At 68.5% G+C, this 44552-nt stretch carries 43 protein-coding genes; 23 read left to right on the top strand and 20 right to left on the bottom strand.

Annotated features, from left to right (window positions below; all coding sequences use genetic code 11):
* Positions 1–10 precede the first annotated feature (10 nt).
* The gene (locus tag ACFOMP_RS11715) at positions 11–994 is read right to left on the bottom strand and encodes a TRAP transporter substrate-binding protein (protein WP_379030705.1); all 984 of its coding nucleotides are present in this window, start codon (positions 992–994) and stop codon (positions 11–13) included.
* A gap of 21 nt (positions 995–1015) precedes the next feature.
* On the bottom strand, positions 1016–2422 hold the full coding sequence (uxaC, locus tag ACFOMP_RS11710; RefSeq protein ID WP_379030702.1) for a glucuronate isomerase: 1407 nt from the start codon (positions 2420–2422) through the stop codon (positions 1016–1018).
* An 88-nt stretch (positions 2423–2510) separates the two neighbouring features.
* Between uxaC and ACFOMP_RS11705 the strand changes: the two genes are divergently transcribed.
* The 6 genes from ACFOMP_RS11705 to ACFOMP_RS11680 all read left to right on the top strand — a co-directional run bounded on the left by ACFOMP_RS11705 (position 2511) and on the right by ACFOMP_RS11680 (position 10038).
* Complete coding sequence (locus ACFOMP_RS11705) at positions 2511–3206, top strand: GntR family transcriptional regulator (RefSeq protein ID WP_379030699.1); 696 nt, start codon at positions 2511–2513, stop codon at positions 3204–3206.
* A gap of 22 nt (positions 3207–3228) precedes the next feature.
* Positions 3229–4437 (top strand): mannonate dehydratase, encoded by a 1209-nt coding sequence (gene uxuA / locus ACFOMP_RS11700; RefSeq protein WP_289896864.1) that lies wholly within the window; start codon positions 3229–3231, stop codon positions 4435–4437.
* Positions 4434–5381, top strand: coding sequence for a sugar kinase (locus tag ACFOMP_RS11695; protein WP_379030695.1), 948 nt, complete (start codon positions 4434–4436; stop codon positions 5379–5381). The genes uxuA and ACFOMP_RS11695 overlap by 4 nt, the downstream gene beginning before the upstream one ends.
* Before the next feature lie 160 nt (positions 5382–5541).
* Positions 5542–7608, top strand: coding sequence for a type VI secretion system Vgr family protein (locus ACFOMP_RS11690; protein WP_379030692.1), 2067 nt, complete (start codon positions 5542–5544; stop codon positions 7606–7608).
* Between the two features lie 4 nt (positions 7609–7612).
* Positions 7613–8875 carry a hypothetical protein gene (locus ACFOMP_RS11685; RefSeq protein WP_379030689.1) on the top strand — a complete coding sequence of 421 codons (1263 nt, stop codon included), beginning with the start codon at positions 7613–7615 and terminating at the stop codon, positions 8873–8875.
* 68 nt (positions 8876–8943) lie between these two features.
* Positions 8944–10038 carry a hypothetical protein gene (locus ACFOMP_RS11680; RefSeq protein ID WP_379030687.1) on the top strand — a complete coding sequence of 365 codons (1095 nt, stop codon included), beginning with the start codon at positions 8944–8946 and terminating at the stop codon, positions 10036–10038.
* Positions 10039–10328: 290 nt separating this feature from the next.
* Here the strand turns inward: ACFOMP_RS11680 and ACFOMP_RS11675 are convergent, their stop codons facing one another.
* The 8 genes from ACFOMP_RS11675 to ampC form a co-directional block, all read right to left on the bottom strand.
* The gene (locus tag ACFOMP_RS11675; protein ID WP_379030684.1) at positions 10329–11081 is read right to left on the bottom strand and encodes an amino acid ABC transporter ATP-binding protein; all 753 of its coding nucleotides are present in this window, start codon (positions 11079–11081) and stop codon (positions 10329–10331) included.
* 14 nt (positions 11082–11095) lie between these two features.
* Entirely contained in the window at positions 11096–11788 is a 693-nt protein-coding gene (locus ACFOMP_RS11670) for an amino acid ABC transporter permease (protein WP_379030680.1), read from the bottom strand.
* Entirely contained in the window at positions 11785–12546 is a 762-nt protein-coding gene (locus tag ACFOMP_RS11665; RefSeq protein ID WP_379030677.1) for an amino acid ABC transporter permease, read from the bottom strand. Before ACFOMP_RS11665 ends, ACFOMP_RS11670 begins: the two co-directional genes overlap by 4 nt.
* A 58-nt stretch (positions 12547–12604) precedes the next feature.
* Positions 12605–13492 (bottom strand): amino acid ABC transporter substrate-binding protein, encoded by an 888-nt coding sequence (locus ACFOMP_RS11660; protein WP_379030674.1) that lies wholly within the window; start codon positions 13490–13492, stop codon positions 12605–12607.
* A gap of 68 nt (positions 13493–13560) precedes the next feature.
* Positions 13561–14709 (bottom strand): aminotransferase class V-fold PLP-dependent enzyme, encoded by a 1149-nt coding sequence (locus tag ACFOMP_RS11655; protein WP_379030671.1) that lies wholly within the window; start codon positions 14707–14709, stop codon positions 13561–13563.
* A gap of 214 nt (positions 14710–14923) precedes the next feature.
* The gene (locus tag ACFOMP_RS11650; RefSeq protein WP_289896874.1) at positions 14924–15706 is read right to left on the bottom strand and encodes an IclR family transcriptional regulator; all 783 of its coding nucleotides are present in this window, start codon (positions 15704–15706) and stop codon (positions 14924–14926) included.
* Positions 15707–15914: 208 nt separating this feature from the next.
* Positions 15915–16130 (bottom strand): hypothetical protein, encoded by a 216-nt coding sequence (locus tag ACFOMP_RS11645; protein ID WP_379030668.1) that lies wholly within the window; start codon positions 16128–16130, stop codon positions 15915–15917.
* Positions 16127–17266 carry a class C beta-lactamase gene (gene ampC, locus ACFOMP_RS11640; protein WP_379030665.1) on the bottom strand — a complete coding sequence of 380 codons (1140 nt, stop codon included), beginning with the start codon at positions 17264–17266 and terminating at the stop codon, positions 16127–16129. Before ampC ends, ACFOMP_RS11645 begins: the two co-directional genes overlap by 4 nt.
* Positions 17267–17413: 147 nt before the next feature.
* Here ampC and ACFOMP_RS11635 point away from each other — a divergent pair, with 147 nt between their 5' ends.
* Entirely contained in the window at positions 17414–18301 is an 888-nt protein-coding gene (locus ACFOMP_RS11635) for a LysR family transcriptional regulator (RefSeq protein ID WP_289896876.1), read from the top strand.
* A 99-nt stretch (positions 18302–18400) separates the two neighbouring features.
* On the opposite strand, the gene ACFOMP_RS11630 is transcribed toward ACFOMP_RS11635, so the two are convergent.
* The 5 genes from ACFOMP_RS11630 to dsbD form a co-directional block, all read right to left on the bottom strand.
* On the bottom strand, positions 18401–19030 hold the full coding sequence (locus ACFOMP_RS11630; protein ID WP_289896877.1) for a DsbA family protein: 630 nt from the start codon (positions 19028–19030) through the stop codon (positions 18401–18403).
* A gap of 84 nt (positions 19031–19114) precedes the next feature.
* A complete protein-coding gene (locus tag ACFOMP_RS11625) occupies positions 19115–19777 on the bottom strand; it encodes a DsbA family protein (RefSeq protein ID WP_379030660.1) in 663 nt (220 codons plus the stop codon).
* The gene (locus ACFOMP_RS11620; protein WP_289896879.1) at positions 19774–20517 is read right to left on the bottom strand and encodes a L,D-transpeptidase; all 744 of its coding nucleotides are present in this window, start codon (positions 20515–20517) and stop codon (positions 19774–19776) included. The genes ACFOMP_RS11625 and ACFOMP_RS11620 overlap by 4 nt, the downstream gene beginning before the upstream one ends.
* Positions 20514–21332 carry a redoxin family protein gene (locus tag ACFOMP_RS11615; protein WP_379030656.1) on the bottom strand — a complete coding sequence of 273 codons (819 nt, stop codon included), beginning with the start codon at positions 21330–21332 and terminating at the stop codon, positions 20514–20516. The genes ACFOMP_RS11620 and ACFOMP_RS11615 overlap by 4 nt, the downstream gene beginning before the upstream one ends.
* On the bottom strand, positions 21329–23134 hold the full coding sequence (gene dsbD, locus ACFOMP_RS11610) for a protein-disulfide reductase DsbD (protein WP_449302610.1): 1806 nt from the start codon (positions 23132–23134) through the stop codon (positions 21329–21331). Before dsbD ends, ACFOMP_RS11615 begins: the two co-directional genes overlap by 4 nt.
* 90 nt (positions 23135–23224) lie before the next feature.
* On the opposite strand from dsbD, the gene ACFOMP_RS11605 reads away from it, so the two are divergent.
* Complete coding sequence (locus ACFOMP_RS11605) at positions 23225–23905, top strand: response regulator (protein ID WP_289896882.1); 681 nt, start codon at positions 23225–23227, stop codon at positions 23903–23905.
* The gene (locus tag ACFOMP_RS11600; protein WP_379030649.1) at positions 23902–25323 is read left to right on the top strand and encodes an ATP-binding protein; all 1422 of its coding nucleotides are present in this window, start codon (positions 23902–23904) and stop codon (positions 25321–25323) included. Before ACFOMP_RS11605 ends, ACFOMP_RS11600 begins: the two co-directional genes overlap by 4 nt.
* Positions 25324–25557: 234 nt before the next feature.
* On the opposite strand, the gene ACFOMP_RS11595 is transcribed toward ACFOMP_RS11600, so the two are convergent.
* Complete coding sequence (locus tag ACFOMP_RS11595; protein WP_379030646.1) at positions 25558–26886, bottom strand: sensor histidine kinase; 1329 nt, start codon at positions 26884–26886, stop codon at positions 25558–25560.
* A complete protein-coding gene (locus ACFOMP_RS11590; RefSeq protein WP_379030643.1) occupies positions 26886–27545 on the bottom strand; it encodes a response regulator in 660 nt (219 codons plus the stop codon). Before ACFOMP_RS11590 ends, ACFOMP_RS11595 begins: the two co-directional genes overlap by 1 nt.
* A 100-nt stretch (positions 27546–27645) precedes the next feature.
* Between ACFOMP_RS11590 and ACFOMP_RS11585 the strand changes: the two genes are divergently transcribed.
* From ACFOMP_RS11585 to ACFOMP_RS11560, 6 genes are all read left to right on the top strand, one after another.
* The gene (locus ACFOMP_RS11585; RefSeq protein ID WP_289896886.1) at positions 27646–27927 is read left to right on the top strand and encodes a lipid-A-disaccharide synthase N-terminal domain-containing protein; all 282 of its coding nucleotides are present in this window, start codon (positions 27646–27648) and stop codon (positions 27925–27927) included.
* Entirely contained in the window at positions 27924–29489 is a 1566-nt protein-coding gene (locus tag ACFOMP_RS11580) for an ArnT family glycosyltransferase (protein ID WP_379030639.1), read from the top strand. Before ACFOMP_RS11585 ends, ACFOMP_RS11580 begins: the two co-directional genes overlap by 4 nt.
* Positions 29486–30265 (top strand): glycosyltransferase family 2 protein, encoded by a 780-nt coding sequence (locus ACFOMP_RS11575; RefSeq protein ID WP_379030636.1) that lies wholly within the window; start codon positions 29486–29488, stop codon positions 30263–30265. Before ACFOMP_RS11580 ends, ACFOMP_RS11575 begins: the two co-directional genes overlap by 4 nt.
* Positions 30262–30468 (top strand): hypothetical protein, encoded by a 207-nt coding sequence (locus ACFOMP_RS11570; RefSeq protein WP_379030633.1) that lies wholly within the window; start codon positions 30262–30264, stop codon positions 30466–30468. Before ACFOMP_RS11575 ends, ACFOMP_RS11570 begins: the two co-directional genes overlap by 4 nt.
* The gene (locus tag ACFOMP_RS11565) at positions 30468–31604 is read left to right on the top strand and encodes an NAD-dependent epimerase/dehydratase family protein (protein ID WP_379030630.1); all 1137 of its coding nucleotides are present in this window, start codon (positions 30468–30470) and stop codon (positions 31602–31604) included. The genes ACFOMP_RS11570 and ACFOMP_RS11565 overlap by 1 nt, the downstream gene beginning before the upstream one ends.
* A 383-nt stretch (positions 31605–31987) precedes the next feature.
* The gene (locus ACFOMP_RS11560) at positions 31988–33019 is read left to right on the top strand and encodes a tyrosine-type recombinase/integrase (RefSeq protein WP_379030627.1); all 1032 of its coding nucleotides are present in this window, start codon (positions 31988–31990) and stop codon (positions 33017–33019) included.
* A gap of 132 nt (positions 33020–33151) precedes the next feature.
* On the opposite strand, the gene ACFOMP_RS11555 is transcribed toward ACFOMP_RS11560, so the two are convergent.
* Both ACFOMP_RS11555 and ACFOMP_RS11550 read right to left on the bottom strand, forming a co-directional pair.
* The gene (locus ACFOMP_RS11555) at positions 33152–34117 is read right to left on the bottom strand and encodes a ParB/RepB/Spo0J family partition protein (RefSeq protein WP_379030624.1); all 966 of its coding nucleotides are present in this window, start codon (positions 34115–34117) and stop codon (positions 33152–33154) included.
* Positions 34114–35313, bottom strand: a complete 1200-nt coding sequence (locus ACFOMP_RS11550) for an AAA family ATPase (protein WP_379030621.1) — start codon at positions 35311–35313, stop codon at positions 34114–34116. The genes ACFOMP_RS11555 and ACFOMP_RS11550 overlap by 4 nt, the downstream gene beginning before the upstream one ends.
* A gap of 618 nt (positions 35314–35931) precedes the next feature.
* Between ACFOMP_RS11550 and ACFOMP_RS11545 the strand changes: the two genes are divergently transcribed.
* The gene (locus ACFOMP_RS11545; protein WP_379030618.1) at positions 35932–36954 is read left to right on the top strand and encodes a replication initiation protein; all 1023 of its coding nucleotides are present in this window, start codon (positions 35932–35934) and stop codon (positions 36952–36954) included.
* Between the two features lie 138 nt (positions 36955–37092).
* On the opposite strand, the gene ACFOMP_RS11540 is transcribed toward ACFOMP_RS11545, so the two are convergent.
* Positions 37093–37848 (bottom strand): IclR family transcriptional regulator, encoded by a 756-nt coding sequence (locus tag ACFOMP_RS11540; protein WP_379030615.1) that lies wholly within the window; start codon positions 37846–37848, stop codon positions 37093–37095.
* 106 nt (positions 37849–37954) lie between these two features.
* Here ACFOMP_RS11540 and ACFOMP_RS11535 point away from each other — a divergent pair, with 106 nt between their 5' ends.
* Genes ACFOMP_RS11535 through ACFOMP_RS11505 form a run of 7 tightly spaced genes read left to right on the top strand, consistent with a single transcriptional unit; the run spans position 37955 to position 44454 of the window.
* Positions 37955–38947, top strand: coding sequence for a TRAP transporter substrate-binding protein (locus ACFOMP_RS11535; protein WP_379030612.1), 993 nt, complete (start codon positions 37955–37957; stop codon positions 38945–38947).
* Between the two features lie 59 nt (positions 38948–39006).
* Positions 39007–39513, top strand: a complete 507-nt coding sequence (locus ACFOMP_RS11530; RefSeq protein WP_289896897.1) for a TRAP transporter small permease — start codon at positions 39007–39009, stop codon at positions 39511–39513.
* A complete protein-coding gene (locus ACFOMP_RS11525; RefSeq protein WP_379030609.1) occupies positions 39510–40793 on the top strand; it encodes a TRAP transporter large permease in 1284 nt (427 codons plus the stop codon). Before ACFOMP_RS11530 ends, ACFOMP_RS11525 begins: the two co-directional genes overlap by 4 nt.
* Positions 40790–41869 (top strand): dihydroorotate dehydrogenase, encoded by a 1080-nt coding sequence (locus ACFOMP_RS11520; protein ID WP_379030606.1) that lies wholly within the window; start codon positions 40790–40792, stop codon positions 41867–41869. Before ACFOMP_RS11525 ends, ACFOMP_RS11520 begins: the two co-directional genes overlap by 4 nt.
* A complete protein-coding gene (locus ACFOMP_RS11515) occupies positions 41866–42765 on the top strand; it encodes a DUF6282 family protein (RefSeq protein WP_289896900.1) in 900 nt (299 codons plus the stop codon). Before ACFOMP_RS11520 ends, ACFOMP_RS11515 begins: the two co-directional genes overlap by 4 nt.
* Entirely contained in the window at positions 42762–43511 is a 750-nt protein-coding gene (locus ACFOMP_RS11510) for an HpcH/HpaI aldolase family protein (protein WP_379030603.1), read from the top strand. Before ACFOMP_RS11515 ends, ACFOMP_RS11510 begins: the two co-directional genes overlap by 4 nt.
* A 28-nt stretch (positions 43512–43539) precedes the next feature.
* Entirely contained in the window at positions 43540–44454 is a 915-nt protein-coding gene (locus ACFOMP_RS11505; RefSeq protein ID WP_379030600.1) for a hypothetical protein, read from the top strand.
* Positions 44455–44552: the final 98 nt, after the last annotated feature.

Here is a 44552-nt window from a genome sequence, read left to right as displayed (position 1 = left end):
GGCCGCGATGTCACCGGGTTTCCTGGATGCGCTTGACCAGATCCCTGGCTTCGGGGGTGGTCACGTATTTCTCATAAACCGGGGCCATCGCCTCGATGAAGGCGGTCTTGTCCACGTCCTTGACCACCTCGGCGCCGGCGGCCACCACCTTCGCCTCGCTGGCCTTTTCCTGTTCGGCCCACAGCTTGCGCTGCAGCGTGGCCGAATTCCGGGCCGCCGTCCGCATGATCTCCTGATCCTCGGGGGACAGCTTGTCCCAGCTGGTCTTGGACACGGCGACCAGTTCCGGCACCATCAGGTGCTGGTCCAGGGTGAAATATTTCGCCACCTCGGCGTGGCCCGAGCTGTCATAGCTGGGAAAATTGTTCTCGGCCCCGTCGATCACCCCGGTCTGGATCGAGGAATAGACCTCGCCATAGGGCATCGGCGTGGCATTGGCGCCAAGCGCCGACATCATGTCCACGAACACGTCGTTCTGCATGACGCGGAACTTCAGCCCCTTCAGATCCTCGACGGTGCGGATCGGCTGCTTCGCGTTGTAGAAATTGCGCGCGCCGCCGTCGTAATAGGCCAGCGGGATCAGGTCATGGTCCTCGAACTGCCGGGCGATCTCCTCGCCGATCGGGCCGTCCAGAACCTTGTGCAGATGGTCCTCGGACCGGTACAGATAGGGCAGCGAGGTGGTCTGCGTGACCGGCACGATGTCGTTGAACGACCCGAACGAGGCGCGCACCATGTCGATGACGCCGAACTGGGTCTGTTCGATGGTATCCTTCTCCTCGCCCAGCTGGGACGAGGGGAAGACCTCGATGCAGATGCGGCCGCCGGTCTTGTCCTTGACCTCGGCCGCCATCGCCTTGACGCCCTCGACGGTGGGATAGCCGTCCGGATGCGTGTCCGACGAACGCAAGGTGGTTTCGCATTCTGCGCTGGCGGCCCCGGCCAGCGCAGCCGTGACAAGAAAGGCGGCAAGTGTGGTGTTCAGCAGTTTCATGTCATCCTCCCCGATGAACGGTCAAAGTCGATAGGCCCTCTTGGCGAGGCCATAGGTCAATTCATGCGCCAGTCTCGGCGCCTCGTCGCGGTCCAGCCGGCCACTGGCGACCAGCGTGGCCAGGAACGCGCAATCCACCCGGCGGGCCACGTCATGCCGGGCCGGGATCGAGCAGAAGGCGCGGGTGTCGTCGTTGAAGCCGACGGTGTTGCAGAACCCGGCCGTCTCGGTGGTCATCTCGCGAAAGCGGCGCATGCCCTCGGGGCTGTCATGGAACCACCAGGGCGGGCCAAGGCGCAGGCAGGGATAGACCCCCGCCAGCGGCGCCAGCTCGCGCGCATAGCTGCTTTCGTCCAGGGTGAACAGGATCACCGTCAGCTCGGGGCGCATGCCCACCGCGTTCAGCAGCGGCCGCAGCGCGGCGACGTAATCGGTGCGGCCGGGAATGTCGAAGCCCTTGTCGCGGCCGAACATCGCCATCACCGGGTCGGAATGGTTGCGCCGCGCGCCGGGATGGATCTGCAGCACCAGCCCGTCCTCAAGGCTCATGCGCGCCATCTCGGTCAGCATCTGGCCGCGAAAGGCGTCGGCCTCGGCCGCCGTGCAGGCGCCGCGCAGCGCCTTCTGGAACAGCGCCGCCGCCTCGGCCTGCGGCAGATCCTCGGTTCGGGCGCTGGCATGGCCGTGGTCGGAGGAGGTAGCGCCGAATTCCTTGAAATAGGCCCGCCGCGCCCGGTGCGCATCCAGATAGCCGGCCCAGGTCGCGGTGTCGAAGCCGGTCTGCTGGCCCATCAGCGCGACATTCCCGGCAAATCCCGGCATCTCGGGGTCGATCACCGCGTCCGGGCGATAGGCCGTCACCACCCTGCCCCGCCAGCCCGAGTCCCGGATCGCCCGGTGCCAGCGCAGATCGTCCGTCGCCGCCTCGGTGGTGGCGAGCAGCTCGATGCCGAAGCGTTCGTACAGCGCCCGCGGCCGGAAGTCCGGCCGCGCCAGGCAGTCCGAGATGTGGTCGTAATACCAATCCGCCGTTTCCGCCGACAGCCGCCGGTCGATGCCGAAGACATGCTGGAAGGAATGGTCCAGCCACAGCCGCGACGGCGTGCCGGCGAACAGGTGGTAATGGCCGGCGAACAGCCGCCAGATCTTGCGGCCGTCGGTCTCGGTCGGGCCGCCATCGACCCGCGGCACGCCCAGATCGGTCAGCGCCACCCCCTGCGAGGCGAGCATGCGAAACACGTAATGGTCGGGTGTCACGAACAGCTGCGCCGGATCGGGAAAGGCCCGGTTCTCGGCGAACCAGCGCGGGTCGGTATGGCCGTGCGGGCTGATGATCGGCAGGTCGCGGACATCCTGGTAAAGCGCCCGCGCCAGGTCGCGCAGCGCCGGATCGGGCGGGAACAACCGATCCTCGTCCAGCAGCGGCATCTGCAACTCTCCTCCCGAATCGCCTTGCGGTTCCTCTAGTCATCTAATATGCTAGTCTGGCAACACCGTCAACGCCATGGTTTCGCCGATGCCGACAGATGCCGCCGCCCTGCCCATCCTGGACGACCTGCGCCCGCGCACGGTCACCGACCAGGTCTATGAGGCGCTTTACCAACGGGTCATCAACCTGACCCTGCCCCCCGGCGCCCGGCTGTCCGAAGCCGAGGTCGCGGCGCAGATGGGCGTCTCGCGCCAGCCGGTGCGCGATGCGTTCTTCCGGCTGTCGCAACTGGGCTTCATCCAGATCCGCCCGCAACGGGCGACGGTGGTGACGCAGATCTCGGCCGAGGCGATCCGGCAGGCGCATTTCATCCGCCTGGCACTGGAAACCGCCTGCCTGCGCGAGGCGGTGCGGCTGCTGACCCCGCAGGACCATGACGCGCTGGCGGAACTGATCCGGCGCCAGGACGCCGCCATCCGCGCCGACGACCGCAGCGGCTTCCATGCGCTGGACGACCAGTTCCACCACGACATCTGCGCCGCCTCGGGGCTGGAATTCGTCTGGACCCTGGTCAAGGACAACAAGGGCCACATGGACCGGGCCCGCTACCTGTCGCTGTCCTATAACGCCCGGAACGCGATGGAGGAGCACAAGATCATCCTGGCCGCCCTGCGCGAACGCGACGAGGAGAAGGCGGTCGCCGCCATCGGCCTGCACCTGTCGCGCATCCACGAGACGCTGGCGCGGCTGCGCGCCGAACAGCCCGAGATGCTGGGCCTGTAGTTCCGTTTCCCCGGAGGAGTGAATGCGACATACCTGGCGCTGGTTCGGACCCAAGGATCGGGTCTCGATCGACGACATGCTGCAGGCGGGGGTGCAGGGCGTGGTCACCGCCCTGCACCATGTCCCGACCGGAACCGTCTGGACGCCCGGGGAAATCGCCCGCCGGCAGGCCGAACTGGCGGCGATGGCCGACGGCACGCCCTCGGGCCTGGCATGGGAGGTGGTGGAAAGCCTGCCGGTCAGCGAGGCGATCAAGACCCAGACCGGCGACTGGCGCGATCATGTCGCCCACTGGATCGCCTCGATGCGCAACCTGAAGGACGCCGGGATCGAGGTGATCTGCTACAATTTCATGCCGGTGCTGGACTGGACCCGCACCGACCTGGCCTGGCGGCGGCCGAACGGCGCGCGCTGCATGCGGTTCGACTTCACCGATTTCGCCGCCTTCGACATCCATATCCTGCAGCGCAAGGGCGCGGCCGAGGATTTCCCCGAGGAGATCCGCGACGAGGCCGCCCGCCGCTTCGCCGCCATGGACGAGGCCCGGCGCGAGCAACTGGCCGGCAACGTGGTCTTCGGCCTGCCCGGCGCGGCCGAACATTTCACCCTGGACGGTGTGCGGGCGCTGCTGGACAGCTATGCCCCGGTGACGGACACGGTGCTGCGCCGGCATTTCCACGACTTCCTGGAACAGGTCGCCCCGGTCGCGCAGCAGATCGGGATGCGGCTCTGCTGCCATCCCGACGATCCGCCCTTTCCGCTGCTGGGCCTGCCGCGGGTGATGTCCACCGAGGCCGATTACGCCGAGCGCATGGCCGCCGTGGACCTGCCGGCGAACGGCATCACGCTTTGCTCGGGCTCGCTGGGGGCGCGGCCGGACAACGACCTGCCGGGCATGATGGCGCGGCTGGGCGACCGGGTGCATTTCCTGCATCTGCGCAATGTGCGCCGCGACGGCGACGCGCTTCGCGGTTCGTTCTTCGAGGACGAGCATCTGGGCGGCCAGACCGACATGGTGGCGCTGGTCGCCGCGGTGCTGCGCGAGGAAGCCCGCCGCCGCGCGGCCGGCCGCGCCGATCGGACCATCCCGATGCGGCCCGATCACGGCCAGGACATCCTGGACGATATCGGCCGCGGCGGGCAGCCCGGCTATCCCGCCATCGGCCGGCTGAAAGGGCTGGCCGAGCTGCGCGGCGTGGAACGGGCGCTGCGCCACGGGGCGCAAGGATGAACGCGCCGCTGATCCTTTGCATCGGCGAAGCCATGGTCGAGCTGTCGCCGGCCGGCGGCGGCCTGTGGCGGATGGGCATTGCCGGCGACACGCTGAACATGGCCTGGTATCTGCGCCGCAGCCTTGGCCCGGACTGGCGGGTCGGCTATTTCAGCCGCGTCGGCACTGGCGAATATTCCCGGCAGATGCTGGACTTCCTGGCCGCCGAGGGCATCGGCACCGACCATGTCGCCCGCGACCCCGAGCGCGAGATCGGCCTTTATGCCATCTCGCTCAGCAAGGGCGAGCGCAGTTTCAGCTATTGGCGCGACCATTCGGCGGCGCGGCGGCTGGCCGACGATCCCGAGCGGCTGCGCGCGGCGCTGGCCGGCTGCCGCATCGCCTGCCTGTCCGGGATCACCCTGGCGATCCTGCCCGAGGCCGGGCGCCGGGCCTTGCTGGAGGCGCTGCGCGTCGCGCGGGCGGCGGGAACGCAGGTGGTGTTCGATCCGAACCTGCGGCCGCGGCTTTGGGCCGGCGCCGCCGAGATGCGCGGCTGGATCGAGGCCGCGGCAACCTGCGCCGACCTGCTGCTGCCCAGCCTTGATGACGAGATGGCGCATTTCGGCGATGCCGATGCCCGGGCGACCGCCGCGCGCTATCTGCGGCTGGGCGCCGGCCGGGTGGTGGTCAAGAACGGCGGCGGCCCGGTGCTGCTGGCCGATGCGCAGGGCTGCCGGCTGGTCGAGGGCCTGCCCCGCGTCGCCCCGGTGGACAGCACCGCCGCCGGCGACAGCTTCAACGCCGCCTTCCTGGCGGCCGGCCTGCACGGCGCCGATCCGGTCGCGGCGGTCCGCGCCGCGCATGATTTCAGCTTGCAGGTGGTGTCGCATCCGGGCGCCCTGGTGCGCGAGGCCCGGTTCCACATCCCGGCGCAGGCGCGACGCACGGACCCGCAGGGCTAAGATCCACGCCGCCTGCCCGACGCCGGGAACGGGGACCACATGACGCGGCCGGGGCGCCGGCGCCGGAAGGCTGGTTCCCGGCCTTGGCATTGCCCTGATGCTTGGGCATACTCCCCGCAGTTTCAGTTTGACCCATTTTTCCCCCGCGGAGGCCTTTTTCATGAACGCCCCCCTGCGCCAGTCCGAGCGGCTGGGCCGTTTGACGACCGCCCTCGGCCCCGACATCCTGGCGCTTTTGCGCTTCGACGGCACGGACCACCTGAACGAGCTGTTCGACTACCGCGTCGAGGCGCTGGCCACCCGCAACGATCTCGACTTCGACGCGCTGATCGGCACCCATGCCACGGTCGAGATCGAGACCCGCGACGGCACCCAGCCCTTCGACGGCATCGTCACCCAGGCCCGCTGGGCCGGGGTGGGCGAGAATGGCCACCGCTACGACCTGACCCTGCGGCCCTGGTTCTGGCTCGCCTCGCGCCGCCGCAACCAGCGGATCTTTCACGACAAGACCGTGGTGCAGATCCTGCAGGAACTGCTTGCCGACTACGCCCAGCTCGGCGATCCGGCGGTCGAGTTCCAGCTCTCGCAGCACTACCCGGTGCTGGAATACACCGTGCAATATCGCGAATCCGACCTCGGTTTCGCCCGCCGGCAGATGGAGCGGCACGGAATCTCCTTCCATTTCCGCCACGCCCCGGGCAGCCATACGCTGGTGCTGACCGACGACGTGCTGGCGCATGAGACCATCGGCGCTCGGCCCTACAAGTCCTATGACGGCCATCACCAGGCGGCCGGAGAAGGAGGTGGCGAGCATTTCTGGGACTGGTCGCCCGAGCGCAACCTGACCACCGGCGCCATCCGGCTGACCGACTACAATTTCAAGAAGCCCGACCAGGCGATGGAGGCCGACCGGCTGGGCGACGCCGCCCATGCGCAGGGCCAGATCGAGAGCTTCGATTATCCGGGCGACTATCCGGCGCAGGACGTGGGCAAGCTGGTGGCGGGGCTGCGCACCAGCCAGGAACGCGGCGCGGATCGCCGCAACCGGGCGGTGGGCGATTGCGCCAGCCTGCGGGCGGGGCGCCGGGTGACGCTTGCGGGCGACCCGGTGCCGGGGACGGGCGAGACCTATCTCTGCCTCTCGGCCTCGCATCATTTCGTGTCGGAAGCCTATGGCTCGGGCGGTTCGGGCAGCGACGGCTATGCCTTCACCGGCAGCTACGCCCTGATGCCGGACACCGCGCCGATGGTGCCGCCGCGGCGCACGGCGGTGCCCGTGGTGCACGGCCCGCAGACGGCGATGGTGGTCGGCGAGGGCGAGATCGACTGCGACGAATTCGGCCGCATCCTGGTGCGGTTCCATTGGGATCTGAGCGGGGCGCATTCGATGCGCTGCCGGGTGTCGCAGAACTGGGCCGGCGCCGGCTGGGGCGGCATGGTCATCCCCAGGATCGGCATGGAGGTGGTGGTCGAGTTCCTGGAAGGCGATCCGGACAAGCCGCTCGTCACCGGGAATGTGTTCAACGGGAAGAATGGCGTGCCTTACGAGTTGCCCAAGCACAAGACGCGCTCGACCTTCCGGACCAATACCCATCAGGGCAAGGGCTTCAACGAGCTGCGCTTCGAGGACCAGAAGGGCGAGGAAGAAATCTTCGTCCATGCCCAGAAGGACATGAACTTGGAGATCCTCAACGATCGCGCCAAGGAGGTCGGGCGGAATCAGGCCGAGGTCGTCGGCCACGACAAGTCGATCGAGGTCGGCGGCGACCATGACGAGCTCGTCTCGGGCAACATGTCCATCGCGGTCGGCCAGAACCCGCTGTCGGACCTGCTGCGCAGCAAGTCGAAGCTGCTTTTCGACAAGCTCGGCAGCGCGCTTGGCAAGATGAAGATCCCCGACCCGTTCAACTTCGCCAAGGGCAACTTCCAGCTGTTCGTCGAGAAGAACCGTTCCGAGATCGTCGGCATCGGCTCGTCCGAGATCGTCGGCGCCGCGAAGTCGATCATGGTCGGCCATACCTTCCAGACCAGCGTCGGCAAGTCGCACAGCCTGATCGTGCGCGGCCGCGCCGATACCGATATCGGCAAGATCCACAACATCCGGGTGGGCGACCAGCTGACCATCAAGGTCGGCGAGAACTCGATGATCACCATGTCGAAGGAAGGCGACGTGGTGATCCAGGGCAAGCATATCCGGCTGAAAGCCGACAAGATCTCGCAGAACTGACGACATGGGTGGCCCCGGAGGAAACAGCCTGCCGAAACCGTCGATCCTGATCGGCGATGCCGCTTTGCCCTATGGCCAATGCCGGGCGGAGGATCCGACGATCTGGCCCTTTACCGGCGCGACCACCTTTTTCCCCAAAGGCCGCCCGCCGGCGCAGAACATGCTGAAAACCGACACCCGGCTGTTCACCCGATGGGACCAACCGCCGGCCGGGCCCTGGAAAGGCCCCCCCTGGCGCCTGCCCGAGCAACAGACCGCCAGCACCCCCTGGGCGCCGCAGGGCGGCCCGGCCACCGGCGGCAGCTTCGATCAGTTTGCGATCCCGACCCTGCAGGACTATCTGCAGGGCGTCGGCTCGAACCATCTCGTCCCGCCCGCAAAGCCGGAAGGCGAGCAGCCGGACGAGGAGGAAGGGCCGAAATGGGAATTCGGCCAGGCCGAGCGCAAAACCAAGGACGGCGGCACCAGCGAGGAATGGCGGCGCGGCATCCGCGAATATGTCAGGTCCGGCTATACGCGCCGCAACCCGGACGGCACCTACGAGGCCGATACCGACTGGCGCGGCAAGTGGGACGATGCCGAATTCACCCTGGCCGAGGTCTCTGACAAGACCGACAAGGCGTCGGTCGCCGTCGCCCAGGGCGATTTCGGCGATGCCGATTCGGCCTTCTCGGGCAATGGCGCGGTGCTGGGCGCCGAGGCGCAGGCCGATTGGAAGGGCGCGCTGACCACCAAGGGGCTGGAGGCCGAGGCCAAGGCCGCCGCATCCGCCTATGTCGCGCAGGGCGAGGTTTCCTCGAAGGAGGACGAGCTGCTGGTCGGCTCGGCCGAAGGCGCGGCGCTGAAGGCCGAGGCAGAAGCCAAGGGCGAGGCGATCTTCACCGCCGAACAGGCGACGCTGGGCGGCAAGCTGGGCGCCTCGGCCAATCTGGTCGAGGGCAAGATCGGCGGCGAGCTGGGCATCACCCCCACGCGCGCCAGCCGCGCCGCGGTGACGCTCTATAACTGGCTTTTCGACCAGAACGCCACGCCGCTGAACGACGACTGGGATTTCGGCATCGTGCTGAATGCCGAGGCCAGCGGCGCGGTCGGCGCGCAGGCCGAGGCCAATGCCGAAGCCGGCTACAAGAAGGGCAAGTTGCGCGCCGAGGCCGGCGCCAAGCTGGGCCTGGGCGTCGGCGCCGGCGTGAAGGTCGGCGGCGGACTGACCGGGCTGGACAAGGCCTGGGCCCGGATCAAGGACGGCTGGAACTGGCTATGGAACTGATGATGGACCGCAGACGGATGCTTGGCGCGCTCGGCCTGGCCGGCGCGGCCGCAATGATGAATGGACGCATGACGATGGCACAAGAGACCAATCCCGTCGAGCCGCTGGCCCGCAGCAAGGACAGGCTTTCCGAGCGCGGGTTGGCGCTGCCCGATTTCCCCGGCCTGCAGTTCCGCACCGCGCTGCCCGAGGGGCTGGAATGGTTCGAAAGCGCCGAGACGGTCGGCGATTTCGACGAATCGGGCATGTTCACCGAGTTCCGGCGCCTGTGGCTGGGCTATGCGCCCGAGGATCGCGACCGCTTGCAGATCTCGGTCCATGCCGCGCGCATCCCCGCCGAGCGCGTCGCCCTGGCGCCGGATTACGCCCGCCTGCTGGCACGGGTCTGGGGGCCGAAGAATTACGGCCTTTACGGCGACGAGCGCGATTTCGGCGAAGTCATGACCGGCGAGGATGACAGCGGCTTTGGCCGCAGGACGCGGATCAGCGTCTGGCGGCGCGGCACCGACCTGCTGATCATCCGCGCCGACACCACGCTGGAGGATTTCGAGGCCCAGGCCCCGAGGCTTGCGGCCATGGTCGGTTCGCTGGAATTCCGCGACCCGATCGCCGACCCGATCGCCGACGGGCTGGTCGCGCATCGGATCCGCCTGCCCTCGGGCGCGATGTTCGACTATCGCCTGCCGCCGCATTGGCAAGCCTTCGATCCGGGCAAGCCGCAATCGGCGCCGATCTCGGCGGCGATCTGGCTGGACCGCGCCGACGAGGGCGGCAACAGCGCCATCGGCATCTTCGGCGTGGCGGTGCCCGAGGGCGCGCGGGCGGCGGATGCGCCCCTGGACCAGATCGCCGCGACCATGTCGGACCTGATGATGGAGAACCTGCTGCCGGAGGCCGAGTTCAAGCGCCAGCCGATGACCAATTACCGCATGAAGGGGTTCCGGCCCGATACGGTGCAGGCGATGTTCCTCGACCGGCTGGACCTCGCAGAGCGCAAGATGGGCGCCTCGGGGTTCTTCCTGGTCGCGGGGGCGGACGTGCCGGGTTTCTCGTCACTCACCGCCTATCCGGTCGACCAGGAAGCGATGGGGATCATGATGCACGCCAATTTCGTCGATCGCCTGGTGCTGGATGCGCTGCGCAGCCGCTTCGGACAATCGTGACCGTCGCGCCGCGGGATCGACCGGCGCCGACCCGTGCGGGCACGCCGAACCGCTGCGCACCGGACGCGATGCCGGCGCGGGGCAGGCAAGGCGGCACGCGTTGTAGAATGGTCGCTGCGCCGCCAGGCCCGGCCGGCGGCTTCGGGGGCGCCGCAGCGCCGTGACCTTCACCGGCGCCGGGCGGCGGGAAGCGGCCCTGCGCTTTGCCGAAGCCCGCGTTCCGATGGCAGAAGGCAGGGAAAGCGGCGCATCCGACGCGGGCCGGATGGCCCTGCAATCCCCGCCGCCGATCAGTGGATGACCTGCTGCAGGAACTCCCGCGCGCGGGGGCTTTGCGGGCTGGTGAAGAAATCGCCGGGCGCCGCCTCCTCGATCTTTTCGCCGCGATCCATGAAGATCACCCGGTCGGCGACCTGCCGCGCGAAGCCCATCTCATGGGTGACGCACAGCATGGTCATGCCCTCCTCGGCCAGTTCCACCATGGTGTCGAGCACCTCCTTGACCATTTCGGGGTCCAGCGCCGAGGTCGGCTCGTCGAAAAGCATCACCCGCGGCTGCATGCACAGCGCCCGCGCGATGGCGACGCGCTGCTGCTGGCCGCCGGAAAGCTGGCCGGGATATTTCCCGGCCTGGTCGGGGATGCGCACCTTGGTCAGGTAATGCATGGCGCGCTCCTCCGCCTCGGCCTTGCCGAGGCCGCGCGACTTGCGCGGGGCGATGGTGCAGTTCTGCAGGATGGTCATATGCGGGAACAGGTTGAAGCTCTGGAAGACCATGCCGACCTCGCGGCGAATGGCGGCGACATCCCTGGTTTCCCCGGTCAGCCGGTGGCCGTCAACCAGGATCTCGCCGCTGTCGTGCCGCTCGATGCGGTTGATGCAGCGGATCAGCGTCGACTTGCCCGAGCCGGAGGGGCCGCAGATGATGATCTTTTCACCCTTCGCGACCGCAAGGTTCACGTCGCGCAGGGCGTGGAAGGCGCCGTAATGCTTGTTGACATCGGTCAGCCTGATGACGGGATCCGTGGGAACGGGGCGGTGCATGGCCGGAAACCTTTCTAGCGGGTGGTGACGATGCGGGTGCGCTTGCGCAGGACCGCGACCAGTTGCGAGGCGGCGGTGCAGATCACCAGATAGACCGCCGCCACGGTCAGATACATTTCGACCAGCCGGCCGTTCAGCTGCGCCACCTTGGAGGCCGCGCCCACCAGATCGGTCAGCGACAGGACGTAGACCAGCGAGGTGTCCTGGAACAGGATGATGGTCTGGCTGAGGATGATCGGCGAGGTCACCCGGAACACCTGCGGCAGGATGATGTGCCGATAGGTCTGCAGGGTCGAAAGCGACAGCGCGTCGGCGGCCTCGTATTGGCCCTTGCCGACCGAGCGCAGGCCGACGCGGATGATCTCGGAATAATAGGCCGCCTCGAACAGCGAGAAGGTCAGGAACGCCGTCAGCACCCCGCCCACCGGCATCGGCCGGCCGTTGTTGAACATCCAGCCCGCGATCAGGGGCACCAGGAAAAAGAACCAGAACAGCACCATGATCAGCGGGATCGAGCGGATCAGCGCCACATAGCCCTTGGCAAGCGGCGCCAGCACCGGCACCTGCAGATGCTGGACCAGCGCCAGCCCGGTGCCCAGCACCAGCCCGGCGGCGAAGGCCACCGCGGTCAGCAGCAGCGAGAATTGCAGCCCCTTCCACAGGAACGGCAGGGCATCGACGACGACCGAGAAATCCAGCGCGTTCATAGCGCACCTCCGCGCCGCAGCATGGGAAGACGGCGCGCCTTGCGGGCCGGCGCGCTGCCGGGGATCTGGAAGCGGCGGTCGATCCACAGCATCAGCCGATAGGCGACCAGCGCCAGCAACAGGTAGATGATCGTCGCCGCCGCGAAGGCGCCGAAGGTCTGGAAGGTCGCCTCGGAGATCTGCCGCGCCTGCGCGGTCAGTTCCAGCAGGCCGATGGTCAGGGCCACCGAGGTGTTCTTGTAGATCCCCATCACCTCGCTGGTCAGGCTGGGGACGATCAGCCGCAGGGCCTGCGGCACGATGATGTGGCGCCGGGTGGCCCAAGGCGAAAGCCCCAGCGCCGCGGCGGCCTCGTCCTGGCCGGCCGGCAGCGCCTCGATGCCCGCCCGCACCTGTTCGGCGACGCGCGCCGCGGTATAGAGGCTGAGACAGGCCAGGGCCGGGAAAAAGGCGCCCCATGGCGGCGGCATCTGCTTGATCCGGTCGCCCAGGCCGCTGGGCAGAAGCTCGGGCAGCACGAAATACCACAGGAACATCTGCACCAGCACCGGGATGTTGCGGAAGATCTCGACATAAAGCCGCGCGGCCAGGGCGATGGCCCGGTTGCGGCTGGTCCGCCCGACGCCCACCAGCACGCCGATGGCAAAGGCGATCCACCAGCCGCCAACGGCCAGAAGCAGCGTCCACATCAGGCCGGACAACAGCCACTGGATGTAAAGCTGCCCGTCTATCGCAGGGTGAAAGAGCACGTCGAACATGCCGATAACCTTCGCTTGGGGCCGGGCCGCGCGGGCCGCCACCCGGCCGGGATTGCTGTCACTCGACGGCGTCGCTGGGATTGGCGACCCGTTCCTTCAGCGTCTCGCCCATGGCGAAATCAAGGTTCTCGTTCCGCGGCGGGATCGGTTGGGTGAACCACTTGTCATAGATCGCGGTGAACTCGCCCGAGGCCATCAGACCCTTCAGCGTGTCGTCCACCACGGCCTTGAACGCGGCATCGTCCTTGGTGAACATCAGCCCGTAATAGATCCGGTCATACGCCTCGGGCAGGAAGGCCAGCGCCGCAGGATCGGGCGCCGCGGCCCGAAGCCCGGCCAGCAGGATGTCGTCCTCCATGAAGGCGGCGGCGCGCCCCGAGGTCAGCATCAGGAAGGATTCCGCGTGATCCTTGGCCTGGGCAAGGTTCAGGTCCATGCCCTGCGCCGAAAGCGCCTGCGCGAAACCCACGGCGTTCGAGCCCTGCGTGGCGACGACGGTCTTGCCCTTCAGGTCGGCGGCGGTCTTGAAATCGTTCCTGGCCAGGACCAGCCAGCGCGGCTGGCTGACGAAGGTCGCGACGCTGAACGAGACCTGTTCCTGCCGGGTCTTGTTGTTCGCCGTGCCGCCGCATTCGATGTCCACGGTGCCGTTCTGGATCAGCGGGATGCGGTTCGAGGAATTGACCGGGACGTAGTTCACCCGGATCTCTTGTCCGAGCTTCGCCTCGACGCTGTCCACGATCCGCGCGCACAGGTCGAGCGAGAAGCCGATCGGCTGCTGGTCGGCGCCGAGATAGGAAAACGGGATCGAGGCCTCGCGATAGCCGATGGTGATGGCCTGGTTCGCGGCGATGCGCTCCAGCGTCACGCTGTCGGCATGGGCGGGGGCGGCAAGGGCCGCGCCGGCGAGAACGCCGCACAGGCCAAGGCTTTTGATGCTGTTCATGTTGGTTCCCTTGTTGGTCGGTTCGTTTCTTGTCGTGCCGGGCATGGGCCATGCCCGGCGCGTCTTGCTCAGGCGGCGGCGCTGGCGCGCAACCGGGCCTCGACCGCGTCGAGGAAGCGGTCGATATCCGCCTCGGTGCTGAACAGGCCCAGCGAGATGCGCACCCCGTCGCGTTCGGGCGACAGGCGGATGTTCTGTTCGGTGAAATAGGGCAGCCATTCGGCGGCGGGCAGCGCGGCGACATAGATATGCGGCGCCCGGTGCCGGTGCGCCCGCGGGCCGACAAGCCCGACGCCCAGCCGGTCCAGCCCGGCGATCAGCCGGTCGCCCAGGGCATGGCAATGCCGCTGGATCTCGGCGACGCCGATGCCGTCCAGCAGCTCCAGCGCCCCGCCCAGCCCCAGCACGGCGGGCAGGTTGAAATTGCCGATCTCGAACCGGCGGGCGGTGCTGGCGACGGCCATGTTGTCATGCCGCGCGATCAGGTCGGCGGGCGGGTGTTCCAGCGTGATCGCGGCCATGTAGCTGGGCTGGGCATCGACCGCCTCGCGGTTCCAGTACAGAAAGCCCAGCCCCTGCGGCAGCAGCAGCCCCTTGTGGGTGCCCGAGCCGACGAAGGTGGCGCCGATCTTCTTCACGTCCACCGGCACGACGCCGATGCCCTGCATCACGTCCACGACAAAGAAAAGCCCGCGTTCCCGGCACAGCCGGCCGACGCTTTCGACATCGAACAGATGCCCGGCATGGAAGGTCACCAGCGACATCGAGATGGCGCGGGTCCGCGCGTCCAGATGCCGCTCGAAAAAGGCGCCGTCCACGATCTCGGGCATCGGCAGGAAGCGGGTCTCGACGCCCTTGCGGGCCAGGTTCAGGAAGGCATAGGCGTTGTTCGGGTGGTCGCCCTCCAGCATCAGCACCTCGTCCCCGGCTTCCAGCGGCAGGGCGTTGGCGGCGATGTTCATCGCCTCGGAGGTGTTCTTGGTGAAGGCGATCTCCTCGGGCGCCGCGTTCACGAACGCCGCCAGCCGGCCGCGCACCGTCTCCATGCCGGCAAGCCATTCTGACTTGGGGCCGGCGGTATCGAAGGCAGAGGCGATGAACGCCTCGAGCCGCTGTTTCACCGGCACCGACAGCGGCGACTGGAAGCCCGCATCCAGATAGGTCATCCGCTCAACCGCCGGGAAAAGTCGCCGTGCCGCGGCAACGTCATAGGACATGGATCGCTCTCCTGCTGCATCCCGTGGATCGGCCGCCAGAAAGGTGAACCCTTCCGATGATCAATTTCCGAGATCAATGATTTCGAAAATCAGGATGCGAGAGGATATTGCCCCTGTCACGGAATAATTTCTCTTTTCGGATTCAATTATTCCGAAAATTGATAAATCCTTGAATCCCTCCGCCGGCTCTGGTCCCAAGGGATGAGGTTTCCCGTCAGCCGTCTTCGTCCTCGCCGTCCAGGATCGTCTGCGCCAGCAGATGCGCGGCGCGCTGCAAGGGTTCGATGAAGGCCCCAAGCGCCTCGTAGCGCACCCGCGCCGTCGGCACCGAGACGCCAAGACAGGCGATCAAGGTGCCGTCGGGGGCGGTGATCGGCACCGCGCAGCCGACGACGCCCTGGACATATTCCTCGTTGGTGCTGGCCCAGCCGTTGCGCCGCACCTCGGCCAGCACGGCCAGCAGGGCGTCGGGATCGGTGATGGTGTTCGGCGTGTGCTGCTGCACCGGCAATGTCCTGACCAGCTTGTCGCGCGCCGCGCCGGGCATCCGGCTGAGATAGATCTTGCCGGTCGAGGTGCAATGCAGCGGCGCATCGGCGCCGGGATCGAATTGCAGGCCCTGCGAAGGGGCGACGCGCACGCTGTCCACATAGACGACGCGGTTGTTGCGGACGATGCCGATCTCGCATTGCTCGCCGAGTTCGCCGGCCACGGCGGTCAGGACCGCATGGCGCCGGGCGGTGCGGAAGGCGTTGCTGATGGTCTTGCCCGCCAGCACCACAAGACGGTTGCCGACCCAGAACCGCTTGGTGCCGGGGGCCTTTTGCACCATCTGCCGCGCCTCGAGATTGCTGATCAGCCGATGCGCCGTCGGCACCGGCAGGCCCAGTTCCTGGGCGATCTCGGCGGTGGTGACCGGCTTTCGCTGGCTGGCGACGAAATCCAGGATCGCAAGGGCGCGATCCAATGGACCGTCCGAGGGGGTGTCACTGCTCATCAAACGCCTTTCCCAGGCCGTGGATCAAATCCCGACACCATAAATTCCGAAAAATGAAACTTGGCAAGGCGAAAGGCGGGGCGCCCGGCAAGGCAGGGACCGGCGGAACCGGCAAGGCGGCGGGGGCGCCTGATGGCCGCATCGAGGCCGGGCAGAGCGGCAAGCGGGCGGCCGGCGCCGGTGTCGCGTTGCGGCGTGGCGATCTTGGCTAGCGCAAAGGATGCATCAGCACGATCGCCGCGCCGATCCGGGCGATTTGCGCATTGCGTTCATCCATCGGGGCCTTGGTTCCGGTCATGCAGATCGCGCCGATCTGCGCCGGCTTGCCATCCGGTCCCGGCCCGGCAACGCTGGCCCGGAAACCGCGCATCCAGCACCGCCTCGGCATGGCGCACGGCCTTCGGAACCGGAGGGGCGCCTTCATTCGGCCGCGTCCAGAACGGCCTTGATCAGCGTCAGCCCGGCATCCACGCGGGCGGGATTGGGGATGCTGCGATTGGCCAGGATAACCAGGCCCAGATCCGCATCCGGGATGAAGGCGACATAGCCGCCGAAGCCGTTCGTCGATCCGGTCTTGCTGAACAGCACCGCATGGTCGGACGCATCGGGCTGTGCCAGCCGGGTGGCGGGCTGGCTTTCCCTGGCCATTTCCGTCGCATTCCCGGCCAACAACTGGTCGCGCGGAACCGGCCAGGGATAGCGTTCCCAGATCATCGCCTGCTGGAAATGCCGCGTCCCCGTCTGGCCGGCATGGGTCTGCGCCACGGCCCGGCGCAGATCCGGCGGGACATCCGCATCGCCCAGGTTGATCCGCAGGAAGCGCAGCAGGTCGTGCAGATCCGCTTTCAGACCATAGGCCTCGTCGTCCAGCATCCCCGGATTCACCCGGATGGCGCTGTCGTCCCGGCGCGCATAGCCCCAGGCATAGCGCCGCATCTCGGCCTTCGGCACGTCGACATGGGTGCTTTCCAGCCCCAGCGGCTGCAGGACATGGCTTCGCAGCGCCTCGGCATAGGGCTCGCCGAAAGCGCCGGCGGTGATGCGTCCCAAAAGGCCGATGCTGATGTTCGAATAGGACCGCTCGCCCTGGCCCGGCACCGGCTGCCAGTCCTGCAGCCAGCGCATCAGCCTGTCGTCGTCACCGGCCCCGTCCGGCACCTGCAGCGGCAGGCCGCCGGTCTGATGGGTGGCGAGATCCATCAGCGAGACCGAGCCGATCGCGCTGCCCTGCAATTCCGGCAGATGCGCCGCGACGGGATCGGCCAGCGTCAGGCGTCCCTGTTGCGCCGCCAGCGCGGCCAGCGTCACGTTGAAGGTCTTGCTGATCGAGCCCAGCTCGAACAGCGTCCCGGCCGTGACGGGCACCGCGGCCGCGCGGTCGGCCATGCCGGCGGTATAGACATAGTCCCGCCCCCGCCAAGTCACGCCGACGGCAAGGCCGGGAATGTCATGCTCGGCGATGACGGGGGCGAAGATCCCGGCCGCCATCTGCCGGAACTCGGCCTCGCTCATCGCCGAGGCCGGCATGGCAAGGCCGGCCGCGGCCAGGCCAAGGCTCACGCATCCATAACGCATATTCATGTTTCCGCTCTGCTCATATCGGGGCGGCCCGGCTGTGGCCGCCACGCGCCCAGTTAAAGCGAAGCGGCGACGGCGCACAAACGATCATATTTCACTTCAGCCATGAGATAATCTAATTTCGGCGGCATGGATCGCCCGCACCTGCCCCTGAACGCCCTGCGCGCCTTCGAGGTGGCCTCGCGCCATCTGAACCTGACCCGCGCCGCCATCGAGCTTTGCGTGACGCAGGCGGCGCTGAGCCACCAGATCCGCGGGCTTGAGGAGCGCCTGGGGGTCACGCTGTTCCGCCGCGTCCCGCGCGGGCTGGTGCTGACCGAGGAAGGGATCATGCTGGCCCCGGTCCTGACCCGGATCTTCGACGAGATGTCCGGCACGCTGGACCGGTTTTCCGCCGGGCACTATCACGAGACGATCAATCTGGGCGTCGTCAACAGCTTCGCCACGGAATGGCTGATCCCCCGCATCGGCGATTTCCAGCGGCTGCACCCCTTTCTCGACCTGCGCATCCACACCAACAACAACCGCGTCGACCTGGCGGGCGAAGGGCTGGACCTGGCGGTGCGGTTCGGCGACGGCAGCTGGCACGGCGCGGCGGCGACCAGGCTGATGGGCGGCGCGATGATGGCGGTGTGCAGCCCCGACCTGGCCGGGCGCCTGCGCCGGGTCGAGGATCTGCTGTCGGCGCCGCTGCTGCGATCCTATCGCGCCAATGAATGGGAGCGGTGGTTCGCCGGCCACGGGCTGCCGGCCCCGCAGCTGCGCGGCCCGGTCTTCGACAGCTCGCTGGCCATCGCCGAAATGGCGGCCCGGTCCCATGGCGTGGGGCTGGTGCCGGTCGCGCTGTTTTCGTCCTGGACCCGGGCCGGACGGCTGGTCCGGCCATTCGCATCCGAGCTTGCCGCCGGCGATTATTGGCTGACGCGCCTGCATGCCAGCCCCGAAACCACCGGGCAAGGCGCGTTCCGGGAATGGCTCGTGGCGAGTTGCGCGGCGCCTGCCTGTGAAATCACCTGACCCCGCAGCGACCGAACGCCGGGATCGCGCGGGGGCGGCGCGGCGCCGCATCCGGGATCGAATCCGGCGGCGGCGCTTCCCGGCGACCGCCCCCCTTATTCATCCCATCGTCTCTCTTGCGCGCTGGACCAGCCCGCGCAGCTCGTCGAGGCTGTATTGGCCGAAGGCGCCCTCGTCCCCGGCGACGAAGGTCGGGGTGCCGATCAGCCCCATATGCTCGGCCAGCATCGAGCTCATGGAGATGTGGCGCTCGACCGGCTCGGCCGCCATGTCGCGTTCCAGCCGGGCGGTGTCCAGGCCGATGTCGCGGGCGGCGCGCATGGTGGCCTCCTGCGTCACCCGGCCCTTGGTGCGGAACAGCGCGGTGTGGAACTGCCAGTACCGGCCCTGTTGCAGCGAGGCCAGCGAGGCCCGGGCGGCGAAATCCGAATCCTCGCCGAAGACCGGCCATTCGCGGAACACCACCCGCAGATTCTTGTCCGACGAGATCAGCCGGTGCATCGGCTCGACCATCTTGCGGCAGAACGGGCAGTTGTAGTCGAAGAACTCGGTCAGGGTGATGTCGCCCTGCGGATTGCCCAGGACCGGCGCCGTCGGATCGCGCTCCAGCGACTTGCGCAGATTGTCGGGCATGGGGTTGGCGCGCTCCTGCGCAAGGGCGGCGGTCCGGTCCAGGGCCGGCAGCGCCAGCAGGCTGGCCCCCGCAAGGATAAGGCTTCGACGGTGCATGGTCTCTCCTTCAGGTATCGAGGCCCGGCGGCGGCGCCGCAAGGCGATGTCGGCGGGATTCCCGCCCTTTCTAGGGCATCTTGTTCAGGACGTCCGCCGCGCCTCGGCGATGGCGCCGCGCAGGCGCGTCTCGTCCAGCGCGCCGGGATAGATCGTCTTGCCGATGATGAAGGCCGGCGTGCCGCGCAGACCCAGCGCCGCCGCCTGCGCGGAATTGCGCGCCAACAGCCCGTCCCATTTGCCGCGTTCGGCGCGATAGGCCGCCAGCGCCGCCGCGGTGTCGATGCCGCCGTCGCCCAGCACCTGCCGGATCTGATCCTCGGTCAGCCGTGCCTCGGTCGCCATCAGCGCCGCATGGGCCTGCGCGTAATCGCCCATCGAGGCCGCCCCCAGGACCAGCTGGCTGGCCAGGACCGAGGGCGCGCCGAAGATCGGCCAGTCCTTCATCACCAGCCGGATATCGCCATCCTTCGCCACCACGTCGGTCAGCATCGCGTGGCCCATCTTGCAATAGGGGCATTGGTAGTCGAAATATTCGACGATGGTCAGCGCCCCCTCGGGATTGCCCAGCACCGGATTGTCGGGGTCGCGCAGCACCTCGTCGGTGCTCATCTCGGCCGCAGCGGCGGATTTGTCGCCGCCGCTTCCCCCGGCCCGGTCCCTGCCCAGCAGGATCGCCCCGCCGGCGGTGCCCGCCAGACCGAACCCGGCGGCCCCGGCCAGAATGTCGCGTCGGGTGATGCTCATATCGTTTCTCCTGTCTGTTCGGTCCCAAGGGCGGACAATGGCAGCGGCTGGTCCGGCGGCAGCGTGCCCTTGCCGGATTCCGCCTCGCTCAGCACGATCACCCTGGCCATGCTGTCGGTTTGGCTGGCCAGGTGGATGATGTCCTGGTTGAACAGCCGGATGCAGCCCGCCGAGGTCGCCTGCCCGATCGAGGCCGGGTCCATGGTGCCGTGGATGCGGTAATAGGTGTCGCCCTGGCCATTGTGCAGATACAGCGCCCGGGCGCCCAGCGGGTTGCCGATGCCGCCCTCCAGCCCCTTTTCGACCGGGCCGTAAAGCTCGGGCTGGGTCGCGATCATGTTGTCGGTCGGCTTCCAGCTTGGCCAGTCGCGCTGATAGGGGATATGCGCCCGGCCGGTGAAGCCGTAGCCGGCCGCGCCCACGGCGACGGCATAGCGCATCGCCTTGTTGCCGGGCCGCACCTGATAGAGATAGCGGGCATGGGGATCGACGATGATCGTGCCCGGCTTCTCGTCGCTCCAGTAGTCCACGACCTGCCGCGCCTTGTCCTCGGTCAGCAGCCTGGGATCGACGGCGGGGATATGGTGGCCGTTATCCTCGACAGCGCCATACAGGGCCGCCACCTCGGGACTGACGGTGGGCGGCGGCGGCGCGGCCGGAACCGCGGGCTGCCTGGTCGAGGCGCAGGCCGCCAAGGCCAGCAGCATGGCGCCCGCCAAAAGGGCCGGAATGCGGTTCATCTTGAATCTCCTGTCGCTTGCGCGATCATCCGGGTCAGGGCGGCGCGCGAGATCTCGCCGGTATGCGCCGCGACCAGCCGGCCCTTGGCGTCGAAGACCAGCGTCGAGGGCAGGCCGATCGCGCCAAGCGCCCCCATCAGCCGGTTATGCGGATCGCGGATCATGCCCTGGTCGGGCAGTTTCTCGGCCGCCAGGAAGGCCAGCACCTGCCCGGCATCCTCGCCCTGGTTGGCGAAAACGAACTCGACGCCGGGCGTATTCGCGGCCAGGTCGGTCATCATCGGCATCTCGCGCCGGCAGGGCGGGCACCAGGTCGCCCAGAGGTTCAGCACCATGGGCCAGCCCCGCCCCTCGAGCCGCACCCCGCGCCCGTCCAGCGCGATCAGCTGCATGTCGGGCAAGGTGACCGAAGGGCGCGGCAGCGCGGCAAGGACGGCCTGATGCCCGGCCAGCGCCGCCGCGCCGCCCAGGACCAGCGGCAGCGCCACCCCGCGCGCCCGACGCAGCAGCGCCAGCAGCAGGACGGCGACGCCCGCGGCCCAGCCGGCAACCGGCAGGAAGCCGCCCTGCCACAGCTTCAGCGCGTCCAGCGGATGGGGGGCAAACACAGACCCGTTGGCGATGACGAAGCCGATCCGCGCGCCGAGAATCCAGGCCAGCGCGGCGATGCCGGCCCACCGCGCCGCATCGCCCGCCGCATCGCCCCGGCGCAGCCGCGCCACGATCTCGGTCACCACGAAGAACAGCAGCAGCGCCACCACCGCGGCGAAGCGCCCACCGTCAAAGACCAGCGGGCCGATCGAGATCGCATTCACGGCCCGACCTTCCCGATCGAGGCCAGCAGCGCGGCGCTGTCCATCTCGCCGACCAGCCGGCTGTCCGGGGCCTCGGCGCGCAGGGCGTCAAGGAAGATCATCGTCGGCGGCCCGGCGGCGGCCAGATCCCGCATCAGCGCCTGCGCCTCGGCATCGAAGGTGCTGACATCCAGCTTGATCGCCGCCAGGCCGGCCAGCGCGGCCTGCACGGCGGGATCGGCCAGCGGCCCGCGTTCGATGGCGCGGCAGGTCACGCACCAGTCGGCGGTGACATAGACCAGCGCCGGTCTGCCATCGGCCGCGGCCAGCGCCCGCTCCAGCCCCGCGCGCGTGGTGACCTCGGCGAATTGCGCGCCGGCCTGCGTCGGCGCCGGGGCGTTGCGCCCCGCCAGCGGCGCCAGCGGCCGCAGCGGATCATCCGCCCCCAAGGCCGCGCCGAAGCCCTGCGCCAGCCCGGCCAGCAGCAGCACCCCCAGCGCCGCGCCCAGCCGGCGGTTGCGCGACGCATCGCCCTCCAACCGGTCCAGCGCGCCCAGGAACACCGCCGCACCCACCAGCAGCACGGCCCAGAGCGCCAGCGTGACCGGACCCGGCAGCACCCGCCCGGCCAGCCAGATCGCGAAGCCCAGGAAGATCACCCCGAAGGCCCGTTTGGCGCCCTGCATCCAGCCGCCGCCGCGGGGCAGGATGCGCGGACCGAACAGCCCGATGGCCAGCAAGGGCAGCCCCTGCCCCAGCCCCAGCGCGAACAGCGCCGCCGCCCCCAGCATCACGTCGCCGGTCTGCGCGATGTAAAGCAGCGCCCCGGCCAGCGGCGCGGTCACGCAGGGCCCGACGATCAGCGCCGAGGTGAAGCCGAGCGCCATCGCGCCGCCGACCGATCCGCGCCGGCCGCCGATGCGCCCAAGCCGGGTCTGCAGCGCCTGCGGCAGCTGCAATTCGTAGAAGCCGAACATCGACAGGGCCAGCGCCACGAAAAGCGCCGCGATGACCGCGATGGCGGCGGGCGATTGCAGCACCATCTGCAGGTTCGCCCCCGACCACGCCGCCGCCACGCCCAGCAGCCCGAAGGCCGTCGCCATCGCCAGCACATAGGCGCCGGTCAGCAGCAGGCCCCGCCTTGCGGTCAGGCGCTCGCCCTGCCCGGCCAGCATTCCGGCGACGATGGGGAACATCGGAAAGACGCAGGGGGTGAAGGCCAGCAGCAGGCCGAAGCCCAGGAATCCGACGATCACCAGCGCCCCGCCGCCGCGCGCGGCCAGCCCCTGCACCAGCCCCTGGTCCTGGGCCAGCGTCAGCCCTCCGACAGCGGAATCCGCGGGCTGCGGGCTCCAGCCCGACCCGCCGGCGGCGCCTTCCTTCTTGCAGGCATCCGCCAGCACCCCGCCATCCGCGTCCAGCCGCACGCTTTGCGGGGCATAGCAGATGCCGTCCTGCTGGCAGCCCTGCCAGTGCAGGGTGACGGGCCGGCCGGCATTCTTCAGCCCGGCGGTGACCGCGCCGCGATAGATCTGGCCGGCGCCGAAATACGGATCCTCGTAGATCTCGCCCTCGGGCAGGGACAGCGGCAGGCTCTGGCCGTCCGCCTCGGCCGCGAAGCTGCTGCGATACAGGTAATAGCCGTCGGCGATGCGCCAGTTCAGCACCAGCGCCCCCTTTCCGTCCTGGCTGACGGTCAAGGCGAAGGCCTCTGCCGGTTGCAAGGGCGGCTCACGGGTCTGGGCAAAGGCCCAGGTCACGGTAAAGGCCGCGATCAGCAGCGACAGCAGCGCCGCCAGAGGGTTGGGGAACAATCTCGTCATCATGGGGACTGGCTAAAGACGCGACCTTAAGCCCAGCTTAAGCTCTGTCGACGATAACGTGATCGTCGCGGAATACGGGGAAACACATCCATGCGCTTGCTGATTGTCGAGGACGATCCGGTCCTGTCCGACGGGCTTGGCGTCGGATTGCGCCTGTCGGGGTTCACGGTCGATACCGTCGCCACCCTGGCCGATGCCCGCGCCGCGCTGCAAGGCGGCGGCTTCGCGGGCATGGTGCTGGACATCATGCTGCCCGACGGTTCGGGTCTGGAGCTGCTGGCTGATCTTCGGGGCGCGGGATCGCGGATTCCGGTCCTGCTGCTGACGGCCCGCGATCAGGTGCGCGACAGGGTCTGCGGCCTGGATGCCGGCGCCGACGATTACCTGGGCAAGCCCTTCGACCTTGCGGAACTGGCCGCCCGGCTGCGCGCCATGCTGCGCCGGCAGGAAGGCCGCGCCTCGGCGGTGATGGAATGGAACGGGCTGGCGCTTGATCCGGCCACCATGCGCGGCAGGCGGAACGGCGACGCCATTCCGTTCTCGCGCCGGGAGTTCACCATCCTCCAGGCCCTGATCGAGCATCCCGGCGCCATCCTGGCCAAATCCGTCCTCGAAGAGCGGCTCTATGGCTGGCAGGGTGAGGTCGAGAGCAACACGGTCGAGGTCCATATCCACAAGCTCCGCGCCAAGCTCGGCACGGCCTTCATCGAAACAGTGCGCGGGGCCGGCTACCGGCTGGGGAATCCCGCCAAGAAGGGGGAAGCAGGATGAATTCGATCCGCAGGCGGCTGTTCGTCATCCTGCTGGCCGCGACCGGGGTGATCTGGCTGTCCGCCGTGGTCTGGATCCAGCATTCGACCCGCACCGAGCTTGGCCATGTGCTGGACCGGCGGCTGCAGGAATCGGCGCAGATGGTCGCCTCGCTGATCCGCCGCAACGGCGGCATCGCCGGCCCCGACGCGGCGGCGCTGGTCGATGAGGCGCCGGCCCTGCCCGATACCGGCGGTCATGACTTCGCCCGCCAGCTCATCTGCCAGGTCTGGGGGTTCGACGGCCGGTTGAAAAGCGAATCCGACGGCGCGCCCTCTGGGCAACTGGCCGAGCAGCAAGGCTTCAGCGAACGCGAGGTCGATGGCGAGGTCTGGCGCGTCTATACCCATGTCGACGCGGACCTGGGCATCCGGGTCATGGTCGGCGATGCGCGTTTCATCCGCGACCGGCTGGTGCATGGCGTGGTGATGGGGCTGCTGGCCCCGGCCATGCTGATCCTGCCGCTGCTGGCGGCGCTGATCTGGCTGGCGGTGCGCGGCGGGCTGGCGCCGCTGGACCGGCTGGCCCAGGCGCTGTCGCGCCGCCCCGCGACCGATCTCAGCCCGTTGAAGGAGGGCAGCGCGCCTTCGGAGCTGCGCCCGATGATCGAGGCGCTGAACGGCCTGTTCCACCGCGTCGAGGGGCTGCGCGAGCGCGAGCGCAGCTTCACCGCCTTCGCGGCGCATGAGCTGAAGACACCGCTGGCCGGGCTGAAGACCCAGGCCCAGGTCGCGACGCTGGCCCCCGACGCGGCGACGCGCGGACGGGCGCTGGCGCAGATCGCGCGGGGCGTCGATCGCACCGATCGCCTGGTGCGGCAGCTTCTGGACATGACCGCGGCCGAAAACGCCATCGACGCGGCGCAGCCGCATCCGCAGGACGGCGCGCGCATCCTTGCCGAGGTGGCCGACGAACTCGCCGGGTTGGCGCAGGCGCGCGGCGTCGCGCTGCGGCTGGAAACCGGCCAGGCGGAATGGCGCACCACCCAGGCGGCCCTGTTGGCGCCGGCGCTGCGCAACCTGCCGGAAAACGCCATCCTCGCCTCGCCCGCCGGGGCCGCCGTTGACGCGCGGCTGCTGCGCGCGGGCGAGGCGGTGCGCTTCAGCGTGCTGGATCGCGGCCCCGGCATCGCCGAGGCCGACCGTCCCCATGTCACCGAGCGTTTCTATCGCGGCGCGGCCAGCCCCTCGGGCGGCGGCAGCGGGCTGGGCCTGTCCATCGTCGCCGCGGCCGTCAAGGCGATGGGCGGCGAGCTGCGCCTTTCGCCCCGCGACGGCGGCGGCGAACAGGCCGAAATCATCCTGCCGGGCCGGGCCCGGTCCGCACCCCGCGAGCTGTGGTGGAACCGGCCCGCCGCAGGGAAGCAAAGCGGCGGGTGACGGGGCAGGATGCGACGCCGCCGTCCGTCCGGGCTTGGCGCGGGTGGCCATCCCGGCGGCCCTCGACACCCGCCCGGATGCCGCCGATGCCGCCGCGGGTCGTGGAAAAACCGCCGGCAAGGTCGCTGTCGCGCCGCCGGATCGACCCGCCTTTGGGAAAAGCCCGGACAGCCCCCGCCGGTCCTGCTGTCGCGGCCGGGCCGGGCCGGGTCGGGGCCCGATCCCGGCTTGCGGCTAGGGATTCCCGACCGCCGGCGACAGGGTGACGCGCACCACGAAGCCGTCCCGGCGGGCAGGGGCGGGCGAGATGAACTCGAGCTTGCCTTCGGCCGCCGAAACGATCTGCTGGCAAATATGCAGGCCCAGGCCGAACCCGTCCCCCCGGTGCCGGGCGAAGCGCAGAGTCAGCCCGGCCAGGTCGGCGGCGGCGACGGCCGCGCCCTTGTTCGCGACCTCAAGCACGGCGCCTTGCCGCAGGTGCAGCCGGACCGGGCTGTCGGGCGGGCTGTGCTGCAAGGCGTTGTCGATCAGGTTCGACAGCACGATGGCAAAGGCATCCGGGTCGATGCGCGCCATGACCGGCCCGGAGGGCAGGTCGACCGCCAGCCGGGCGGTGTCCGACCGCGCGCGTTCGGCAAGGACCAGCCGGGTCAGGGCCGCCAGGTCATGGACTTCCGCGGAATCGCCAAGGCCGGCATCGGCACGGGCCAGTTGCAGCAGCCGCGCCACCAGCCGCCGCATCCGCTGCAAGGCACGCTCCAGCGCATCGAGGCGGGCGACCTGCTCTGGCGCGGTCGCGGTCTCGCGCAATTGCTGAGCCTGGGCCAGGGCGATGGCGACGGGGGTGCGCAATTCATGCGCGGCATTGGTGGCGAAGGCGCGCTCGGCCTCCAGCGCCTGCGACAGCCGGGCGATGAAGCCGTTGACCACGCCGGCGATCTGCACCAGGTCGTCGGGCCAGTCGCCGGCGTCGATCATGTCGAGGCGACTGCCGTCGCGGGCCGCGATCTCGGCCCCCAGTTCGCGCAGCGGCGCCAGCGACCGCCGCGAGATCCAGCCGACGATCAGCCAGGTCAGCGGCAACAGCGCGACCATCGGCAGCAGAAAGCTGGTCATCCCTTCGCGGAAGGCCTCGCGCCGCTCGGCCAGAGGCGCAGCGATCTGCAAGGCGTGGCCGGCGGCGTCGAAGGGCGTGGCATAAAGCCGGTAACCCGGCGCGGGAACCACGCGGCCGGGCGTCAGGCCGGCGGCGTCGGGCAAGGTCGCCCGGCCGGCCAGTTCCGATTGCCACAGCACCCGGCCGTCCCGCGCGACCAGGCGATAGACCAGCGCCTCGTCCATCGAGATCGCGGGCTGCGGCACCTCGACCGGGATGTCCTGCGCATGCATCTGCTCCACCAGCGGCAGCAGCACATGCGCCGTCTGGACAAGCTGCTGGTCGAAAAGCTCGTCCTGTTCGGACCGGAGCACCGCCGACATCATCAGCACCGCCCCCGCCCAGACCGCCGCGAGGCCCAGCGTGGTGAACAGCGCGACGCGCCGCGACAGGCTGGCGCGCCGCATCAGGCCCGCCCCATGCGATAGCCGAAGCCGCGCTCGGTCACGATGGCATCCCGCCCCAGCTTGGCGCGCAGCCGGCTGACATGCGCCTCGATGGCGTTGCTTTCCACCTCGTCGCCGAAACCGTAGAGCGCGTCTTCCATCTGCGCGCGGCTGGTGGTCATGTCGGGACGCCGGCTGAGCCGCTCGATCAGCGCCCATTCGCGCAGGGTCAGGTGGACCGGCCGGCCGTCCAGCAGCACCTGACGCCGCTCGGGCAGGACCGTCAGCCGGCCGAAGCGCCGCTCGACCTCGGCCGTGCCGGCGGCACGGCGATGGATGGCCAGGATGCGGGCATGCATCTCGTCCAGGTCATAGGGCTTGACCAGATAGTCATCCGCACCGGCCTCGAGCCCGGCGATCCTTTCGGTGATGCGGTCGCGGGCGGTCACGACCAGCACCGGCACGCGCGCGCCGCGTCCGCGCAGATCGCGCAACAGCGCCAGCCCGTCGCCATCCGGCAGTCCCAGGTCCAGAAGCACCAGGTCGTAATCGGTCGCCGCCAGCGCCGCCGCCGCATCCTCGGCGCTGCCGGCAAGATCAATGGCATGGCCGGCCGCGCGCAGATAAGCGCCGATGGCTTCGGCCAGATCCGGCTCGTCCTCGACAGCTAGCAATCTCATCCGCGCCTCTCTTCGTAAGCGAACCGTAATCTTGACGTCCCAGGAAACGCGCCGAAAGCGCCCGCGTCACGGGACCGGCCGGGCGGCACAAGGATGACGCATGATGACGGCAAATACCATCTGGCTCGGGATCGGTTTCCTCGGCCAGCTTCTTTTCACCTCGCGCTTTCTGGTGCAATGGATCGCGAGCGAGCGCGCCCGCCGCAGCGTCGTGCCCTTGGCGTTCTGGTGGTTCAGCCTTGCCGGCGGGGCGACGCTGCTTGCCTATGCGATCTGGCGGCGCGACCCGGTTTTCGCCGTCGGGCAGGCAAGCGGCCTGGTGATCTATACCCGCAACCTGATGCTGATCGGACGCGGCACGCGCCAGGGAAAGCCGGCATGATCCGCCGTCATCCGGTCGCCCTTGCCATGGGCTGCCTGCTGCTGACGGCCGCGCTGGGGCTGCTGTTGCGCCCGCCGGTCCCCATCGACGAGACCCGCTATCTGGCCGTCGCGTGGGAGATGCACAGCACCGGCAACTGGCTGGTGCCCAGCAAGAACTTCGCGCTTTACAGCGACAAGCCGCCGCTCTTGTTCTGGGCGATCAACCTCGTCTGGCTGGCGACCGGCGTCAGCGGCTTCGCCGCCCGGCTGGTCGGGCCGGCTTTCGCCTGCCTGGCCATCTGGCTGGTCGCGCGGCTGGCGCATCGGCTTTGGCCCGGGGACCGGGACGCGGCCGGTCGCGCGGCCATGGCGCTTGCCGGGCTGGCGGTCTTTGCCCTGTCGGGCAGCCTGACCATGTTCGACGTGCCGCTGACCGTGGCGGTTCTGGCCGGGCTGATCGCGCTGGACGCCGCCAGGCCGGGCGGCTGGCAGACCTGGGCCGGCTTCGGCGCCGCCATCGCCCTGGGCGTGCTGACCAAGGGGCCGGTGATCCTGTTCCACCTGCTGCCGGCCGCGCTGCTTTTGCCGCTATGGAGCGGGACCGGCATCCGCTGGCGCGAGCTTCCGGCAGGCCTGGGTTTCGCGATCGTGGTGGCGCTGGGGCTGGTTGCGCTGTGGCTGGTGCCGGCGGCCGTGCTTGGCGGCCCGGCCTGGCGCGAGGCCGTCCTGTGGCATCAAAGCGCCGGGCGGTTGGCAGGATCCTTTGCCCATGCCCGGGCCTGGTGGTGGTATCTGGCCCTGCTGCCGGTGCTTGGTTTTCCCCTGCTCTGGAGCCCGGGCTTATGGCGCGAGGGCTGGCGGACCCCGTGGCGGCAGGATCGCGGGCTGAGGCTTTGCCTGATCTGGACCGGCGCGGCGCTGGTGCTGTTCAGCCTGACGAGCGGCAAACAGCTGCATTACCTGGTGCCGGAACTGCCCGCGCTGGCGCTGATCGCGGCACGGCTGGGGCGGAACGCCCCCGGATTCGCCTTGCAACCGGCGATCATCGCCGTCGGTCTGGCCGGCCTGGCCGCGGTGGCTGCAGGCTTCGGCGCCTTGCCGCTGCGGTTGCGGACGCTTTTCGATCCTGCCAGCACCTTCCTGGCCTGGGCGCTGCTGGCCGCCGCCCTGTGCTGGATGGCGATGCGCTGGCGGGGCGGAGCGGGGGCGATGACCCTGTCGCTGGGTTTGCTGCTGGCCACGAACCTGCTGATCGGCACCACCCGCACGGCGCGGGTCTATGACGCCGGCCCCATCGCCGCCCGGCTGGCGGCGCATCGCGCCGACGGGCTGGCCTTTGCCGGCGCCCCCTATCATGCCGAATTCAACTTTGCCGCCCGGCTGACCGAGCCGGTCGCCGAACTGCTCGATCCGGCCGCGCTGCGATCCTGGGCCGCGCGGCATCCGCAAGGGCTGATCGCCGGCCGGACCGACCTTGCCACCCCATCCTGGCCTCCGCGCGAGACGATCCTGTTCCGCAATCGCGATTACGGGATCTGGTCCGTGGCGGACGCCCCTCCGGCTGAAAGGAACCCCGGATGAACGACATGCTCCCCGACGTTTCGGTGATCATCCCCGTCCGCGACGAGGCCGTCGCCGTCGAGCCGCTGATCCACGAGATCGCCGCTGCGATGGCCGGCCGCGACCATGAGATCATCGTGGTCGATGACGGATCGGACGACGGCACCGACCGCATCCTGCAGGCTTTGGCGGCGCGGATGCCGCGCCTGCGCCTGCACCGCCATCCCCGTTCGCGCGGGCAATCCACGGCGATCCGCAGCGGCGTGCGGCTGGCCCGGGCGCCGCTGATCGTGACGCTGGACGGCGATGGACAGAACCCGCCCGATCAGATCCCGCTGCTGCTTGCACCCTTCGCGGCCGATGCGCCCAGTCTGGGACTGGTGCAGGGCCAACGGGCGGTGCGGCAGGACGGGCTGGCGAAACGGCTGGCCTCGCGCTTCGCCAATGGCGTCCGGGGCGCGCTGCTGCGCGACGGGGTGCGGGATTCCGGCTGCGGGCTCAAGGCGTTCCGGCGCGAGGCCTATCTGGATCTGCCCTTCTTCGATCACATCCACCGCTTCATGCCCGCGATGATGCTGCGCGAGGGCTGGTGCGTCGAGACCGTCGACGTCACCCATCGCCCGCGCCGCAGCGGCCGCTCGAAATACTCGAACCTCGCGCGCGGGCTGGTGGGCATTCCCGACCTGCTGGGCGCGGCCTGGCTGATCCGCCGCTCGGGCCGCCGGGGACTGGCCGCGCCCGAACCGCCGCAGCACCGGCCGGCCACCCGCGGCCGCGAAGACGTGGCCCGGCCATGAGAAGCGCGCTGGCGAAGCCTGGCTATGCGGGGCTGGCGAATGCGGCCCTGTTGGCGCAGAACGGCGAGGCGACGGGCGTCGATCCGTCGCCGGAACGGGTGGCGCAGGTCGATGCCGGGCAAAACCCGGCCGCGGATGGCGCAGCGGCCGACTGGCTGCATCCCAGCCGCATCGGCGGCGGCGACCGGTTCGGAGCCAGCTGATGCGCCGCGCCCTGATCACCGGCTGTTCCGGCTTTATCGGCTTCCACCTTTGCCGCCGTCTGCTGGCGGACGGGTTCAGCGTGGCCGGCATCGACAACCTGTCGGATTATTACGACCCCGCCCTGAAGCGGCAGCGCCAGGCAATCCTCGAGGCCGATCCGGCCTTCTCGGTCGTCAACGACAGCATCGAGACCCCCGGCCTGCTGGAGCGCATGTTCCGCGACCACCGCCCCGAGATCGTCGTCCACCTGGCCGCGCAAGCCGGGGTGCGGCATTCGATCGACCAGCCGCGCGCCTATCTTTCCAGCAATATCGTCGGAACCTTCGAGCTGCTGGAGGCCGCGCGGGCGATGCCGCCCCGGCACATGCTGCTGGCCTCTACCTCGTCTGTCTACGGTCCCAACGAGCGGATGCCATGGCGCGAAACCGACCGGACCGACCATCCGATGTCCTTCTATGCCGCGACCAAGAAGGCCACCGAGGCGATGGCCCATGCCTATGCCCATCTTTACCGGTTGCCGGTGACGATGTTCCGCTTCTTCACCGTCTACGGCCCCTGGGGCCGGCCCGACATGGCGCTGTTCAAGTTCACCCGGGCGATCCTTCGCGGCGAGCCGATCGACGTCTACAACCGCGGCGAGATGCAGCGCGACTTCACCCATGTCGACGACCTGATCGCGGCGATCCGCGGCCTGATCGACACGCCGCCGCCGGAAGGCGACGAGCGGGACGAGCGGGATGAGGACGTTTCCCCGGTGGCGCCGTGGCGGGCCGTCAATATCGGCAATTCTCACCCGGTGATGCTCGGCGAATTGATCGCCGCGGTCGAACGGGCGACCGGCCGGCCCGCGATCCGCAGGCTTCTGCCCATGCAGCCGGGCGACGTGCCCGCGACCTGGGCCGATACCTCGACGCTGCACCGATTGACAGGGCTGTCGCCCGGCACCGAGATCCGCAAGGGTGTGCAGGATTTCGTCGACTGGTATCTGCGCCATTACGACCAGAAGGCCGCCGGAATGGCCTGTCGCAGGACGAGCACATGCGATGCCCCGCCCTGCGAAACCGGGCAAGAACAGAACCTGCTTGCCGATCCCCCGGCGAGCGGTCGGGCGGCGGAGCACCGGAAACCCGCATGACCACGCACGGTCGGCCGGCAGGTCGCCTTGCAGGCCGTCGGCATCGACGGGACATCGCCGGCAACAGGGGCGTGGGCATCCTGACGGCCGCTCGGAACCGCCCATCCGGAGGTTCCGGGCACGACAACCGCCTGTCGCCCAGATCGGCGCGTTGCGGCACCAGACCAGACCGGGCCGGGCCGGGAAGCGCCGCCGGATGCATATGGCGGAAGGCGTTCCGCCGGGGATCTTGCCAGTGTTTTTCTGCCGTTAAAGCAAGCTATCGGCAAAATTCGTCCATGATGCGGATTACATGCGGTTCAAGGATCCTTGCCCATTACCCGCGATAAGGTCCGCTTATCGGGAGTCTTGACGATCCGGCCCGGCCGCCCCAGAATGCCGGCATGGATCTGCTGGCCCCCCCTGCCCTGCCGCCGGCCGAAGCCGAAGCGCTGAGCGATCTTTGGCGCCGCGGCACGCCGGAAAACACCCTGCGCGCCTGGGAACGTGACCTGGCCTATGTCGCCGCCTGGAAACAGGCCGCCTTCGGCCAGCCGCTGGAATGGCCCGAACGCCAGGACGTCGCTCTGCGGTTCCTGCTCGACCACGCCGCCGACCTGAGCGAGGCCCAGGGACCGGCCCGCGCCGCCGCCGAGGCGCTGATCGCCGCCGGGCTGCGCCGCAGCCTCGCCTGCCCTGCCCCGGCGACCCTGGACCGCCGCATCGCCTCGTGGCGGGCCTTCCACCGTATGCGCAACCTGGCCTCGCCCTTTGAAAGCCCGCTGATCGCTCAGGCGCGCGGCCGCGCCCGGCGGGCCGCCGCGCGGCCGCGGCATCGCAAGTCGGACAACCCGATCACCCGCGAGGTTCTGGAGGCGATGCTGGCCAGCTGCGACCATTCGCATCGCGGCATGCGCGACCGCGCCTGCCTGATGCTGGGCTGGGCCTCCGGCGGCCGCCGGCGCTCGGAAATCGTGGCGCTGAGCCACGACGATATCGACGCCCGGGAATTTGCCGAACAGGGGCTGATCCGCATCCGGCTGCTGGCGACCAAGACCACCGGCCAGGACCGGGCGCCGCGCCTGCCGCTGAAGGGCCGGGCCGCCCGCGCGGTGATGCGCTGGATCGCCGCCGCCCGGATCAGCGAAGGACCGCTGTTCCGCCCGGTCAGCCAGGCCGACCGGGTGCTGAAGCGGCGGCTGTCGGCGGACGGGCTGCGCGAGATCGTCCGGCACCGGCTGGTTCTGGCCGGCTACCCGCCGGATTTCGCCAGTCCGCACGGGTTGCGCGCCGGCTTCCTAACCCAGGCGGCGCTGGACGGCGCCCCGCTCGCCGCCGCCATGCAGCTGAGCCTGCATCGCTCGGTCCAGCAGGCGCAGCGCTATTACGCCGATGTCGAGATCGCCGAGAACCCCGCCGCCGATCTGCTGGGCTAGGCATCCGGCGCACCGATCATGCGCAGGTGGCCGGTCCGCCGGACCGGACCTCGCGCCCGCTGGCCGGGTCGTCAACGCCGCCCCGACCGGCACATCGCGTCACGCCCCGAAGAAAATTGCCAATTGGCAATTTCAGCCATGACGCCGCAGGTAATCCTCCAGGGCGGTGCGCAACTGGTCCTGGGGAATGTCCTGCCGGAACTCGATCCGGACCTTGCTGCCGCGCCGCGCGACGGTCACCCTGCCCTGGCGGCCGCCGGTCTCGATCACCTCGTCCTCGCGGGCCGGCTTCGGGCCATAGGCCACCGCCTTCAACCGGGCCAGCACCGCCGGAACGGCGATGAATGCGGCCTGACCGGCCCGCGCGGCGGCCTGCTGGTCGGCGATGGCGGCCGCCTCTGCCAGCAGCTTGTCCCCGGCATCCTGCAGCATCGGACGCAGGCTGCGGGCATGCAGCTCTTTAAGCTCGGTGATCTGCGGCCAGGCATCGACGATCTGCCGCGGCAGCCGCGCCAGGTAGAGATAGCGCGAGAGCCAGGCCTCGGAGACCTCGAGCCGCGTCGCCATCGCCTTCTGCTTGCCGCCGTAATAAAGCTCCAGGGCTTGCAGGTAGTCCCGCGCCCTTTCGTAATCGCTGAGATCGGCCCGGTCGCGATTCTCGATATCGGCCAGGCGGAAGGCCTCTTCGTCGGTCAGGTCACGGACCTCGATCAGATAGCGGAACTGCGGGTAGTTGTTGGCCCGCAGCCAGCTGACCGCGAAATGGCGGCGCGCGCCGCAGATCACCTCGTATTCGGACCCCTGCCCGGCCGGCAGCCGGCGCACGATGGCGGGAAACTCCTGCTGACCCTGCGCCCTCAGGCTGTCGATCAGGTCGCGGCAGTTCTCCTCGGACAGCAGGTCATAGGCGCGGTTATGGCGTTGCCACATCACGCAGCTGGCCGGATCGACCCAGCGCAGCACCTTTTCCTCGCGTTCGCCACTGTCGGTCAGCGCGTTCTGCCGCTTGAGAAACCGCGCGCCGCCCTTGTCCAGGGCCGCGGGTTCGGACAGATCCTTCAGCACGTCGTCGAAAATCGCATCATGGCGCTTGCTCACAGCAGGCCCTCCTTGCGCAGCTGGCGGTGATGGCTGGGCCAGGTCTTGCGGATCAGCAGTTCGACCTCGCGCCCGACCGCATCCAGATAGGCGCGGCAGCGCTTGTGGGTCTCGGTCCGGGTCGCCGGTCCGGTCAGCTCGTAGACGGTCATCAGATTGGCGGTGGCGTTGTCGATCTCGGCGGAATCCTTGAGCGAGGCGTTCAGCATGTCTTGCGGAAAAACCGCATCCATCATCCGCTTGATCGCCTGATGCGCCGATTTCTGATCGTTCATCTTGGAGGTCAGGATCTTGACGAAACTGTATTCGCGGGCGCCGCCATGCCGGGCCAGCTCGGCCAGGGTGGATTCCATCATCTTCAGGAAATGCGCCGTCGAGGCGAAGTCGATATTGTTCGGCGGCGCCGGGATCAGCAACGCATTGGCGGCGCGCAGCACCGACAGCGACAGCATGCCCAGGGCCGGCGGTGGATCCAGCAGGATGATGTCGAACTGATCCGCGATCGAGGCCACCCCGTCGCGCAGCCGGTCCAGGATGAAGGCCGGATCCCGGGCCATGCGGGCCGCGAACTCATATTCCGCGTCGTAAAGCCCCAGATTGGCGGGGATCAGCGCGATGCCGGGCCAATAGGTGGCGCGCAGGGCGTAATGCAGGGTCTTGGGCCCGCCATGCTGCAGGAAGGGATAGAGCGTATCCTCGTCCTCATCGACATCGACATCGGGATTCAGGCCGAAAACCGCCGTGGTCGAGGCTTGCGAGTCGCAGTCGATAACGCAGACCCGGTAGCCCTTCAGCGCGAAATATTGCGCCAGATGCACCACCAGGGTGGATTTCCCGACGCCGCCCTTGAAGTTCTGCACCGCCATGACCAGCGGCGGATCCTCGGGCGCACGATGCGGGCTGGTGCCGAACACCTCGCGCATCCGGTTCACCTCGGCCAGGGTATAGCCGTTGCGGCGGTTGGTGGCGGCATCCTTGGTCGGCTCGGGCAGCCTGCCATCGGCCTCGGCATCCCTGATCGCCTTTTCCGAGCGGCCGACCATTTCCGCCGCGGAACGGACATTGAACAGCACCTCCAGCTTTTTCTGGGTGCCGGGGGCAAAGACCCGCTCGCGCAGGCGCTCGATGACCGTCGAGGCACGGCGGCTGAGCACCGAAAGCTCCTCGAGGGTGACGGGGGGAACGACGGGGTTCATGGGATATCTTCTCTGCTCGTTTGCGGTACTATGCCGAGAGCGGCGCATTTCGTAAAGTTCGGATTTTGAGCGCCGATTCCACAAAAACCGGAAGTTCGCCGTGATCTGTCACCGGACGGCAAACCCGGGCCGGCTGCGTCGCAGGAAGGAAGCCAGACCCTAAGAATCATCCCAATCTGTAAGGTTAACGACCGACCGGGACGTGGGTTTTCCCGGAATCCTGTGGATAAACCACCCACCGGAATTTTCTGATTCATGGATTCAGGGTTCGTCTGCAGCAAGCCATTGCTTGAAAAGCCGAAATCGCCCGCATACTTACATTTGGGGACGATTCGCGCTACGTCCCGGGATGGTTGGCCTTACGGATCGGGCGGGGTGGCCTTACGTCCCGGGTGCGGTCGAAACCTTACGCATCGGGTGCGGGTTGCAGAAGCGCCGCGGTGCATGGAAATTTCCAACGAAAGCAACAGGCTGCGAATCACCTTGGGCAAGGCGCGCGCGGCGTTGCTTACATTTTGGGTGCAACGCCCGCAGCCCTTGCCGGATCGCTTGAGAACTTACGTCGTTTCCGATACAAAAGTAAGGAAAACGGGGTAGGGGAACATGGCCGAGTCGGCGATGAAAACAGTGGAAGCGCGGCCGAATGCCGACAGCCTGATCAAGCCGGGCGAGCTCGTCGATCTGATCGAGGTGACGCCGCTGACCCTGAACGACCGCCGGATCTATAACCAGCTGCTGGAAAATGCCTGGGATGCCATCGACAAGCCGGTCACCCATGTCATCGCGAAATCGGCGCTGCGGGGCAGCCACAATTCCAACGACCGGGTGGGCGAAAGCCTGGAACGGCTGATGTCGGCCATCGTCAAGGTGGCGGTGATCTGGGACGGCGAGCCGGCCATCGAGCGGGTGCAACTGCTGGGCGGCAACCTGGAAAGCGGCCGGGCCGACGGGCTGCTGGAATACGAGATCCCGTCCCGGCTGCGCAAGATCATCCGCAATAGCCAGGTCTTTGCCCGCCTGCAGCGCGAGGTGATGTTCGCGTTGTCCTCGAAATACGCGCTGACGCTTTACGAGATGGTGCAGAAGCGCGGAAACCTGCGCTGGAAGGCGTCCGAGCGCTTCACGCTCGAGGCGCTGCGCGGCATCATGGGCGTCCCGAAAGGTAAGCTGTCGTCCTGGTCGAATCTCAAGCTGCGGGCGATCGATCCCGCCGTGGCCGAGGTGAACGCGCTTTCCGACTACATGGTCGAGATCGCGCCGATCAAGACCGGCCGTGCCGTCACCCATGCCGAGATGCGCTGGTGGCGCAAGGACGGCGATGCCAGCGGCGCCGCCGACCGGGCGCTGCAATTCTCCAAGGTCGGTCGGCGCGTCAAGGCCGAGGGCCGCACCGAGCAGGTTTCGGCGGGGCAGATTTCGGCGGGGCAGGGCGCCCGGCCGCGGCCGGCATGGCTGGATGCCCGCGGCCCCGCCCTGCAAAGCTCGACATACGAGACCGCGCGCCTGCGCCATCCGGGCTATGACATCTATTTCGTCGAGGGCGAATGGCGGAGTTGGAGCGCCGGCAAGGATCCCGCCAAAGACCCGGACCGGGCCTTTCTGGCCTTCTTCCGCAGCTATGCCGAGAAGAACCCGCTGTGAAAAATTGCCAATTGGCAATTTCCGGAAATGCGGGCGGGCCATGGCGTTCCGGCCGGGGTCGGCGGCAGGTGCCGGGCCTTGCCGCATCGGGTGGGCTGTCCGGATTGCCCGCCGCGGTTCCCGATATCGGCGAAGCCGCTATCGGCTGGCCAGCAGCCCGATCTCGCGGGTCAGCGCGAACAGGGCCTTGAGCTGCGGCGGGGTCGGGGCCGCCCCCAGGTGCTGGATCGACGCGATCAACCCGATGCTGCCGAGAAGCTGGTTCTGCGGACTCAGGATCGGCGCGGCGATGGCGTTGATGCCCAGCAGCGATTCCTCGGGCGCGGTCGCGTAGCCGGCGGCGCGGATGCCGTCGAGCTGCGCCGCCAGCGCCGCTTTCGAGATGAGGCTTTTCGGGGTCACCTGCGGCAAGGTCTCAGGCAGGGTGTCCAGCAGTTCGGGGGAACCGAAGGCCAGGAAAACCTTGCCCTGGGCCGAGGAATGCAGGCTCAGTTCGCTGCCGGGACGCACCCCGATCTCGATGGGTTGGTTGCTGCTGACCGTCGCCAGGATGAAGGCCGAGCGGGGGGCGGGAATGCTCAGCACCACGGCCATGCCCAATTCGTCGCGGGTGGCGCGCATCAGGGGCAGGGCCAGTTCGGCCAGGCTTGCGCCGGCCGGCGCCTGCTGCGCCATCAGCCACAGCTTCGGCCCCAGCGCGTAATGCGAGGTGACCGGATCCTGAACGACCATGCCGTGTTCGATCAGCGTGCGCAAATGCTTGAATGCGGCCCCCTTGGCGATGCCGACATCAGCGGAAATCTGGGTCACGCCCACGGGCGAATCGGCGAACGCGATACGTTCGAGAATGCGCAGGCAGGTGTCGGCGGCCCGGACGGTCTCGACCTTTTCCAATGTGTTTCCCCAAGAATTTGCTCCTCCTCTCTGTGTTGACGCCTTTGCTTTGTCGTGTCAATATGAGAACAGCGTTCCCTGACAGGGAACATAGGAGGAGAGAAACATGATGAAATCCGCCGCCCTGATCCTGATGGGAAGCCTGCTTTCGACAGCGGCCTGGGCCGATCCCGTCACGCTGCGGCTGGGCCATGCCGTATTCGAGCAGCATCCGATCCACGATACCGCCGTGCGCTTCAAGGAGGCGGTCGAGCGGCTGTCGGATGGCGACATCAAGATCGAGATCTTTCCCTCGCGCCAGCTTGGCGACGTGAAGGAGCTGATGGAGGGCGTGCAGTTCGGCACCGTCGACATGACGGTGAACTCGACCTCGGCCTATTCGACGCTGGAACCGTCGATCGACGCCTTTCAGCTGCCGGGGCTGATCCCCGATTACGAAGGCTTCGCCGCCATGGCGAAAACCCCCGAGGCGCGGGCGATCATGGATCGGCTGGAAAACCACATGATGGTCGCCCTGGGGGTCTATGACGGCGGGCAGCGCCATTTCCTGACCGTCGGTGCGCCGGTCGAAAGCCTGGCCGACATGCATCACAAGAAGACCCGCGTCGCCCCCAACCGGATGTTTCTGGATGCCTGGCAGGCCGTGGACGTGAACCCGACGCCGATGGCCTATGGCGAGGTCTATTCGGCGCTGGAAACCGGCACGCTGGACGCGGTCGAGATCAACCTGACCTCGATCGAGAGCGAGAAATACTATGAAATCGCCAAGGGCGTGACGCTGACCGGCCATTACTTCTGGCCGAGTTTCCTGCTGGTCAACCAGATGAAGTTCAATTCGCTGACGCCCGAACAGCAGCAGATCATGCGCCAGGCCGCCGACGAGATCGTCGAGCCGCAGGTGATGGCGGTCAAGGCGTTGGACGAGCAGATCAAGGCGCATCTGGCCGAGCTGGATATCCCGGTCGTGACCCCGTCGGATGCGTTCAGGGCCGAGCTGCAGGCCGCCTTCGCCCCGGTGGTCCAGAAATACGAGGCCGCCGATCCGCTGATCGCCGATTTCGCGGCGGCGGCGGAAAAGCTGGCCCCGGCCGCACAATAGCGCCGGCGCGCGCGGGCTGGTCCCGCGCGCTTCCATCCGCGCTCTCAACGGAGAAACCCATGTCCAAGCTCTGGCGCGCCTATGTCGCGGCCGTGGAAGCATTCTGTTTCGCCGGGATCGCCGCGATCCTGGTGATCGGCAGCATGCAGGTCGTCTGGCGCTATGTCTTCAACAGCTCGCTGTTCTGGTCGGAAGAGGCGATGCGCTATCTGATGATCTGGATCGTGATGATCGGCGCCGGCCTCAGCTATTCCCGCGGCCAGTTCCTGGGCATGCGGCTGGCGGTGGACCGTCTGCCGGCGGGCCTGCGGCGGGCCGCGGATCTGCTCTCGGGTCTGCTCATGCTGGTCTTTCTGGCGGCGATCCTGTGGTTCGGCACCAAATTCGCCTGGATGACGCGGTTGCAGACCGCGACCGCGCTCGGGTTCTCGATGTTCTGGGTCCATGTCGCGATCACCGTGGGCGCGCTGCTTCTGGCGCTGCATGTCGCGCTGAACGAATTTTTCGGCATCGCGCGGCAGGAGAAATCCGAAGAGCATCCGATGGGCGCGGAGGAAGCGTTGTGATCTGGCTCGGCTCGATTTTCTTTCTGACGCTGGCCATCGGCATGCCGATCGCCTTCGTGCTTGGCATCAGCGCGCTGGGATATTTCTACTTCACCGGCCAAACGCAATTCCTGATCGTGCTGCCGCAGCGGATGCTGGCGGGGATGGACATGTTCGTGCTGCTGGCGATCCCGCTTTTCGTGCTGGCGGGCGCGATCATGGACGTGGGCGGGCTGACGCGCCGCCTGATCGGCTTCGCGAACTCGATCGTCGGCCGGTTCCGGGGCGGCTTGTCGCTGACGGCGGTCTGGGGCTGCTTCCTGTTCGGCGGCGTCAGCGGCTCGGCAGCGGCCGACGCGGCGGCCATCGGCACGGTGATGGTGCCGGACATGAAGCGGCAGGGCTATGACGTGGACTATTCGGCGGCGCTGATCGCGGTCTCGTCGCTGATGGCGCCGCTGGTGCCGCCCTCGATCGCCATGATCATCTATGGCGCGCTGTCGGGCACCTCGATCTCGCAGCTGCTGGTTGCCGGGCTGGCGCCGGGCTTCATGCTGGCGGTGTTCCTGTCGGCCTATGCGGTCTGGATCGCGCATCGCCGCGGCTATCCCAAGGCGGCGAAGCAATCGCTGGCCGCGATCCTTCGGGGCAGCTGGCAGTCGATTCCGGTGCTGCTGCTGCCGGTCATCATCGTGGTCGGCATCCGGGGCGGCATCTTCACCGCGACCGAGGCGGCGGCGGTGGCTGCCATCTATGCGCTGGTCATCGCCACCGTCGTCTATCGCGCGATGAGCTGGAAGTTCCTCAAGGAGGCCTTCGTCGCCACGGCGATCATCAGCTCGGCGATCTATTTCCTGGTCGCGGTCGCCAATGTCGCCGGCTTCATCTTCGCCATCGAGCAACTGCCGCAAAAGACCGTGGCGCTGCTGACCGGGGTCTCGGACAACAGATACGTGATCCTGCTGATGGTGAACGTGATCCTGCTGTTTCTGGGCATGTTCCTCGACACCATCGGGGTGCTGATCCTGACGGTGCCGGCGCTGATGGCCATCGGCAATCTTCTGGGGCTGGAGCCGGTGCATCTGGGGGTCATGGTGGTCTTCAACGTGCTGGTCGGTTTCGTCACCCCGCCGGTCGGGCTGTGCCTGTTCGTCATCGCCGGCGTGACCGGCCGCCCGATGGAGCGGATCGCCTACAGCGCCCTGCCGATGATCGGGATCGCGCTGTTCGTTCTGGCGCTGATCACCGTCTTCCCCGAAATCTCGTTGTTCCTGCCGCGCGTGCTGGGGGTGGCGGGATGACCGATCTTTCGGTGCAGATCGGCCGGACCCGGCTGAAGAACCCGGTCATCGCCGCATCGGGCGAACATCTGATCGACGATGCCGGGATCCTGTCGGCCATCGCCGCCGGGGCAGGGGCGGTGGTGATGAAGTCCGGCAACGATTCGGCCGCGGCGCAGCGACAGCTTTTGCAGGCCGAATATGTCGCGCTGGATGCGCATTGGAACCGGCTGGACTGGGGCGCCGGGGCGCCGCGCGCCGCGACGCTGCTGACGCGCTCGGGCCTGACCCCGCTGTCGCTCGGGGAATGGCTGGATCAGGCGCGGCGGATGGATGCGGCGGCCCGTCAGGCGGATTGCGTGCTGGTCGCCTCGGTGGTGATGGCGGGGATCGAGGATGCCGTCCGCCGCGCCCGCGCCGTCGAGGATGCCGGCCTGCGGGTCTTCGAGTTCAACATCGGCACGCCCTATGCCAGCCAGTCCGCCAAGGGGGCGGTCAGCACCGAGCTTTCGCCGGCTCGCGTGGCAGAGCTGGTCGGGACGGTGACGTCGGCGGTGTCGATTCCGGTCTGGGTCAAGCTGTCGGGCCAGAGCGAGCGGGTTCCCGACCTTGTCGCCGCCGCCCTCGGCGCCGGGGCGGACAGCGCGGTGATCGCCGGGCGGGCGCTGGGGCTGGTCCCCGATCTTGAGACCATGCAGCCGATGCTGGGCACCAGCTGCGGCATCGGCGGCTACTGGAACCTGCCGCTGACCTGCCACTGGCTGGCGATGAGCCGGGCGACGCTGGGCCCGGACCGGGCGCTGATCGGCATCAACGGCGCCTGTTCGGGCCATGACGTGGCGCGGATGATGCTGGCGGGCGCCTCGGCGGTGGGGCTGTCCTCGGCCGTGATGCTGCGCGGCTGGGACGTCATCCGCGATGCCGTCGCCGATCTGGAAGCCTATTGCGCCGGCAAGGGCGCAAGCGCCCGCGATCTGATCGGGCGTGCGGCCGATGCCCGCCGCAGCTTTGCCGAGATGCCGGTCCTCGATCAGGTCTGGCGCAACCACATTCCCGCGCCGCTGGCGCCGGGCGAAACAGTCAGGAGAAACAGATGACTGCCGAACAAAGCCGCATTGACGACCTGATGAAGGGCGCGGTCGATCTGCACGTCCATTCCGGCCCCTCGCTGCATCCGCGCAAGCTGGATCATATCGCCGCCCTGCGCGAGGCGGATCAGGCCGGCATGGCCGCCGTGCTGCTCAAGGATCACTACTATCCGACCATGCCGCTGGCGACGCTGATCAATCAGAACATGGGTTTGCGGACCCGGGCCATCGGCTCGATCGTGCTGAACAATCCGCTGGGCGGGCTGAACCCCTCGGCGGTGGATTATGCGCTGAAGCAGGGTGCCCGCGTGGTCTGGATGGCGACCGCCCATGCCCGGAACCACATGGAGCACGAGGCCCAGAAGCCCGGTTTCAAGTTCCCGCAGAACAGCAAGAAGACGGTCGCCCCCGTCCCGCTGACCCTGACCGACGAAAAGGGCGCGGTGCGCGACGAGGTCAAGCATATCCTCGACCTGATCGCCGAGGCCGATGCCGTGGTCTCGGGCGGCCACCATCACGCCCGCGAACTGCTGCCGTTCTATGAGGAGGCGAAGGCGCGCGGGGTGAAGCGGCTGTTCCTGAACCATCCGACCTATGTGAACGATTGCAGCCTTCAGGATGTCGCGCATCTGGTCGGCATGGGGGTCAGGATGGAGCATTCGGTCTGCATGTTCATCCCCTCGACCTTCCAGCTGTTCGACCAGGATCACCTGCGCGCGGTGATCGAGGCGGCGGGGGTCGACAACACCTTCTTCGGCACCGATCTGGGCCAGACCGGCAATCCGAACCCGGTCGAGGGCATGCGGCAGATGATCGCCATGCTGATCGGGCTGGGCTATGGCGATGCCGACATCCGCAAGATGACCACGACCGTCGGGGCCGAGCTGGTCGGGCTGGAAGCATGAGCGGGCTGAAGGCACGGATCAACGCCGGCGAGACCGTCATCGGCAGCTTCGTCAAGACGCCCTCGCCGCATGTGGTCGAGATCCTGGGTCTTGCCGGGCTGGATTTCGCGGTGCCGGATCAGGAACATGCGCCGCTGGACCTGGGGGTGATGGACCAGCTTGCGCTGGCCTCGCGCGCGGTCGGGCTGCCCCTGGTCGCGCGCTGCTGGGGCCAGTCGCCGGCGCGGATCTCGCCGCTGCTGGACCTGGGCTGCGCGGGGGTGATGGTGCCCCATGTCGCGGATCGCGACACGGCAGAGGCCGTCATGGCCGCGGTCAAGTTCGGGCGGGGGTCGCGTGGCCTGTCGTCTTCGCCGCGCGCGGGGCATTACGGCACCCTTGCCGTCCCGGCCTATACCGCGCAAAGCGACGCCGAAACCGTGGTGATGCTGCAGATCGAGGACAAGGCGGCGCTGGACCGGCTGGACGACATCGCCGGCGTGCCGGATGCCGATGTGCTGTTCGTCGGTCCCGCCGATCTGTCGCAATCGCTGGGCTGCGGCTTCCCCTCGGCCGAGCTTGACGCGGCGATCATCCGGGTGATCGCCGCCGCCCGGCGGGCCGGCGTCGCCGCGGGCCTGTTCGTCGGCGACGAAAGCCAGATCGCCCCCTGGCGCGACCGCGGCGTCAGCGTCTTCGTCTGCGGCTCGGACCAGGCGCTGCTGATGAAGGGCGCGCGCCGGATCATCGCGGCGGGCCGCGCCTGAGCCCGCGCTGACAGGAAAGGATTTCCCCATGTACAAGGACAAGGATCCCCGCGCGGCCCTGTTCGCCGCCGCCTCGGCCCCGGCCCGCACCGGCCTGATCGCCAAGGAGCAGCTGGCCGAGTTCGACAAGACCCCGCCGCAGGAAGACGCCCATGGCCGCAAGGTCTGGTATCAGCGCGGCTGCAATTTCGTGCTGGCCTATGCCGAGGCGCAGCCGGGCGCCGGCTTCGCCCGCGCCGGCCAGCCGGACGAATATGTCGTGCTGCTGCCCGACCAGCCGGCGCTGATCGAGGCAAATGGCGACAGCCGCGAGGTCGCCGGCAATTCCATCGCCTTCGTGCCGCCGGGCGACAGCCGGGTGACGCTGCCGGAAGGGGGCAGGGTGGTCCGGCTGTTCACCGCCGCCGCCGCGGATCTGGTCGCCCTGTGTCCCAATGCCGATGCCTATGCGGCCGGGCGCAGCCATATCCCGCCCTTCGAGCCCTGGCCCGAGCCGGCCGGCGGGCTCAGGATCCGCGCCTATGATCTGGACGTGCCGCCGCAGGAGGGGCGGTTCGGCCGCATCTTCCGCTGCACCACCTTCATGGTGAATTTCCTCGACCTGCAGCAAGGCCCGCGCGACCCCGGGAAGCTGTCGCCCCATCACCATGACGATTTCGAGCAATGTTCGCTGGCGCTGGCCGGCAGCTTCACCCACCACTTGCGCTGGCCCTGGACCGTCGACCGCAGCGACTGGCGCGAGGATCGCCACATCGCCGTCGGCGCGCCTTCGTCGCTGGTGATCCCGCCGCCGGTCATCCACACCACCGAAGCCAGCGGCGCGGGCGGCAATGCGTTGGTGGACATCTTCTGCCCGCCGCGGCTGGACTTTTCGATGCAGCCGGGCTGGGTGCTGAACGATGCCGATTATCCGGAGATCCCGCAGCAGATCCCGCAGCGCTGAACAGGCGGAAGCGACCGGCCGATGCCCGAACAGCGGGCTGGTCGCCGTCCTGCGCGTTCCATGTCCTTTGCCATGTTCTGCCTCGGCTCTTGTGCGTG

Source organism: Paracoccus simplex (assembly GCF_042648325.1).
GTDB classification, from domain to species: Bacteria; Pseudomonadota; Alphaproteobacteria; order Rhodobacterales; family Rhodobacteraceae; genus Paracoccus; species Paracoccus simplex.
This window is presented reverse-complemented; position numbering and strand designations above follow the sequence as displayed.

Bases quoted from the DNA above. Each gene is read 5' to 3' on its own strand.
- ACFOMP_RS11715 (WP_379030705.1), bottom strand. From the start codon at position 994: ATGAAACTGCTGAACACCACACTTGCCGCCTTTCTTGTCACGGCTGCG.
- uxaC (WP_379030702.1), bottom strand. From the start codon at position 2,422: ATGCCGCTGCTGGACGAGGATCGGTTGTTCCCGCCCGATCCGGCGCTG.
- ACFOMP_RS11705 (WP_379030699.1), top strand. From the start codon at position 2,511: ATGCCGACAGATGCCGCCGCCCTGCCCATCCTGGACGACCTGCGCCCG.
- uxuA (WP_289896864.1), top strand. From the start codon at position 3,229: ATGCGACATACCTGGCGCTGGTTCGGACCCAAGGATCGGGTCTCGATC.
- ACFOMP_RS11695 (WP_379030695.1), top strand. From the start codon at position 4,434: ATGAACGCGCCGCTGATCCTTTGCATCGGCGAAGCCATGGTCGAGCTG.
- ACFOMP_RS11690 (WP_379030692.1), top strand. From the start codon at position 5,542: ATGAACGCCCCCCTGCGCCAGTCCGAGCGGCTGGGCCGTTTGACGACC.
- ACFOMP_RS11685 (WP_379030689.1), top strand. From the start codon at position 7,613: ATGGGTGGCCCCGGAGGAAACAGCCTGCCGAAACCGTCGATCCTGATC.
- ACFOMP_RS11680 (WP_379030687.1), top strand. From the start codon at position 8,944: ATGACGATGGCACAAGAGACCAATCCCGTCGAGCCGCTGGCCCGCAGC.
- ACFOMP_RS11675 (WP_379030684.1), bottom strand. From the start codon at position 11,081: ATGCACCGCCCCGTTCCCACGGATCCCGTCATCAGGCTGACCGATGTC.
- ACFOMP_RS11670 (WP_379030680.1), bottom strand. From the start codon at position 11,788: ATGAACGCGCTGGATTTCTCGGTCGTCGTCGATGCCCTGCCGTTCCTG.
- ACFOMP_RS11665 (WP_379030677.1), bottom strand. From the start codon at position 12,546: ATGTTCGACGTGCTCTTTCACCCTGCGATAGACGGGCAGCTTTACATC.
- ACFOMP_RS11660 (WP_379030674.1), bottom strand. From the start codon at position 13,492: ATGAACAGCATCAAAAGCCTTGGCCTGTGCGGCGTTCTCGCCGGCGCG.
- ACFOMP_RS11655 (WP_379030671.1), bottom strand. From the start codon at position 14,709: ATGTCCTATGACGTTGCCGCGGCACGGCGACTTTTCCCGGCGGTTGAG.
- ACFOMP_RS11650 (WP_289896874.1), bottom strand. From the start codon at position 15,706: ATGAGCAGTGACACCCCCTCGGACGGTCCATTGGATCGCGCCCTTGCG.
- ACFOMP_RS11645 (WP_379030668.1), bottom strand. From the start codon at position 16,130: ATGAAGGCGCCCCTCCGGTTCCGAAGGCCGTGCGCCATGCCGAGGCGG.
- ACFOMP_RS11635 (WP_289896876.1), top strand. From the start codon at position 17,414: ATGGATCGCCCGCACCTGCCCCTGAACGCCCTGCGCGCCTTCGAGGTG.
- ACFOMP_RS11630 (WP_289896877.1), bottom strand. From the start codon at position 19,030: ATGCACCGTCGAAGCCTTATCCTTGCGGGGGCCAGCCTGCTGGCGCTG.
- ACFOMP_RS11625 (WP_379030660.1), bottom strand. From the start codon at position 19,777: ATGAGCATCACCCGACGCGACATTCTGGCCGGGGCCGCCGGGTTCGGT.
- ACFOMP_RS11620 (WP_289896879.1), bottom strand. From the start codon at position 20,517: ATGAACCGCATTCCGGCCCTTTTGGCGGGCGCCATGCTGCTGGCCTTG.
- dsbD (WP_449302610.1), bottom strand. From the start codon at position 23,134: ATGACGAGATTGTTCCCCAACCCTCTGGCGGCGCTGCTGTCGCTGCTG.
- ACFOMP_RS11605 (WP_289896882.1), top strand. From the start codon at position 23,225: ATGCGCTTGCTGATTGTCGAGGACGATCCGGTCCTGTCCGACGGGCTT.
- ACFOMP_RS11600 (WP_379030649.1), top strand. From the start codon at position 23,902: ATGAATTCGATCCGCAGGCGGCTGTTCGTCATCCTGCTGGCCGCGACC.
- ACFOMP_RS11595 (WP_379030646.1), bottom strand. From the start codon at position 26,886: ATGCGGCGCGCCAGCCTGTCGCGGCGCGTCGCGCTGTTCACCACGCTG.
- ACFOMP_RS11590 (WP_379030643.1), bottom strand. From the start codon at position 27,545: ATGAGATTGCTAGCTGTCGAGGACGAGCCGGATCTGGCCGAAGCCATC.
- ACFOMP_RS11585 (WP_289896886.1), top strand. From the start codon at position 27,646: ATGATGACGGCAAATACCATCTGGCTCGGGATCGGTTTCCTCGGCCAG.
- ACFOMP_RS11580 (WP_379030639.1), top strand. From the start codon at position 27,924: ATGATCCGCCGTCATCCGGTCGCCCTTGCCATGGGCTGCCTGCTGCTG.
- ACFOMP_RS11575 (WP_379030636.1), top strand. From the start codon at position 29,486: ATGAACGACATGCTCCCCGACGTTTCGGTGATCATCCCCGTCCGCGAC.
- ACFOMP_RS11570 (WP_379030633.1), top strand. From the start codon at position 30,262: ATGAGAAGCGCGCTGGCGAAGCCTGGCTATGCGGGGCTGGCGAATGCG.
- ACFOMP_RS11565 (WP_379030630.1), top strand. From the start codon at position 30,468: ATGCGCCGCGCCCTGATCACCGGCTGTTCCGGCTTTATCGGCTTCCAC.
- ACFOMP_RS11560 (WP_379030627.1), top strand. From the start codon at position 31,988: ATGGATCTGCTGGCCCCCCCTGCCCTGCCGCCGGCCGAAGCCGAAGCG.
- ACFOMP_RS11550 (WP_379030621.1), bottom strand. From the start codon at position 35,313: ATGAACCCCGTCGTTCCCCCCGTCACCCTCGAGGAGCTTTCGGTGCTC.
- ACFOMP_RS11545 (WP_379030618.1), top strand. From the start codon at position 35,932: ATGAAAACAGTGGAAGCGCGGCCGAATGCCGACAGCCTGATCAAGCCG.
- ACFOMP_RS11535 (WP_379030612.1), top strand. From the start codon at position 37,955: ATGATGAAATCCGCCGCCCTGATCCTGATGGGAAGCCTGCTTTCGACA.
- ACFOMP_RS11530 (WP_289896897.1), top strand. From the start codon at position 39,007: ATGTCCAAGCTCTGGCGCGCCTATGTCGCGGCCGTGGAAGCATTCTGT.
- ACFOMP_RS11520 (WP_379030606.1), top strand. From the start codon at position 40,790: ATGACCGATCTTTCGGTGCAGATCGGCCGGACCCGGCTGAAGAACCCG.
- ACFOMP_RS11515 (WP_289896900.1), top strand. From the start codon at position 41,866: ATGACTGCCGAACAAAGCCGCATTGACGACCTGATGAAGGGCGCGGTC.
- ACFOMP_RS11510 (WP_379030603.1), top strand. From the start codon at position 42,762: ATGAGCGGGCTGAAGGCACGGATCAACGCCGGCGAGACCGTCATCGGC.
- ACFOMP_RS11505 (WP_379030600.1), top strand. From the start codon at position 43,540: ATGTACAAGGACAAGGATCCCCGCGCGGCCCTGTTCGCCGCCGCCTCG.